This window comes from uncultured Cetobacterium sp., from assembly GCF_947072685.1.
In the GTDB taxonomy this organism is placed as follows: domain Bacteria; phylum Fusobacteriota; class Fusobacteriia; order Fusobacteriales; family Fusobacteriaceae; genus Cetobacterium_A.
The window spans coordinates 1-42,243 of the sequence record NZ_CAMTIK010000018.1; the positions used below are offsets into that span (position 1 = coordinate 1).

The 42,243-nt window shown below is 33.2% G+C and carries 43 protein-coding genes and 2 riboswitches; of the genes, 36 read left to right on the forward strand and 7 right to left on the reverse strand.

Annotated features, from left to right (window positions below; genetic code table 11):
• Positions 1–137: 137 nt before the first annotated feature.
• A riboswitch (cyclic di-GMP riboswitch) is annotated at positions 138–213 on the reverse strand.
• A 197-nt stretch (positions 214–410) separates the two neighbouring features.
• Both recG and Q0V67_RS07335 read left to right on the forward strand, forming a co-directional pair.
• Positions 411–2,462 (forward strand): ATP-dependent DNA helicase RecG, encoded by a 2,052-nt coding sequence (gene recG / locus Q0V67_RS07330; protein ID WP_297598299.1) that lies wholly within the window; start codon positions 411–413, stop codon positions 2,460–2,462.
• A gap of 51 nt (positions 2,463–2,513) precedes the next feature.
• A complete protein-coding gene (locus tag Q0V67_RS07335; protein WP_297598301.1) occupies positions 2,514–4,223 on the forward strand; it encodes a proline--tRNA ligase in 1,710 nt (569 codons plus the stop codon).
• An 83-nt stretch (positions 4,224–4,306) separates the two neighbouring features.
• Here Q0V67_RS07335 and Q0V67_RS07340 read toward each other — a convergent pair whose 3' ends face one another.
• The gene (locus Q0V67_RS07340) at positions 4,307–4,897 is read right to left on the reverse strand and encodes a sigma-70 family RNA polymerase sigma factor (RefSeq protein WP_297598304.1); all 591 of its coding nucleotides are present in this window, start codon (positions 4,895–4,897) and stop codon (positions 4,307–4,309) included.
• Positions 4,898–5,166: 269 nt separating this feature from the next.
• Here Q0V67_RS07340 and Q0V67_RS07345 point away from each other — a divergent pair, with 269 nt between their 5' ends.
• Positions 5,167–5,520 carry a hypothetical protein gene (locus Q0V67_RS07345; RefSeq protein ID WP_297598306.1) on the forward strand — a complete coding sequence of 118 codons (354 nt, stop codon included), beginning with the start codon at positions 5,167–5,169 and terminating at the stop codon, positions 5,518–5,520.
• Between the two features lie 23 nt (positions 5,521–5,543).
• Positions 5,544–6,329: a family 1 encapsulin nanocompartment shell protein gene (locus Q0V67_RS07350; RefSeq protein ID WP_297598308.1), complete on the forward strand. Its 786-nt coding sequence runs from the start codon at positions 5,544–5,546 to the stop codon at positions 6,327–6,329.
• Positions 6,330–6,365: 36 nt separating this feature from the next.
• Here Q0V67_RS07350 and Q0V67_RS07355 read toward each other — a convergent pair whose 3' ends face one another.
• Both Q0V67_RS07355 and Q0V67_RS07360 read right to left on the reverse strand, forming a co-directional pair.
• The gene (locus Q0V67_RS07355; protein ID WP_297598310.1) at positions 6,366–7,064 is read right to left on the reverse strand and encodes an outer membrane beta-barrel protein; all 699 of its coding nucleotides are present in this window, start codon (positions 7,062–7,064) and stop codon (positions 6,366–6,368) included.
• Positions 7,065–7,326: 262 nt separating this feature from the next.
• Positions 7,327–8,085: a hypothetical protein gene (locus Q0V67_RS07360; RefSeq protein ID WP_297598312.1), complete on the reverse strand. Its 759-nt coding sequence runs from the start codon at positions 8,083–8,085 to the stop codon at positions 7,327–7,329.
• Positions 8,086–8,276: 191 nt separating this feature from the next.
• Here Q0V67_RS07360 and Q0V67_RS07365 point away from each other — a divergent pair, with 191 nt between their 5' ends.
• The 31 genes from Q0V67_RS07365 (at position 8,277) to Q0V67_RS07515 (ending at position 37,436) form a co-directional block, all read left to right on the forward strand.
• Positions 8,277–9,227, forward strand: a complete 951-nt coding sequence (locus Q0V67_RS07365) for an RluA family pseudouridine synthase (RefSeq protein WP_297598313.1) — start codon at positions 8,277–8,279, stop codon at positions 9,225–9,227.
• Between the two features lie 57 nt (positions 9,228–9,284).
• Positions 9,285–9,893, forward strand: a complete 609-nt coding sequence (locus Q0V67_RS07370; RefSeq protein WP_297598314.1) for a ribonuclease HII — start codon at positions 9,285–9,287, stop codon at positions 9,891–9,893.
• 2 nt (positions 9,894–9,895) lie between these two features.
• The gene (locus tag Q0V67_RS07375; RefSeq protein WP_297598315.1) at positions 9,896–10,255 is read left to right on the forward strand and encodes a YraN family protein; all 360 of its coding nucleotides are present in this window, start codon (positions 9,896–9,898) and stop codon (positions 10,253–10,255) included.
• Positions 10,239–10,460, forward strand: coding sequence for a hypothetical protein (locus Q0V67_RS07380; RefSeq protein WP_297598317.1), 222 nt, complete (start codon positions 10,239–10,241; stop codon positions 10,458–10,460). Before Q0V67_RS07375 ends, Q0V67_RS07380 begins: the two co-directional genes overlap by 17 nt.
• Positions 10,441–11,067, forward strand: a complete 627-nt coding sequence (locus Q0V67_RS07385; RefSeq protein WP_297598319.1) for a ComF family protein — start codon at positions 10,441–10,443, stop codon at positions 11,065–11,067. The genes Q0V67_RS07380 and Q0V67_RS07385 overlap by 20 nt, the downstream gene beginning before the upstream one ends.
• 15 nt (positions 11,068–11,082) lie before the next feature.
• The gene (locus Q0V67_RS07390) at positions 11,083–11,673 is read left to right on the forward strand and encodes a hypothetical protein (protein WP_297598321.1); all 591 of its coding nucleotides are present in this window, start codon (positions 11,083–11,085) and stop codon (positions 11,671–11,673) included.
• Between the two features lie 109 nt (positions 11,674–11,782).
• On the forward strand, positions 11,783–12,541 hold the full coding sequence (tpiA, locus tag Q0V67_RS07395; RefSeq protein WP_297598323.1) for a triose-phosphate isomerase: 759 nt from the start codon (positions 11,783–11,785) through the stop codon (positions 12,539–12,541).
• Between the two features lie 20 nt (positions 12,542–12,561).
• A complete protein-coding gene (gene gpmI / locus Q0V67_RS07400) occupies positions 12,562–14,082 on the forward strand; it encodes a 2,3-bisphosphoglycerate-independent phosphoglycerate mutase (RefSeq protein ID WP_297598325.1) in 1,521 nt (506 codons plus the stop codon).
• Between the two features lie 51 nt (positions 14,083–14,133).
• A riboswitch (Lysine riboswitch) is annotated at positions 14,134–14,313 on the forward strand.
• 102 nt (positions 14,314–14,415) lie between these two features.
• Positions 14,416–15,900: a Na+/H+ antiporter NhaC family protein gene (locus tag Q0V67_RS07405; RefSeq protein ID WP_297598328.1), complete on the forward strand. Its 1,485-nt coding sequence runs from the start codon at positions 14,416–14,418 to the stop codon at positions 15,898–15,900.
• A 102-nt stretch (positions 15,901–16,002) separates the two neighbouring features.
• A complete protein-coding gene (gene ychF, locus Q0V67_RS07410; RefSeq protein WP_297598330.1) occupies positions 16,003–17,097 on the forward strand; it encodes a redox-regulated ATPase YchF in 1,095 nt (364 codons plus the stop codon).
• 91 nt (positions 17,098–17,188) lie between these two features.
• A complete protein-coding gene (locus Q0V67_RS07415; protein ID WP_297598332.1) occupies positions 17,189–17,671 on the forward strand; it encodes a DUF177 domain-containing protein in 483 nt (160 codons plus the stop codon).
• Between the two features lie 36 nt (positions 17,672–17,707).
• The gene (gene rpmF / locus Q0V67_RS07420) at positions 17,708–17,890 is read left to right on the forward strand and encodes a 50S ribosomal protein L32 (RefSeq protein ID WP_185875155.1); all 183 of its coding nucleotides are present in this window, start codon (positions 17,708–17,710) and stop codon (positions 17,888–17,890) included.
• 114 nt (positions 17,891–18,004) lie between these two features.
• Positions 18,005–19,021 (forward strand): phosphate acyltransferase PlsX, encoded by a 1,017-nt coding sequence (gene plsX / locus Q0V67_RS07425; protein WP_297598335.1) that lies wholly within the window; start codon positions 18,005–18,007, stop codon positions 19,019–19,021.
• Entirely contained in the window at positions 19,011–20,003 is a 993-nt protein-coding gene (locus Q0V67_RS07430; RefSeq protein ID WP_297598337.1) for a beta-ketoacyl-ACP synthase III, read from the forward strand. Before plsX ends, Q0V67_RS07430 begins: the two co-directional genes overlap by 11 nt.
• Positions 20,004–20,077: 74 nt before the next feature.
• Entirely contained in the window at positions 20,078–20,983 is a 906-nt protein-coding gene (gene fabD / locus Q0V67_RS07435; protein ID WP_297598339.1) for an ACP S-malonyltransferase, read from the forward strand.
• Between the two features lie 81 nt (positions 20,984–21,064).
• The gene (gene acpP / locus Q0V67_RS07440; RefSeq protein WP_297598341.1) at positions 21,065–21,289 is read left to right on the forward strand and encodes an acyl carrier protein; all 225 of its coding nucleotides are present in this window, start codon (positions 21,065–21,067) and stop codon (positions 21,287–21,289) included.
• A gap of 73 nt (positions 21,290–21,362) precedes the next feature.
• Positions 21,363–22,601 carry a beta-ketoacyl-ACP synthase II gene (gene fabF / locus Q0V67_RS07445; RefSeq protein ID WP_297598343.1) on the forward strand — a complete coding sequence of 413 codons (1,239 nt, stop codon included), beginning with the start codon at positions 21,363–21,365 and terminating at the stop codon, positions 22,599–22,601.
• 20 nt (positions 22,602–22,621) lie between these two features.
• Positions 22,622–23,332: a ribonuclease III gene (gene rnc, locus Q0V67_RS07450; RefSeq protein WP_297598345.1), complete on the forward strand. Its 711-nt coding sequence runs from the start codon at positions 22,622–22,624 to the stop codon at positions 23,330–23,332.
• The gene (locus Q0V67_RS07455; RefSeq protein WP_297598347.1) at positions 23,319–24,368 is read left to right on the forward strand and encodes a radical SAM protein; all 1,050 of its coding nucleotides are present in this window, start codon (positions 23,319–23,321) and stop codon (positions 24,366–24,368) included. The genes rnc and Q0V67_RS07455 overlap by 14 nt, the downstream gene beginning before the upstream one ends.
• The gene (locus tag Q0V67_RS07460) at positions 24,340–25,806 is read left to right on the forward strand and encodes an Rne/Rng family ribonuclease (RefSeq protein ID WP_297598349.1); all 1,467 of its coding nucleotides are present in this window, start codon (positions 24,340–24,342) and stop codon (positions 25,804–25,806) included. Before Q0V67_RS07455 ends, Q0V67_RS07460 begins: the two co-directional genes overlap by 29 nt.
• Before the next feature lie 8 nt (positions 25,807–25,814).
• Positions 25,815–26,297, forward strand: a complete 483-nt coding sequence (gene coaD / locus Q0V67_RS07465) for a pantetheine-phosphate adenylyltransferase (protein WP_297598351.1) — start codon at positions 25,815–25,817, stop codon at positions 26,295–26,297.
• Between the two features lie 4 nt (positions 26,298–26,301).
• Entirely contained in the window at positions 26,302–27,687 is a 1,386-nt protein-coding gene (gene radA / locus Q0V67_RS07470) for a DNA repair protein RadA (protein ID WP_297598353.1), read from the forward strand.
• Positions 27,680–28,741: a DNA integrity scanning diadenylate cyclase DisA gene (gene disA, locus Q0V67_RS07475; RefSeq protein WP_297598355.1), complete on the forward strand. Its 1,062-nt coding sequence runs from the start codon at positions 27,680–27,682 to the stop codon at positions 28,739–28,741. The genes radA and disA overlap by 8 nt, the downstream gene beginning before the upstream one ends.
• A gap of 85 nt (positions 28,742–28,826) precedes the next feature.
• Positions 28,827–31,307 carry a heavy metal translocating P-type ATPase gene (locus tag Q0V67_RS07480; protein WP_297598357.1) on the forward strand — a complete coding sequence of 827 codons (2,481 nt, stop codon included), beginning with the start codon at positions 28,827–28,829 and terminating at the stop codon, positions 31,305–31,307.
• A gap of 14 nt (positions 31,308–31,321) precedes the next feature.
• Positions 31,322–31,609, forward strand: coding sequence for a metal-sensitive transcriptional regulator (locus Q0V67_RS07485; RefSeq protein WP_297598359.1), 288 nt, complete (start codon positions 31,322–31,324; stop codon positions 31,607–31,609).
• A 75-nt stretch (positions 31,610–31,684) separates the two neighbouring features.
• The gene (locus Q0V67_RS07490) at positions 31,685–32,650 is read left to right on the forward strand and encodes a BMP family ABC transporter substrate-binding protein (RefSeq protein ID WP_297598361.1); all 966 of its coding nucleotides are present in this window, start codon (positions 31,685–31,687) and stop codon (positions 32,648–32,650) included.
• A gap of 65 nt (positions 32,651–32,715) precedes the next feature.
• A complete protein-coding gene (locus tag Q0V67_RS07495; RefSeq protein WP_297598363.1) occupies positions 32,716–33,897 on the forward strand; it encodes a phosphopentomutase in 1,182 nt (393 codons plus the stop codon).
• Between the two features lie 18 nt (positions 33,898–33,915).
• Entirely contained in the window at positions 33,916–34,620 is a 705-nt protein-coding gene (gene deoD / locus Q0V67_RS07500; RefSeq protein ID WP_297598365.1) for a purine-nucleoside phosphorylase, read from the forward strand.
• 2 nt (positions 34,621–34,622) lie between these two features.
• Positions 34,623–35,021 (forward strand): cytidine deaminase, encoded by a 399-nt coding sequence (gene cdd / locus Q0V67_RS07505; RefSeq protein ID WP_297598367.1) that lies wholly within the window; start codon positions 34,623–34,625, stop codon positions 35,019–35,021.
• Positions 35,022–35,139: 118 nt separating this feature from the next.
• A complete protein-coding gene (locus Q0V67_RS07510) occupies positions 35,140–35,850 on the forward strand; it encodes a GntR family transcriptional regulator (protein WP_297598369.1) in 711 nt (236 codons plus the stop codon).
• Between the two features lie 167 nt (positions 35,851–36,017).
• Complete coding sequence (locus Q0V67_RS07515) at positions 36,018–37,436, forward strand: aspartate ammonia-lyase (protein ID WP_297598371.1); 1,419 nt, start codon at positions 36,018–36,020, stop codon at positions 37,434–37,436.
• A gap of 44 nt (positions 37,437–37,480) precedes the next feature.
• Here the strand turns inward: Q0V67_RS07515 and bioD are convergent, their stop codons facing one another.
• Genes bioD through corA form a run of 4 tightly spaced genes read right to left on the reverse strand, consistent with a single transcriptional unit; the run spans position 37,481 to position 41,058 of the window.
• A complete protein-coding gene (gene bioD / locus Q0V67_RS07520) occupies positions 37,481–38,152 on the reverse strand; it encodes a dethiobiotin synthase (protein ID WP_297598373.1) in 672 nt (223 codons plus the stop codon).
• Entirely contained in the window at positions 38,142–39,131 is a 990-nt protein-coding gene (gene bioB / locus Q0V67_RS07525) for a biotin synthase BioB (protein WP_297598375.1), read from the reverse strand. The genes bioD and bioB overlap by 11 nt, the downstream gene beginning before the upstream one ends.
• A gap of 24 nt (positions 39,132–39,155) precedes the next feature.
• A complete protein-coding gene (locus Q0V67_RS07530; RefSeq protein ID WP_297598377.1) occupies positions 39,156–39,980 on the reverse strand; it encodes a mechanosensitive ion channel domain-containing protein in 825 nt (274 codons plus the stop codon).
• 28 nt (positions 39,981–40,008) lie between these two features.
• The gene (gene corA / locus Q0V67_RS07535) at positions 40,009–41,058 is read right to left on the reverse strand and encodes a magnesium/cobalt transporter CorA (protein WP_297598379.1); all 1,050 of its coding nucleotides are present in this window, start codon (positions 41,056–41,058) and stop codon (positions 40,009–40,011) included.
• A gap of 177 nt (positions 41,059–41,235) precedes the next feature.
• Here corA and Q0V67_RS07540 point away from each other — a divergent pair, with 177 nt between their 5' ends.
• Complete coding sequence (locus Q0V67_RS07540) at positions 41,236–42,102, forward strand: hypothetical protein (RefSeq protein ID WP_297598381.1); 867 nt, start codon at positions 41,236–41,238, stop codon at positions 42,100–42,102.
• Positions 42,103–42,243: the final 141 nt, after the last annotated feature.

A 42,243-nucleotide genomic window follows, 5' to 3' on the forward strand; every position in this document is an offset into this window, starting at 1 on the left:
GCTCCAAAAGCTGTCATAGCCATAGTTAAAGATAAAAGTGTAATTAATTTTTTCATTATTTTTTTCCTCCTCCAATTTTAAAAGAACTTTATAAGTATAAATAAAAAAGCCAGTTGCAACTACTCTTCAAAGAGTAGATATGCAACTGGCTGTCATTTTAAAGACCCTGTAGTTTTGCGTCATAGAGTTTCCTCTACTTTGCCAAAGTTTAATTTATACAGTTATAATATATTAAAAAATAAAAAATGTCAATACAAAAAATACACAAATCAAGTAAATAAATTTTTCACAAATGCTTGTTGTATAAAGGGGAATTGATTCAAATTAACTTTAATACAATGACACATATAAAAAAGTGTTATCAAAATTTTTGATATGATATAATAAATAAAAAAGAAAGGTGGAATTGGATGTATAAAAATATTTATAAAGACATAGAGAGTTTTAGCATAAAAGGTGTGGTGACAGCTACATATACAAAGTTAAGAAAATTAGGAATAACTAGCTTATATGATCTGTTTTATTACTTCCCAAGAGCCTATGATGATAGAACAAATTTAAAAAAAATAGGGGAGCTAAGAGGGGACGAATACGTTGTGCTAAAGGGTAGCATAATGAGTGTTTCAGCTCCGCCAACAAGAACGGGACTAAAAATGGTGAAGGCAACAGTTAATGATGGGACAGGAATGCTTGAAGTCATTTGGTTTCAAAGACCATATCTAAGAAAGAGTTTACAGATTGGGGAGGAGTATATCTTCATTGGAAATATAAAAAGAGGGTACACATTTCAAATGGTAAATCCAGAGTTTAAACTCTATAAAGGACAGCAAAACAGTGGCGAAATTCTACCTATATACAGTTCAATAAAAGAGATCAATCAAAACGTTTTAAGGAAGATAATAAAAGGAGCTATGCAGGAGTACAGCGGAGCTTTTTTAGAAAATATTCCAAAAGATATAGTTAAAAGATATAAGATTATGGCAAGAGAGGAAGCTTTAAAAGAGATTCATTTCCCAACAAGCCCAAGAGCGTTAGAGGAAGCTAAAAGAAGATTTGCGATAGAGGAGCTACTTGTTTTAGAGATGGGTATTTTACAGAAAAGATTTGAAATAGATTTAGCCAATAGAGGAACATATACTCTTCCAGGGTATAAAAAACTTGTATCAAAATTTGTGGAATCTTTATCCTTTGATTTGACATCAGCTCAAAAGAGAGTCATAACTGAGATATATAGAGGATTAAATGAGGGAAAGCTTATTAACTATTTGATTCAAGGAGATGTGGGGAGTGGAAAGACGATAGTGGCTGTACTTCTACTTCTATACATGGTAGAAAATGGTTACCAAGGTGTTATGATGGCGCCAACAGAGATACTTGCAACTCAACACTATCTATCTATATATGAAACTTTGGAAAAACTGGGAGTGAGAGTGGAGCTGTTGACTGGAAGTGTAAAGGGTAAAAAAAGAGAGACACTTTTAAGAGATTTATCCTCAGGAGAGATCAATATAGTTGTAGGAACCCATGCCATTATAGAGGACAGTGTTGAATTTGATAAGTTAGGATTAATTGTAATAGATGAACAACATAGATTTGGTGTACTTCAAAGAAAAAGATTAAGAGACAAGGGTGTCTTAGCAAATTTGATTGTAATGAGTGCGACCCCTATTCCAAGATCACTTGCTCTTAGCATATATGGGGATCTGGATGTGGCAGTTATAGATGAGCTTCCACCAGGACGAAAACCTATAAAAACTAAGTGGATATCAAGTGAAGAGGATGAAGATAAGATGTATGGGTTCATAGATAAGAAATTAAAAGAGGGAAGGCAGGCATATTTTGTGGCTTCTCTTATAGATGAAAGTGAAAAGCTCTCGGCAAAATCGACAGAGGAACTTTATAACGAGGTTACGAATAAGCTACCAAACTATCGGGTTGGAATTTTACACGGTAGAATGAAAAATAAAGAAAAGGATGAGGTTATGCATCTTTTTAAAAATCATAGTTTGGATATACTTGTTTCAACACTTGTAATAGAGGTAGGAGTGAATGTTCCTAATTCAAGTGTGATGGTGATAACAAACTCTGAAAGATTTGGTCTTTCAACTCTTCACCAGTTAAGGGGAAGAGTCGGAAGAGGAGAGCATCAATCCTATTGCTTTTTAATATCAGCAACTGAAAATGACAGCTCTGGGGCAAGACTTAAAGTTTTAGAGAGTACTGAAGATGGATTTAAAATTGCTGAAGAGGATTTGAGACTTCGTAAAGCTGGAGAAATTTTTGGTGTAAAACAGAGTGGGCTGAGTGATTTGAAATTTGTAGATATAGTTCATGATGTTAAAACGATTCGTTTGGTGAAGGATATCTGTACAGAGTATCTAAAATTGAATGAGGGAAAAATAAAAAATAGTATTTTAGAATGCGACATAGAGGAAAAATTTAACAAAAGTTTGACCTCGTAAAAGAAGTTATGATAAAATATGAGGTAAAATTAAATTGAAGTGGAGGAGAAAATGAGATTAAGTAAATATTATGTTAAAACTCTTAAGGAAACTCCTAAAGAGGCGGAAGTAATCAGTCACAAGTTATTACTTAGATCAGGAATGATCAAAAGATTAGCAAGTGGAGTTTATACTTACCTTCCTTTAGGATTAAAAGCTTTGAAAAAGGTTGAAGGTATAGTGAGAGAAGAGATGAATAGAGCAGGAGCACAGGAGATATTCATGCCAGTTTTACAACCGGCTGAGCTTTGGAAAGAGAGCGGAAGATGGGACGCTATGGGTGCTGAAATGATGAGAATACAAGACAGACACTCAAGAGAGTTTGCACTTGGACCAACTCATGAAGAGGTTATAACTGATATTATAAGAAATGATATATCTTCATATAAATCATTACCTTTAAATCTATATCAAATTCAAACTAAATTTAGAGATGAGAGAAGACCTAGATTTGGACTTATGAGAGGTAGAGAGTTTCTTATGAAGGATGCCTACTCATTCCATGCAAATAAAGAATCACTAGATGATGAGTTTGAAAATATGAAAGCAGCTTATACAAGAGTCTTTGAAAGATGTGGACTTAAATTTAGAGCTGTAGAAGCTGATTCAGGAGCTATTGGTGGAAGCGGATCTCAAGAGTTCCATGTACTGGCAGAGTCTGGAGAGGACGAAATTATATATTGTACAACATGTGATTATGCTGCAAACGTAGAGACTGCAACAAGTGTAATAACAGATTTACCAAAAGCGGAGATGTTGGAGAAAAAGTTAGTGGATACTCCAAATGTTTCTAAAATAGTTGATGTAGTTGAATTCTTAAATGTTCCAGTTGAGCAAACAGTTAAAGCAATGATGTATAAAGATGTTGTAACTGATGAGGTTTATATGGTTCTTATAAGAGGAGACTTTGAAGTTAATGAGGTTAAGTTAAAAAATATAATTGATACATTGGATGTAGTTATGTTAACTGACAATGAGTTAGAGGATTTAGGACTTGTTAAAGGGTTTATTGGACCAATAGACACGGACTTATCTAAAATAAAAATTATTGCAGATAAGAGTGTTGTTGGAATATCTAATCATACAGCAGGTGGGAACAAAGTTGATACTCATTTTGTAAATGCAAATTACGGTAGAGATTATGAGGCTTCAGTTGTGACAGATGTAAGAACAGTAGTTGTTGGAGAGAGATGCCCTAAGTGTGAGGGAGAGTTAGCTAGTGCTAGAGGAATAGAAAGCGGGCATATCTTCAAATTGGGAGATAAGTATTCAAGAGCTTTAAATGCAACGTTTTTAGATACAAATGGAAAGAGTCAAGTTATGGAGATGGGATGTTACGGTATCGGAGTTTCTAGAACTATGGCTGCTGCAATAGAGCAAAATAATGATGAAAATGGAATCATTTGGCCAGCTGCAATAGCTCCGTTTGTTGTGGAGGTTATTCCAGCTAATATGAAGGCAGAAGAGCAAGTGTCTTTAGCTGAGGAGTTGTATAAAGAGTTTCAGGAATCAAATATTGATGTAGCTTTAGATGATAGAGATGAAAGAATTGGATTTAAATTTAAAGATGGTGATCTGATTGGTTATCCGTTCAAAGTAGTTTGTGGAAAAAAAGCTGCTGAAGGAATAGTGGAGCTAAAAATAAGAAGAACGAATGAAACTCTTGAAGTTTCAAAAGAGGATGTTCTTTCTAAAGTTAAAGAGTTAATGAAGCAATATTAATTAAAAAATAAAAAAGAGAGATTGTTTTATTCAATCTCTCTTTTTTAGTAACTGCTCAGCCAACTGAGCAGTTACATTTCTGATTAGTGTGTATAAGAATCTAGGTATAACAAGATTTTTTTCTTGATTCTTTGAATAGTGTTGTCTATTTTTTTAGGTGGTTCGCTTAAAAGTTCAGCTATTTCAATATACGAGTATTCTTGACAAAGATGTTTAAAAACTTTCTTTTCGAGCCCACTCAAATTTTCACTAAGAAAATCTGTTAAAAGATTAACTAACTCTTTACCTAAAAATATATCTTCAGGAGAGTAAAATCTTAGTGATGGAGAGTTATATTTGACACTTTCTTCGTGATTTGAATAACCGTCTCCTTGCATAGCTAAATTCAGATTTTTATATTTATCTGAATTGTAATTCTTTACTGCTGTGATCATCTGTCTTCTAATACAAAGATTGGCAAAAGTACTAAAACAAGCATTTCTTGTTTCGTCATAGGATTTGATAGCTTTTATAAGCCCTATAAATCCTTCTTGCATTAAATCATCGCTATCGCCACCTTTTAAGAAAAAGGATCTATTGTTTCTGTAAATAGTTCCTTGATACTCTTTGATGATTTTTTCGATAGACTCTTCGTTTCCATTTTGTGCTAAAATAATATCTTCTCTTTCAATCATAGTTCCGTCCCCCGACTTCTCAGAAATTAAAATAAAATAGTTATAAATTAGCTGACATTTTAAACAACCACATACCTAAATTTAAATTCACACACAACTTTTACTAGATAATGATACCATTTAAAGGAGAAAATATCTATATTCCAAATTTTCTTAAATTACAATATTATTTGATATATATTCTGAAAAAATTTAAAAAAATAATAAAAAAAGGAAAAGAAGTATCGGAATAATATAAACAGTAATAAGTAGTAAGTGGAGGTGTTTATATGTTAAGTGGAATCAGCAAAAAAGCAGCGGACTTAGATTTTGCAATACAAAGCTTAAAAGAGGAGTTACAAGCGGTGGATGACTATAATCAAAGAGCTGAGATGGCGGTTGACCCTGAGCTCAAAGAGATTATGCTACACAATAGAAATGAGGAGATGGAACATGCGGCGATGATAGTTGAATGGATTCGTAGAAATCAATTGGAATTTGGTGGGGAGATTGAGGATTATCTTTTCACTCAAGGGAAAATAATAGGCGTGGAAGCTCAGCTGATGGGAAGAGTTTCTGGCGGAGAGGATAAACCGACCGAAAAAGCTTCAAGTTTGTCGTTGAATATAGGTTCTTTAAAATAGAGAGATATTTAGGAGGTATAGAGATGGATTTTTTAAAAAAGGAGCTAGCTCCAATAAGTGCAAAAGTTTGGGAAGAGATAGAAGAAAGAGCAAAAGAGGTCTTAGGAACACAACTTTCAGCTAGAAGGTTTGTTAGAGTAACAGGACCTATTGGAAAGGAAAAAGGAGGAGTGAATTCGGGAAGATTATCCATTCAAACTGAGGATGGAATATCTTATGGAATCCATCAAATTCAACCTTTTGTAGAAAATAGAATAACATTTAAATTGAATAGATGGGAACTGGATAACATTGAAAGGGGAGCAAAAGATATTGATTATACAAATTTGGACGAAGCTTTAAAGAAGGCTGCTAAATTTGAGGAGAAAGCTGTTTTTTCTGGACTTGACAAAGCCTGTATAGTTGGTCTTTTAAAAGGTGAAAAAGAAAGATTGGAGTTTGGAAAAACGGAAGCAGAAACTATAAAAAACTTGATGTATGGGGTATCGAAATTAAGAAATACAGGATTTAGTAAAGGACCTTATGCTCTGGTTGTAGGACTTGAGAAATTTATTTATTTAAATATGATAAATTTAAATGATTCTTTAGCAAAAAGATTGGAAAAGATATTGGGTATGCCAATAATAGTATCAAATACCATAACAGAAGCTATTATGTTACCGTTTGACAATGAAAATATTGAGTTGATTTTAGGCGAGGATTTCTCTTTAGGTTATCAAGGTCATGACAATAAAGAGGTTGAATTATTTGTGACTGAAACATTTACATTTAGAATTCTAGACAACACAAGAGTAATAGCGTATAAATAAAAAAATGGCTAACCTCATTGAAGGTTAGCCGTTTTTTTATATATCAAATTTATAACCTACAGAAAGAGTTACTCTTTGGTAGTTGTTATCAATTTTTTCATTGTTAGTTTTTAATTTAGCGTAGTTAACACCATAAAGAACATCTACATTAACGTTTTGATATTCTGCTCCTAAACCAGCTGCCCAGTAAGCTCCATCATCAATAGATGCAGACCCTTTGTGTATTCCAGAGTTTATATCTTTTTGATCAAAGTTGAAAGAGTATCCAGCATTAGCTTTTAAGTATGGTGTAAATGGAAGGTTGAAGTAATCCATGTTGTGTCTAGCAGTTAAATAAACTGGTATAGATTTATATTCTCCACCGTCTGCACTACCATCTCTTTTAGCATGACTTTGATAAGCCACTCCTAAACCTAAATCAACATACTGATAAGGTTTGTATGCTTCTGCAGCAATTTCATATCCAAGATCTTTTGTATTCTTATTTAAGAATTCATGTTTGCTATATCTAGACCAAACATCTCCTCCAACTCTTAAGTTGATGTAGCTAGGTAGTTGTTCAGCGATAACAGGAGCAGGAGCTTCTGTAACTAAAGTTACTTCCTCGATAACTTCAACAGGTTCAGATATAACCTCTTTTGAGCTTGTGATAACAGGTTGTTGAACAATTTCTTTAGCTTGTGCTATGCTTCCGATAGAAAGTAATGCACAAGTAAGTAGTGCTAATTTTTTCATTTTAATTCCCTCCTAAAAATGAACATCCTACCGTGTTGAAAAAGGATGTTGAAACAGTTTGTGGTCTTTTTTCGAACCACGAGCGTATAATACAACGGAATACGTAACTAAGTCAATAAAAGTTTGTTTAAACTGTTTTATAACAGTTTTTTTATACAAAAGAAGGAAAAGTAAAAAAAATCAGTACATTCGATAAGATTTTACACAAATAAAAAAGTCGAGAGTTTAAAAACTCTCGACAGAATTGAATTTATATTATTTTTTATTGGATGTCAAATTTATAACCTACAGAAAGAGTAACTCTCTCGTAGTCGTTATCAAATTTATCCGATCCTCCTGTTGGGTTATCAACTTTAGTTTTAGCGTAGTTAGCTCCATAAAGAACATCTACGTTGAAGTCTTCATATTGAACACCAAATCCAGCTGCCCAGTATAGACCGTCGTCAACTTTAGTTCCATAACTAGTAGATCCAGCATCAACATCTTTTGAATTGAAATTGAAAGAGTATCCAAGGTTAGCTTTTAAATATGGAGTAGCTGCCCAATCCCAATAGTTTATATTATATCTACCAGTTACATAAATAGGTACAGATTTATATTCAGCACCTGAATAATCTACAGATTCGAAATTACTAGTTTTTCTTTTCATATGACTTTGATAAGCAACTCCAAGTCCTAAATCCACATAATCCCAATGCTTATAAGCTTCAATTGCTAGTTCTCCACCAAAATCTTTAGTCTTTTTAGAAAGAGTTGTATCATATGTTTCATGTCTTTTGAAATTTCCATATTCACCCCAGAAATCCCATCCAGCTCTTAGGTTAACATATCCCCAAGGATTTTCAACAACTGGAGCAACAATAACTTCTTCTACAACTATTGGCTCAACAAGAACCTCTTTAGAACTGACAGGGGCTGCCATAACCTCTTTGGATCTGCTTACAGGAGTCATAGCCTCTTTGGCTTGTGCTACTGCAGTAAAAGCGAATAAAGAACATGCTAAAAGTGTTAATTTTTTCATAAAATAAACCTCCTCGTTATAAATGCTTATTTAGAAAATCTTAAAATGAAATAGTAAAAAATACCATTCATTTCTTGTTATACGGAGAAAAAAAAATTTTCTTTTTTTTATTTGAATATTTTTGTAAAGCAAAATAAGTTGTGATATAATTTTTAGTAAGAAAAAAGTATTAAAGGTTGGGATGTGAAAGAATGGAAGGGTTTAAAGAGTTAGTAGAAGTAAGGGTTTGTCAGGATGATAGAGGTAAAAGATTGGACGCTTTTTTAAGTGAATTTTTTGAAAATACAACAAGAAATTATATTCAAAAATTAATAGATAATCAAAATGTTACAATAGATGGGAAAAATAAAATTAAAAATGGAGTTAAACTTAAAGGTAATGAACTGATAGTTATTAGAATTCCCGAGGATGAAATATTAGAAGTGTTACCAGAAGATTTACCGCTAGATATTGTCTATGAAGATAAGCACATGGTTATAATAAATAAAGATCCTGGTGTTATAGTGCATCCAGCTCAAGGGTTTTATACAGGGACTTTAGTGAATGCTGTTCTATATCATATAAAAGATTTATCCACAATAAACGGAGTAATAAGACCAGGGATTGTGCATAGATTGGATAAAGATACGAGTGGTCTAATAGTGGTAGCTAAAAATGATGTGGCACACGTTAGGTTGACAGAGATGTTTAGAGATAAAACAATTGAAAAGCGATATCTATGTATATGTAAGGGGAACTTTAAAAATATAAAAGGAAGAGTGGAAACCTTAATAGGAAGAGATCCAAAAGATAGGAAAAAAATGGCTGTGGTAACAGAAAATGGAAAAGTTGCAATAAGCAATTATGAAGTTATAGACAGTGTGGACAATTACTCTTTGGTAGAGGTGGGAATTGAAACTGGAAGAACACATCAGATAAGGGTTCATATGAAAAGTTTGAATCATCCAATTGTTGGGGATACAACTTATGGAAATGCAACAGATATCGCCAAAAGACAGATGTTACATTCCTATTATTTGAAATTTAATCACCCTATAACAGGTGAAGAACTTGTAATAATTGGGGAGTTAAAAGAGGATTTTAAAAATGTAGCCAAAAGATTGAAATTGGATTTGAAAAAGGTATTGAGATTAAATAAATAAAAAGGAAAAAAACTTTTATAAAGGTAAAATCTGTAGAATATGGAGTTGAAGTGTTTAATGGAGATAAAAAATGAAATGTATTTATTTGATTTGGAAAAAGGTGATATAATAGGTGTAGATGAAGCTGGAAGAGGGCCACTAGCCGGACCAGTAGTTGCAGCAGTAGCCAAATTAAAAAACTATGATAAGAGATTGGATAAAATTAACGATTCTAAAAAGTTATCTGAAAAGGTCAGAGAGGAATTGTTTGATGTAATTTTATCAAATTTTGAGATAGGTGTAGGGATAGCAACAGTTGAAGAGATAGATGAAATAAACATTTTAAATGCAACTTTTTTAGCTATGAGAAGAGCGATAGAAGATATATCTGAAGACGTCAAATTTGAAAAAGTTTTAGTTGATGGGAATCATAAGATAAGAGAGTTCTCATTAGAACAAGAACCTATTGTTAAAGGTGATTCTAAAAGTTTATCCATAGCAGCAGCTTCAATTATAGCAAAAGTTACAAGGGATAGAATTATGATAGAATGCGATAGAGAGTATCCAGGATATGGATTAGCAAAACATAAAGGATATGGAACCAAAGTACACAGAGAAGCAATATTAGAAAAAGGTGTAAAAAAAATTCATAGAAAAAGTTTCTTAAAAAAGATTTTAGGAGAGTAATTATGAACAATAGAAGCAAGGGTCATATGTATGAAGTAAAAGCAAGAGAATATTTAGAGGAAACTGGAGTTAAAGTCCTGGATATGAACTATCAAGGAGCTCTTGGAGAGATAGATATTATTGGATATGAAAATACTACCCTTGTTTTTTTTGAAGTTAAATACAGAAAAAACAATTTTTTTGGAATGCCACAAGAAGCCATAGATAAACGAAAACGATTGAAAATATATAAAACTGCAAGAGAGTTTATAAAAAAAAATAGGCTAGAAAACGAAAAGATTAGATTTGATGCGGTTGTATTTTTAGGCGAAGAGATTCAATGGCTTAAAAATATTTTTTGGGGTGATGATCTTGGAATATAAATGTTTGAAATGTGGAGGAGACAGATATACCGTAAAGACTGCAATAATACCAGAAAAAAACCCAGGGCTCAAATTAGAGATTGGAAGTTATTATGTAAAAACCTGTGTAGAGTGTGGCTACACAGAGTTTTATTCTGCCAAAATAGTGGATAAAGAGTTTGAAAAAAATAAAAGAGTGAGAAAGTATGCTAAGGCAACTCCTTAGAAAAATACTGTTTGATAACAGTTGTTCTATGTGTGGGAAAAATAGAGTGAGCCAGGGTTATATTTGTAAACAGTGTGATTTAAAATTAAAAGAGATGAGTTTTTTAAAAAAGAGAAATGGTCTGTACTATATCTATCTATACTCAGATTTTAGGGATGTTCTCTGGGATTTTAAATTTAAAAATCGTAGATTGTTAGCTGAAAATTTAAAGATATACATAAAAGATTTGATTGCAACTCTCATAGAGGATGAGAAAATTGATTTGGTAATACCTGTTCCAGTAAGTGAGAAAAGAAGACTGGAGAGGGGGTATAATCAAGTTGAAGAGATACTTGAAGCTTGCAAAATTAAGTTTGAAAGTATTGAAAGAGTTAGAAATACAGAGCATATGTATAATTTAAAAAGTCCAGAAAAAAGACGTGAAAATATAAAAGGTGCATTTTTAATAAAAACTGATTGCTCTGGGAAAAGAGTCTTGATAGTGGATGATATAGTCACAAGTGGTGCTACTTTGATGGAGTTAAAAGAGGAACTGGAGTCAAAACACGATGTTGCAGAAGTAGTTTTGTTTACACTGACCGTAGTGAGAAAGTATTTTAAAAAATAAAAGGGATGAGTGAAAATGGATATTTTTATAAATGGAGAAAAGGTAGATATCGGGATAAAAAGCGGAAAGCTTATGACGGTTTTGCAAAGGATAGAAACTAAAATTATGAAACACGGAGAGGTGATTGTCGAGTTAAGACTTGATGGTGAAAGTGTTGATGGAAGAGAGTTACCGTTGAATAAAAAAGTCAAAGTACTAGAGATGAAAACACGTTCTCATAGACAGATACTTATAGAATCACTATATCTCTTTGAGGCCTATGCAGAAAAATTTCACAAATCTTTTGAAGAGTTGGAAGAAAATCCTGAAGATATAACAAAAATATTTGAATTGGTAAGTTTTGTCGAGTGGACTTCAGGGATAGTGTTTTCAATTAAAGAAGCTACGAAAATAGATATGCTTTATTCAGATTTTGATGAGTATGTTCTGGAGTTTAAAAAATTTGCTGAAGAGATGTCAGAAGCCTTTAAAAAAGAGGATTACGAAGAGGTGATTGAACTATTTGATGGGGCAATATTTGATTTGATAGAAGACTTGAGAGCAAACTCTAAAGATTATTTAAGAGAGATTATGAAAGAGGAAAGTAAGAAAAATCTTTTTAATTAGAGAAAAAAATACTCAAATTAGGATGAAAATATAGACACGATGCGTCTTGTTAAAAAATAAAAAACTATGTTATTATTTAAATAAAAAAATATTTTGGGAGGAACCAACAATGAGAAAGACAATAATTGCAGGAAACTGGAAAATGAATAAAACTGTATCTGAAACAAAAGCTATGTTATCTGAGTTAAAAGAGTTAACAAATGGAGTGGAGGGTGTAGAGGTTGTAATTGGAGCTCCATTTACAGCATTAGAATCAGCAGTTAAGACAGTGGAAGGGTCAAATATTGCTATTGCAGCTCAAAATATGTATCCTAAGGATTCTGGAGCTTATACTGGAGAAGTTTCACCAGTTATGTTGAAAGAGTTAGGAGTTAAATATGTAATTTTAGGACACTCAGAGAGAAGAGAATACTTCCATGAGTCAAATCTATTTATAAATGAAAAAGTAAAATCAGCATTATCTCACGATATAACACCAATTTTATGTGTTGGAGAGAAGTTAGAAGAGAGAGAGTCTGGAAAGACTATGGAAGTAAACGAAAAGCAAGTTAGAGAAGGAATGGCAGGATTAACAGCTGAGCAAGCGGTTAAAGTTGTAGTTGCCTACGAGCCGGTATGGGCTATTGGAACAGGTAAAACAGCAACTCCGGAGATGGCAGAAGAGACTCATAAAGAGATTAGAGATGTTTTGGTATCTATGTTTGGAGCAGAGGCAGCCGCAGAGATTACAATCCAATATGGTGGTTCAATGAATGCTAAAAATGCTGAAGAGTTATTAGCGATGGAAAATATAGACGGTGGACTTGTAGGTGGAGCTTCATTGGAGGCAGACATGTTCATTCAGGTAATCAAAGCAGGAGCTAGATAATTTAAAATAGGAGGCTTAAAATGGCTAAAAAACCTTTAATGTTAATGATATTGGATGGTTGGGGAACAAACCCTAATTCAAGTGAAAAAAATGCTATAACAGCGGCAAATCCTGAGAATTTTAACAGATTATACGAAAAGTATCCGCATACAGCAATAAAAGCCTCTGGGGAAGCTGTTGGACTTCCAGATGGTCAGATGGGAAATTCTGAGGTAGGACATCTAAACTTAGGAGCTGGAAGAGTTGTGTATCAACCTCTTGTAGAGATTTCTAAAGAGATTAGAGACGGAGAATTTTTTGAAAAAAATAAGGTTGTTGAGGCGTTTAAACTCGCTAAAGAAAGTGAAAAATCGATTCATTTTATTGGTCTTCTTTCTGATGGTGGAGTTCATTCACATATAAATCATCTTTTTGGTCTTTTAGAAATGGCTAAAAGAACAGGGCTATCAAAAGTTTACATACACGCATTTATGGATGGAAGAGACACAGCACCGAGCTCAGGTCTTGGTTTTATGAAACAGCTTGAGGCTAAAATAGCCGAATTAGGTGTTGGAACAATTGCCAGTATTTCTGGAAGATACTATGCTATGGATAGAGATACTAACTGGGAAAGAACTAAAAAGGCTTACGATGCTATGGTTGGAAACGTGGATGTCACTTCTGAAACAGCCGATGAAGTTATTGAAAAATCATATGCTGATAAAGTGACAGATGAGTTTATTGAACCAACTTTATTGACAAAAGCTGGAGTTATAGGTGAAGGGGATGTTATTATCAACTTTAACTTTAGACCAGATAGAGCTAGACAGATAACTAGAGCTCTAGATGATAAAGAATTCAAAGGGTTTGAAAGAAAATATTTAGCTCCAAAATATTATTGTATGAGACAGTACGACTCAACAATAGATGCTGAGGTTATATATAAGGATAGAGACATAAATAATACTTTAGGAGAGGTTGTTTCAGCTCACGGATTGACTCAACTGAGAACAGCTGAAACTGAAAAGTATGCCCATGTTACATTTTTCTTTAATGGTGGAAAAGAAACTGAGTTTGTTGGAGAGGGAAGAAAACTAGTAGCTTCACCAAAAGTTGCAACATATGATCTTCAACCGGAAATGTCTGCACCAAAATTAACGGAAGCTGTATTGGAGGCATTATCTGAAGATAAATATGATGTTATCGTAATGAATTTTGCAAATGCTGATATGGTTGGTCATACAGGTGTATTCGAAGCGGCTATCAAAGCTATTAAAGCTGTAGATAATGGAATGGCTAAGATAGTAGATAAAGTGTTAGAGTTGGACGGAACGGTTCTTATAACAGCAGATCATGGGAATGCTGAGAAGATGGAAGATCCTGAAACTCATGGTGTATTCACAGCTCACACAATATATGATGTGCCATTGATCTATGTATCAAATAATTTCCACGGAGAATTGAATAAAGGAAAGTTAGCTGATATAGCTCCAACAATGTTAGAAATTTTAAATATTGAGAAACCTGCCGAAATGAACGGTGTTTCGCTTATAAAAAAATAATTGACAGCTAGAAATAATAGTGTTACTATAATATAAGTTTCGAAAAAATAATATTTAGGTAGAGGTTGCAGACAACAAGAGTAATTTAAGTGAGTTAGACAAAACGTTGAACTTGAATGAAAGGGTAGTTTGCCGAAACAAGAATTGTGTCAAAAGTTCTTGTTGGGCATATGGAGAATATCTATATGACTGTCATTAGAAAGAGGTTTCTAGTGTTGTGCTATCCAAAATTTGTAATATAATTGCAGATTAGCTACCGTATTTTAATACGGTAGTTTTTTTTACCTAAAATTTCGATGAAGCTAAAAACATAAAAACTTGGAGGTTTTAGGAATGAGCAGAATTTCAGAATTATTAAAATTAAGTCCAGTAGCACTGTTGGCAATATTGATGTTTATGGGCTATGATGCGTTGATAGCAGCCCCTCTTGCAACAATATATGCAGCTTTGGTGGCTGTGATAATTGAAAGAAAAAAAATTAACGATATTATGGATGCAGTTATAAACAACGCCAAAGAGATGCAGATAGCATTTTTTATTCTTATGGTAGCTTATGCTATGGCAGAGGTATTTATGGCAACGGGTGTGGGAGCATCAATAATAAATTTGGCCTTGAATGTAGGGTTGACTGGAAGAACTGTTGCGGTAGTTGGAATAGTTGTGACATCTGTACTTTCAATAGCAACGGGAACTAGCTGGGGAACGTTTGCAGCATGTGCACCAATATTTTTATGGTTGAATCATATTGTTGGTGGAAATATTGATTTGACAGTTGGAGCAATAGCAGGTGGAGCTTGTTTTGGAGATAATATAGGACTTATTTCAGATACAACAATAGTGAGTTCTGGAATACAAAAAGTAGAAGTTATAAAAAGAATTAGACATCAAGGGTTCTGGTCACTGTTTGTATTGATTTTAGGGATTATAGCATTTTATGTGGCTGGTGTGGTAATGGGGTTACCAACTACAACTGGAGATGCAGCAACAGCGATAACACAAATTCCTGAAGGTGTTTGGGCAGTTTTAGCAGAAAAAAGAGAATCGGCAGTGATTCTTTTAAATCAGGTGAAGGATGGGGTTCCAACTTACATGATAATACCTTTAGTTCTTGTTTTAATAGCAGCTTTTAAAGGGATGACAACATTACTTTGTCTATTCATAGGGATATTTTCAGCTTATGGATTGGGATTAATGGCTGGAACAGTGACAGATACAGGTGAGTTTTTAAATATGGTTATGTCGGGATTTGCAGGTGCAGGATCTTGGGTTATCGTTATGATGATGTGGGTAGCGGCATTTGGCGGTATTATGAAGCTTATGGATGCGTTTAGACCTCTATCAAACATAGTTGTAAAAATCTCAAGCAATGTTAGACAGCTTATGTTTTGCAATGGAATGCTATCAATATTAGGAAATGCGGGGTTAGCAGATGAAATGGCACAAATAGTTACGATAGGACCTATCATAAGAGAGATTGTTGAGAAGAACGTAGAGGGATCACCGGAGGATATAGAGGTGCTAAGACTTAGAAATGCAACATTTAGTGATGCTTTGGGTGTTTTCGGATCGCAACTTATTCCTTGGCACGTTTATATAGGGTTTTACCTGGGAATTGTTCAAGCGGTATATCCACTGTATACGTTTAGGGCTATAGATATAATAAAGTATAATTTCTTAGCAATGATAGCTGTTTCAACAATATTGTTAGCTACATTGACAGGTTTAGATAGATTTATTCCAAGATTTGGATTGCCGAGTGAACCGAAGGTAAAATTGAAAAAATCTATGAAAAGTACAGTAGTTACAGAGACAGTGTAAAATATAAAACCTTCACTTTTTAAAGTGGGGGTTTTTTTATTTACAAAAGCTTTTATATATGATAAAATCTAAAGTAAAATAAAATTTCAGGAGGAATCTCTAATGATAGGTATAGGAATTGTAGGACTTCCAAACGTTGGAAAGTCAACACTTTTTAATGCAATAACAAAAGCAGGAGCAGCAGAAGCAGCTAACTACCCATTTTGTACGATAGAGCCTAACGTGGGAATGGTTACTGTTCCAGATACAAGACTGGATGAATTATCAAAAATAATCAATCCTCAAAGAGTTCAAAATGCAACAGTTGAGTTCGTAGATATTGCTGGACTTGTTGAAGGTGCGGCTAAAGGTGAAGGATTAGGAAATAAATTTTTATCAAATATCAGAACAACAGCTGCAATTTGTCAAGTTGTAAGATGCTTTGAAGATGAGAATATTATTCACGTAAGTGGAAGTGTTGATCCAATAAGAGATATAGAGATAATAAATGGAGAGTTAATCTTAGCTGACATGGAAACAGTTGAAAAGGCTATAGAGAAGCAATCAAAGCTATTTAAAGCTAAAAATAAAGAGGCTATGGCTATAATGCCAGCTTTGGAAAAGTGTAAAGCCCATCTAGATGAGTATCAGATGTTAAGAACACTTGTATTGACAGCAGAAGAGCAGGAATTAATGAGAACATATCAACTTTTAACTCAAAAACCTATGATGTTTGCAGCCAACGTATCAGAGGATGATTTGGCAACTGGAAATGAGTTTGTTGAAAAAGTTAAAGAATATGCTACTACTTTAGGAGCAGAAGTTGTTGTTGTTTCAGCAAGAGTTGAGTCGGAACTTCAAGAAATGGAAGATGAAGATAAAAAAGAGTTCTTAGAGGCTTTAGGAGTAGAAGAACCTGGATTAAATAGATTAATAAGAGCAGGGTTTAAGCTTTTAGGACTTCAGACATACTTCACAGCAGGAGTTAAAGAGGTTAGAGCTTGGACTATAAAAGTTGGAGATACAGCTCCAAAAGCAGCTGGAGAGATCCATACAGATTTTGAAAGAGGATTTATCAGAGCAAAAGTTGTTGCATATGATGACTTTATAAAGTATTCTGGATGGAAAGGAGCACAAGAAGCAGGGGTGCTTAGACTTGAAGGAAAAGAATATATTGTTAAAGATGGCGACCTGATGGAGTTTTTATTTAACGTGTAAAATATAAAACTGGTTGTTAAGAAAAATTACTTGACAACCTTTAAAAAAACTAGTAAAATATTATGGTATTGTAATTATAAGGAGGATAACTTTGATAATAAAGCTTAATGAAATAATTAACGAATCAGAGGTTGTCTTTGATTATGTTGAACAAACTATGGATTCTTTAGATATTCCTGAGGGAATAGTTATAAAAGGGAGAGCCTATAAAGAGGGAGATCAATATATAGTTGAAGGTTCTTATAGAGCAGTACTGAGGTTAGAGTGTGTTAGATGTCTAACGGAGATAGAACCATTAATCCAATCGGATTTTCAAGGGTTTTATTTAGAACCGAAAGAATATTCTAAATACATGTCGAGCCTAAAACCGGAGGAAGAGTTTGGTGAAAACCATTTTGAAGAGGCTGTTAACAGCGAGATCAATATATCTAATCTGGTCAGAGAATATATAATACTTGATTTGTCACAATATGAGGCATGTCTTCCAGAATGTACTGACGCTTCTGAAGTTGAGAAGTACTTGAAGGATGATGTTGACCCTAGGTGGCAGCAATTATTAGACATAAAATTTTAAATTTTAAAATATGAATGTATTAGGAGGGAAACTAAGATGGCAGTACCTAAGAAGAAAACTTCGAAAGCTAAGAAAAATATGAGAAGATCTCACCACGCATTAAAAGGTTCTACATTAGCAACTTGTGATAAGTGTGGAGCTCCAAGAAGACCTCACAGAATTTGTCTTGCATGTGGAGATTACAACGGAAAGCAAGTTCTAGCTACAGAAGCAGAGTAATAGCTTATAAAAAAAAGCGGGATAACTAAATCTTGCTTTTTTTTATTTTCAAAAATATGATATAATATATTAATAATAATAAATAATTAATAATAGTTATATTGAGGAGAAGTTATGAAAATTGCATTAGATGCCATGGGTGGAGATTATGCCCCTCTAGAAACTGTCAAAGGTGCAGTTCAGGCTTTACAGGATTTGTCGGATGTTACGATAATACTTGTAGGGAAAAAAGAGATAATTGAAAAGGAATTAACAAAATACAACTACAATAAAGAAAAAATAGAGATAGTAGATGCCAGAGAGGTTGTTGAAATGACAGATGACCCAATAACTACTATAAAAACAAAAAAAGATTCATCGATGAATAGAACCTTAGAACTTGTGAAAAATGGAACGGCCGATGCTTGTGTTTCAGCAGGAAATACAGGTGCACTTATAAGTACGAGCCAGTTAAAATTAAGAAGAGTAAAAGGTGTTTTAAGACCGGCTATCACAACAATATTTCCAGCTAAAAAAAGAGATATAGTTTTGATGGATGTAGGTGCTAATTCAGATTCTCGACCAGAGTTTATAAATCAATTTGCAACAATGGGATCTCTTTATTTTGAAGAGTTGTTTGGAGTGCAAAAACCAAAAGTTGGACTTTTAAATATTGGAACAGAAGAGGGAAAAGGAAACGAGATAACAAGAGAGGCCTTTAACCTTTTGAAAGAGAATGATAAAATTAATTTTATAGGAAACATTGAGAGTAGAGATATAATGGATGTGGATGTGGATGTAGTTGTTACCGATGGTTTTACTGGAAATATGGTTTTGAAAACAGCGGAAGGCGTATCTAAATACATATTTACACTTTTAAAAGAAGAAATTAGTAAAAGTTTTTTAGGTAAGATAGGGGCGTTATTTTTAAAGCCTGTTTTTAAAAATTTGAAAAGTAAAATGGATTCTTCAGAATATGGAGGAGCTTTATTTTTAGGGATAAATGGTATCTCGATAAAAGCACATGGGAATTCAACGGCCAATGGAATCAAAAATGCAATTAAAGTTGCAAATAAATTTGCTGAAGATAAATTTATTGAGAGATTGACAGAGGTTATGAAACAAGATCAAGGAGGAAGTAATGAAGCTTAAAAATGTAGGAATAATTGGATTAGGAACTTATGTTCCAGAAAGAATAATGACAAATTTTGATTTTGAAAAAATTATAGATACATCAGATGAGTGGATTAGAACTAGAACAGGAATAGAGGAAAGAAGATTTGCAGATGAAACTCAAGCAACATCAGATTTGGGGGCAGCAGCTTCTCTTAAAGCTCTAGAAAAAGCAGGATTAACAGCCGAGGATATAGATATGATAATCCTAGCTACAACAACACCAGATTATCCTATTCAGAGTACGGCGTGTGTTGTACAGGAACTAATAGGAGCTAAAAATGCGGCAGCAGTGGATATAAACGCTGCTTGTAGCGGATTTGTATATGCATTAACTATGGCTAAAGCATTGATTTCATCTGGAATGAATAAAAATGTATTGGTTATAGGAGCAGAGGTGTTGTCTAAATGTGTGGATATGAAAGATAGAAATACTTGTGTTCTGTTTGGAGATGGAGCGGCAGCAGCAGTGGTGTCAGAAGTTGAAGATGGAACTGGAATACTATCTCAATTTTTAGGAGCTGAAGCGGACGTTAAGGGAGCACTTAGAACTCCGGCAGGTGGAACAAGAATGCCTTTAAGTCAACAAGTTTTGGATGAAAGATTGAATTTCTTACAAATGAAAGGGCAAGATGTATTTAAATTTGCTGTAAAAGCATTACCTAAAGCTACTTTAGAAGCTTTAGAAGCAGCGGGAATGGTAGCGGAAGATATAGATATGGTTTTCCCACATCAAGCAAATGTAAGAATAATCGAGGCAGCATCAAAAAGATTAGGAATTCCAATGGATAAGTTCTATTTAAATCTAAATAGATATGGAAATACATCTTCAGCATCAATTGGACTTGCACTGGGAGAAGCTCTAGAAAAAGGACTGGTAAAAAAAGGTGACACAATCGCATTAACTGGGTTTGGTGCGGGACTTACTTACGCCTCAATGATTTTGAAGTGGTGTTATTAAATAAAATAAATTGACAGTTAAAAAATATTATGTTATATTAAAAAACACATGTTATTTTAAAAAAAGGAGTTAATATGAGCAAAATAGCTTTTGTTTTTCCAGGACAAGGAACTCAATATATTGGAATGGGAAAAGAACTTTATGAAAACAATGATATCGCTAGAAAAGAGTTTGATAAAATATTTTCTAATTTAGATATGGACCTTAAAACAGTTATGTTTGAAGGGAGTGAAGAGGAGTTAAAAGATACTAAAAATACTCAACCAGCAATAGTTGCAATGAGTTTAGTTCTAGAAAGACTTTTAAGAGAGAAAGGTATAACTCCAAACTATGTTGCAGGTCACTCGGTTGGAGAGTATGCGGCAGTGGGATCAGCAGGGTTTTTAACTGCAGAGGATGCTGTTAAATTGACCGCTTTAAGAGGGAAAGCTATGAGTGAAGTTTCAGCTCAAGTAAAAGGTTCTATGGCAGCAATAATAGGATTAGATTCCGATAAAATTGAAGAGGCTTTAAAAAATGTAGATGGTATTGTAGAGGCGGTTAATTTTAACGAACCTAAACAAACTGTTATAGCAGGAGAAAAAGAAGCGATTGGGAAAGCTTGTGTGATTCTTAAAGAAGCAGGAGCAAGAAGAGCTATGGAACTTGCAGTGTCAGGACCGTTTCATTCATCATTGATGAAGCCAGCAGGAGAGATATTGAAAACTGCACTGGAGGAGTTTGACTTTAAAGTTGCAAATATACCTTTAATAGCAAATACAACAGCAAAAGAGATAACAGATATAAACTCATTAAAAGATGAGCTATATAGACAAAGTTTTGGACCAGTAAAATGGGTGGATACAATAAACGCTTTGAAAGAGGCTGGAGTAACAAAAATATATGAGATTGGGCCTGGAAAAGTTTTGAACGGCTTAATTAAAAAGATAGATAAAGAGCTAGAAGTTGTAAATATAGAAAAACTTGTAGATTTAGATTAATCTGATTGATAAAACTTGAAAAAATATATTAAATTTGCTAATATATTTATATAAATTATTAAATTATTTAGGAGGAAACAAATGTTAGATAAAATAAGAGAAATAGTTGTAGAGCAATTAGGTGTGGACGCTGATCAAGTAACTTTAGAGTCAAACTTCGTAGAAGATTTAGGAGCAGATTCACTTGATACTGTTGAGTTAATAATGGCTTTCGAAGAGGAATTTGATATCGAAATACCTGATACAGACGCAGAAAAAATTAAAACTGTAAAAGATGTTGTAAACTACATCGAGGCAAATAAGTAAGATAAATTCAAAGGGGTATGAAAGTACCCCTTTAGTTATATTTTTTGGAAAAATAAAAAGAGGTGAATATATAATGAGAAGAGTAGTTGTAACGGGAGTGGGTTTAATAACTTCACTAGGAACTGGGACGAAAAAATCTTGGGAAGCTATAAAATCAGGTGCATGTGGGATAAAAGAGATAACATCTTTTGATGCAACGGAAAGTGCCGTAAAAATAGCTGGAGAAGTTACTGATTTTGACCCTACAGAGTTTGGAATTGAAAAAAAAGAGGTTAAAAAATTAGCGAGAAATACACAGTTTGCAATAGCAGCTACAAAAATGGCATTAGAAGATTCAGGTCTTGTTATTGACGAAACAAATGCTACAAAAATAGGAACTATAGTTTCATCAGGAATAGGTGGAATCGAAGTGTTTGAAGAGCAGTATCAAAATATGCTTGAAAAAGGAGTTAGAAGAATATCTCCGTTTACAATACCAGCTATGATAAACAATATGGCATCTGGAAATGTGGGTATATATTTTGGTGCAAAGGGACCGAACAAAGCTGTGGTAACAGCATGTGCAGCAGGAACGCACTCGATAGGAGATTCTTATGAGATGATCAAATCAGGTAGAACAGACGCAATGATTGCAGGTGGAACAGAGGCTTGTATAACAAAGTTTGCAATAAATGCTTTTGCTAATATGAAAGCACTATCTACAAGAAATGATGATCCACAGAAGGCATCAAGACCTTTCACAGCTGATAGAGATGGGTTTGTAATGGGAGAAGGAGCAGGAGTTTTAATCCTAGAAGAGCTTGAAACTGCAAAGGCAAGAGGAGCTAAAATTTATGCTGAAGTTGTGGGATATGGAGAAACTTGTGACGCATATCATATCACATCTCCATCAGAAGGTGGAGAAGGAGCAGTCAGAGCATTCGTAATGGCTATGGAAGAGGGGAAAATAAAACCTGAAGAAGTAGGGTATATAAATGCACATGGAACTTCTACGCCAGCAAATGACAGAAACGAAACAGCTGCTATTAAAACTGCTTTTGGAGAATCGGCATATAAAATGAACATCTCTTCAACAAAAGGAGCAACAGGGCATGGTCTTGGGGCTGCTGGAGGAATTGAAGGAGTTTTATTGGCACTTTCAATAGCGGAGGGAGTAGTTCCACCGACAATCAATCAGGACAATCCAGATGAAACTCTAGATTTAAACTATACTCCAAATGTAGCAGTTAAAAGAGATATAGAGGTAGGAATGTCAAGTTCATTAGGATTTGGTGGACACAATGCTGTAATAGCAATGAGAAAATATAAATAATAGATTTAAGGGAGAGATAAGTGAAAAAGTCATATCTAGAGTTAGAAAAAAAAATAGGTTATGTATTTAAAAATAAAGACTTGTTGAAAAACTCGCTTATCCATAGATCTTTTGGTAATGAACATACAAGATATAAAAAGTTAAATAATGAGAGATTAGAACTGCTAGGTGATGCAGTTCTAGATCTTATTGTGACAGAGTATCTTTATAAAAGCTATCCCAATGCATTGGAAGGGGATTTAGCAAAACTAAAAGCTATGGTTGTTAGTGAGCCTGTACTTGCAAGAATATCTAAAACGTTAGGATTTGGACAGTATCTAATGTTGAGTAAAGGTGAAGAGTTAACAGGTGGAAGAGAAAGAAATTCAATATTAGGTGATGTTTTTGAAGCTATATTGGGAGCCATATATTTAGATTCAGATTTTGTTACAGTAAAAAATATTGCGATGGAATATTTAAAACATCCAATAGAACATGTGAATGAAAATGAGGATATTTTAGATTTTAAAACAATTTTACAGGAGTATAGTCAAAAAGAGTATAAGATTATTCCGACTTATCAGGTGGTAAGTGAAGATGGTCCAGATCATTTGAAGATTTTTGAAGTTGTTGTAATTATAAAAGATGAATTGAAGGGCTATGGAAAAGGGAAAAATAAAAAGGGTGCAGAGCAGGCAGCAGCTAAAGATATCTGTAAAAAATTAGGAGTTAAACTTTATGAAACACTATAACATCCCGATATTTATAAGTCATTTTGGGTGTCCGAATGACTGTGTATTTTGCAATCAAAAAAAAATCAATGGTAGAGAAACAGATGTGAGTTTAGAAGATGTTAAAAACATTATAGAAACATACTTAAAAACTCTTCCAAAAAAATCCAAGAAAGAGGTGGCTTTTTTTGGTGGAACTTTTACAGGAATTTCTTTTAATTTACAAAAGGAGTATCTTTCAGTTGTGCATGAATATATAGAAAAAGGATTGATTGATGGGATAAGACTTTCAACAAGACCGGACTATATTGATAAAGAGATAGTGGATATGCTTGTGAGTTACGGAGTTACAACCGTGGAGTTAGGGGTGCAGTCTTTGGATGAAAGTGTTTTGAAAAAAACACATAGATTTTACCCATTGGAAAAGGTTTATACAGCTTCAAAACTGATTAAAGATGCGGGAATAGAACTTGGGATACAGTTGATGCTAGGTTTGCCTGGAGCTACAGAAGAAAGTGACTATATGAGTGCTTTAAAGACAGTGGAGATAAAGCCTGATATAGCAAGAATTTATCCAACACTTGTTATAAAAGAGACTGAGATGGCAGAGATGTTTAAAAATGGCAACTATAAACCACTCTCTATAGAGGAAGCGGTTCAAAGATGTAAAAAAATATATTCACTCTTAGAATATAATGATATAAATATTGTAAGAGTTGGACTTCAACCAACAGATGAATTAAATGATAGTGAAAATGTATTGGGGGGACCTTTCCATCCAGCTTTTAGAGAGCTTGTTGTAGGAGAGATATATTATGATTTTCTTAAAAAATTTGATTTATCAGACGGAAAAATAAGTGTAGAAATAAACGAAAAGAATGTTTCCAAAATTGTAGGAAATAAAAAAATTAATAGAGTGAGATTTGGAGAAAAATTAATTATAAAGATAGATCACTCATTGAGTTTAGATACAATTGTGGTAAATGGAAAAAGCTATTTATGGAAACAGGTTCTTAGGGGAGAGATAAATGAACCAGATAATAATAAATACGAATAGATTTAAAACTAGAGCTGCAGTATTAGAGCATGGAAAAGTGATGGAAGTCCACATTGAAAGAGCGGGAGAGGGAACTTTAAACGGAAATATATATAAAGGAAAAGTTGCCAATGTGTTACCCGGTATGGAATCGGCTTTTGTAAAAATAGGATTAGAAAAAAATGGATTTTTATATGTGAAAGATTTAAGAGATTTTGAAGAAAAATATTTAACAGGAATAGCAAATAGTGTAAAGCCAATAGAGGAACTTTTGACTGTTGGAGACGATGTTGTAGTGCAAGTGTTGAGTGATCCCAGAGGAAGTAAAGGGGCAAGAGTTACAACGCACTACACAATACCTGGAAAATTTTTAGTACTTATGCCAAACAATACACATATAGCTATATCTAAAAAAATAAGAGATGAATCTGAAAGAGAAAGATTGGAGAAAGTTTTTTCTGAAATTGTACCCGAAGGGATGGGAGTTATAATAAGGACTGCTGCTGAGGGTAAAAGTATCTACCATTTTGAAAAAGAGCTACAATATTTAATTAAAAAATGGGAAGAGATAGAAGTGAAGATAAAAAAAGCTAAAATAGGAGAACTTCTATATAAAGATAATGGAATCGTGAGTAAAGTTTTAAGAGATATTATAAATAATGAAATCGATGAAATAATCGTGGATGATGAGAGTGTTTATTGGGAAATAATAGACTATACTATGGCATTTAGTGATGGTAAATTAAAAACTAAAATAAAATTATATAGCGACAAGAAAGATATATTTGATAACTATGGAATTCAACAAGAGATTGAAAAATCCCTAGAAGAAACAGTTTGGCTAGAGTGTGGTGGTTCTATAGTTATAGAAAAAACAGAGGCATTGGTCAGTGTTGATGTGAATACTGGAAAAAATATAGGTAGTATGAATTTAGAAGAGACAGTTGTGAAAACTAACATAGAAGCAGCCGAGGAAATCGCAAGACAACTCCGTATAAGAAATTTAAGTGGAATAATAATAATTGACTTTATAGACATGAAAGTGGAAGAGGACAAAGAGAAAGTTTTGAAAGTTTTAGATGAACATTTAGCTAAAGATCGAGTAAAAACAAATATTATTCACTTCACAGATTTGGGGTTAGTTGAAATGACCAGAAAAAGGATAGGCAAACCACTAAGTTATTACTTTCAAGATGAATGTCCAATGTGTAAAGGGACTGGAAAAGTAAAAGGAAGTAGATCTATTGTAGAAAATATAATAAAAGAACTAAAAGAAGTGGTTGAAGAAAAAGATATCAGCAAGATAAAGATAGTGACAAAAGCCTCTGTAAAACAGAAAATAGAAGAGATTTACTTGGATTTTATAAAATCTTTATTGGCTCAACATGGGAAAAAAATTGAAATTCTAAGCCAAGGGAAAGAGATAGTTAAAGATTATGAAATATTGATGGAAAGATAGGTGGAAAGGTGAAGCTAGCCTTATATTCAGGAACATTTGACCCTATAACGAAGGGGCATAAAGATATTATAAAAAGAGCGAGTAGAATGTGTGATAAGTTAATAGTGGCTGTATTAAATAATGTTTCTAAAAAAACTTTATTTACTTTAGAAGAAAGAAAAGATATGGTGGAAAAAAGTTTAGAGGATATTTTAAATGTCGAAGTTATTGAGTATAGCGGCTTATTAGTTGACTATATGAAACAAAGAGATTGCAAGTATATAATAAGAGGATTGAGAGCTGTTGTTGATTACGAATACGAACTATCGTTGGCTTATGGAAATTTTGATATTTCTGAAAAAGAGATTGAAACAGTTTTTATTCCTGCATCCAAACAGTTTTTATATGTTAGTTCTACTATAGTTAGAGAGTTAGCGGTTTATAATGGGAAGTTAGACGATTATTTGGATAGCTATGTGATTGAAAAGGTTAGAGATAAAGTTAAGGAGTAGCTAAATGGCGAAGGCAAAAAGTTTTTATGTATGTGGTGAGTGTGGATATAAAACAATTAAATGGATGGGGAAGTGTGATAATTGTGGTGAATGGGGAACTTTTGAAGAAGAGATAGAGCTTCCTGCAAGTTCATCAAAAACTATGAAAACATCATCCAATTCAATGGTGAATATTCAAGATAAAGTAGTATCCTTTGCCAATGTTCAGTTAGAAAAGAATTTTCGGTACAAAACAACAATATCGGAATTTGATAGACTTCTAGGAGGTGGATTAGTAAAAGGAGAGGTTGTTCTAATAACAGGAAGTCCTGGGATTGGGAAATCCACTTTGCTGTTACAAACCGCTAAAGAATACACTGTTTATGGAGATGTTTTATATGTTTCTGGGGAGGAATCACCAGCTCAGATAAAATCTAGAGGGGAGAGATTAGGGATAGATTCAAATGATCTTTATCTTATGTCCGAAACAGATATTCAAGGAATCTATGAGTATGTTCTAACAAGAAAACCAAAAATTGTCATTATAGATTCAATTCAAACTCTTTATAATTCAGAAGTGGATTCGATTCCAGGGACTCCGACACAGATAAGAGAGTGTACGCTAAAAATAATTGAGCTAGCTAAAAAAAATGAAGTTTCATTTTTTATAGTTGGTCATATTACAAAAGATGGGAAAGTTGCAGGGCCGAAGCTTTTAGAGCATATGGTTGACGCTGTTTTTCATTTTGAAGGTGAAGAGGGACTGTTCTATAGAATTTTAAGAAGTTTAAAAAATAGATTTGGATCAACAAATGAACTTGCAGTATTTAGCATGGAGGACACAGGTATTCATGAGGTGAAAAATTCATCGGAGTTTTTTTTAAGTGAAAGAGATGAAAAGAATATAGGAAGTATGGTAGTTCCAGTTTTAGAAGGAACAAAAGTTTTTTTACTGGAGATACAAACTCTCCTAACGGATTGTACAATTGGAATACCTAAGAGAATTGTTCAAGGATTTGATAGAAATAGGATGCAAATATTGACAGCTATTGCTGAAAAAAGAATGGGGCTTCATTTAGGAATGAAAGATCTATTTATAAATATTCCTGGTGGATTATCAATAAATGATCCAGCAGCCGATTTAGGAGCATTGATATCAATAGTTTCACTCTATAGAAATATTGCTATAAGTCAAAAGATTGCCGCTATTGGTGAACTTGGATTGAGGGGAGAGATAAGAAAAGCTTTCTTTATAGATAGAAGATTAAGAGAGCTAGAAAAGCTTGGATTTAAAGGTGTCTATGTCCCTGAAACAAATAGAAAAGAGATTGAAAAAAATAGTTATAAACTGAAAATAATATATTTGAAAAATTTAGAAGAACTTTTAGAAAGGATGAGTAAAGATGAATAACCCGCAATTATTAGATATCCTTTCTCTTTTGGCTCCAGGTACAAAGTTGAGAGAGGGGATACACAATGTTTTAGATGGAGAGATGGGAGCCTTAATAGTTGTAGGACTAGATTCAGAAGTTCAGAAGATAATGGACGGAGGATTTGAAATAAGCTGTGACTACACTCCGGAGAAGTTATTTGAACTGTGTAAAATGGATGGGGCGATAATAATTGATTCAGATATAACTAGAATTCATTCGGCGAATGTGCACCTTCAACCTAGCATGAGATTTTCTACAAATGAAAGTGGAACAAGACATAGAACCGCTCAAAGGGTTGCTAAGCAAACTGATAAACTGGTTATAGCTATATCGGAAAGAAAAAAAGTTGTAACTATATATAAGGGTGAAATGAAGCACAGATTGAGAAGTACAACCGATCTTATGGGAGAGGCATCACAAGGGCTAAATACTTTGGAACGTTATCGTTTTGTATTGGATAGAGCTTTAGGGAACTTGACAATACTGGAGCTGGATGACCTGGTAACTCTATATGAAGTGACAGTGGTTTTACAAAGATTTGAAAAAGTAACTAGAATCTTTCAAGAGATGGGAACTTATATGACTGAGTTGGGATTAGATGGAAGACTTGTAAAACTTCACTTAAATGATTTAATTCAAGATATCGAAAATGAGAAAGAGGATTTCTTGAAAGATTATTGGAATGATGTGAATACTGGTTTTGATATGGCAGAAATAACGGACAGATTATCTAAGTTAACAGATGATGAATTAAAAGAATTAGAAAAATTGTCATCCACTTTGGATTATGGAAAAACATATTCTGCACTAGGAAATAGGGTAACACCTAAAGGGTATAGAATATTAGATAAAATTACAAAACTTACAAAAAGAGATATAGATAAAATAGTTAATACCTATGGAAATCTTTCTAAAATTCAAGAAGCCTCAACAGAAGAGCTTTTAGAAATAAAAGGAATCAGTAAGTTTAAAATAAAAGCTATTCAAACAGGATTAAAAAGACTGAAGGTAACTGTTGAATTGGAGAAATAAAAATCTACTTTTTTTAGTAGATTTTTTTATTTATCTATGTTATATTATGGTATAGGGGTGTACCCTATATTGATGGAGGTGTAAAATGAAAAAGAAATATAGAGTGGGAAATGTAACTTGCCAGAGTTGCGTTGCACTTATTGAAAAAATACTTAACTCTACAGATGGAGTGAATGAAGCGAGAGTAAATTTAGCGACGGAAGAATTGTTTGTAGATTTTGATGAAAAAACTATAAATGAAGATAGTTTTAAAAATAAAATAACAGTTTTGGGTTATAGTGTAAATGAAGTGAAAAAATTGAAAACAGTGACATTTTTGATAAAGGGATTACACTGCCAGAGCTGTGTTTCTATGTCTGAAAAAGTTATTTCGGGAATGGACGGGGTTGAGTCGGTGAATGTTAACTTAGCTACAGAAAAAGCTACAGTGACATATGATTCAAGTCTAGTAAAACTATCTGAAATTTTTCACAGCATCCAAAATTTTGGCTATACAGGTGAAAGAATAACTGAGGAAACAGTTGATAGAAGAGAACAAGAAAACCAAAAAGAACTCAAAAGAGAGTTCAATGAATTTTTAGTAGCTATCTCTTTGGGAGCTATAATTTTTTATATATCAATGGGAAGTATGATTGGATTACCTATACCGAATTTCCTTCACTACAATACAGATCCATTTTTATTTGCAATGGTTCAACTTGTTTTGTCTATTCCAGTAGTGTATGTGGGAAGACATTTTTATACATCAGGATTTCAAAAGATAAAAGCTGGAGCTCCAAGTATGGATTCTTTAATAGCTTTAGGAACGGGTGCTGCATTTGCCTATAGTTTATACAGCACTGTTAAAATATATGAAGGGGATATTCAATATGTTCACAATCTTTACTATGAATCCGGTGTAGTGATTATAGCTTTAATCTCTTTAGGTAAATACTTGGAAAAATTGAGCAAGGGGAAAACGTCAGAAGCTATAAAAAAATTGATGGGTTTACAGAGCAAAAGAGCAAACCTATTCAGAGATGGAAAGGTTGTAAGTGTTGATATAGAAGAGATTGAAATAGGAGATGTTCTGCTGATAAAACCTGGAGAATCAATTCCAACAGATGGATTGGTAGTGGAAGGGATTTCAAGTGTGGATGAAGCTATGCTGACAGGAGAAAGTATCCCTGTAAAAAAAATCATAGGATCAAAGCTTTATGGAGCAACAATAAATGGAACAGGTAGTCTGAAAATGAAGGTTACAGAAACTGGAGAGAACACAACACTTTCAAAAATAATAAGACTTGTTGAAAATGCTCAGGGATCAAAAGCTCCAATAGCTCGAATGGCCGACGTATTATCTGGATATTTTGTACCCGCAGTTATGATAATCGCTGTTCTATCAAGTCTGACATGGTATTTTATAGGTTCGCTAGGATGGGTCAATCTGGATTCGCAGCCGAGTGTTTTTGCTTTGAAAATCTTGATTTCGGTACTGGTTATAGCCTGTCCATGCTCGTTGGGGTTAGCAACTCCAACAGCTATAATGGTAGGAACTGGTAGAGGAGCTGAATTAGGAATACTTATTAAATCTGGGGAAGCACTTGAAAAGGCATGTAAGGTAGACACCGTTGTTTTTGATAAAACAGGGACAATAACAGTGGGAAAACCGACAGTTACCGATATTATAACAACTGAATTAGAGGAGGAAATACTTCTTAAAGTTGTTGGAAGTTTGGAACAAAATTCTGAACACCCATTAGCTGATGCTATTATGAGAGAGATAAATATAAGAAATCTTGAACTGTACACAGTAAGAAATTTCAACTCTCGAACAGGAAAGGGAGTTGTAGGAACTTTAGAAAATACAAAAGTTGGAGATGTAGAAGTAATAATAGGTAGTAAAAAGATGATGGATAAATATTCTATCGATGTGGAGGAACATTTAAAAGAGAGTGAAAAACTGTTCGATGAAGGAAAAACAGTAATCTATGTGGCTACTAAAAATAGATATCTAGGTTTAATTGCAATAGCGGATAAAGTTAGAGAGAATTCCAAAGAGGTTATTGAAGAGTTGAAAAAAATGGGAATAGATGTCATCATGTTGACAGGAGATAATGAGAGAACGGCTAGAGCGATAGCTAGAGAAGTTGGTGTGGAAAAGGTAATTGCAGAAGTATCGCCAGAACAAAAGTATTCTCAGATAAAAAAAATACAAATATCAGGAAAAAATGTAGCTATGGTGGGGGATGGAATAAATGATTCTCCAGCTTTAACACAAGCGAATGTTGGAATTGCAGTCGGTGGTGGAGCTGACATCGCACTAGAAAGTGCAGATATAGTATTGATGAGTAAAAACATAAAGGATGTTCCAAAAGCTATAGAGCTGAGTAGAGCTACTATGAAAAATATAAAACAAAACTTGTTTTGGGCATTTATCTATAATGGATTAGGGATACCGGTTGCAGCGGGATTACTATACCCATTTACAGGACATCTTTTAAATCCTATGATAGCAGGTGCAGCAATGGCAATGAGCTCTGTTTCAGTAGTTTCAAATGCGTTGAGATTGAAGTGGTTTAAATAATACGAGGAGGAGATATGGAAGAGAATTGTTCTAATAAAATTTGCGGAGATAAAAAAAAATTAATAACTAGAGTTAACAGAATAGAGGGTCAGATTAGAGGGATAAAGAGGATGATTGAAGAGGAGTCATATTGTGATGATGTTTTGAATCAAATAGCCTCAGCAAAAGCCGCTTTGGATGGAGTAGCAAAAGTTATACTAGAAAATCATTTAAGAAAGTGTGTTGTATCAGGTATAAAAAACAACGAAGAGAACAAAGTTATCGACGAGCTTATATACACATTGGGAAAAATGATGAAATAAGTCTAAATTTTTCTTTAAATTAAAGAAATAATATGTTAAAATTCTTATAGTATAAAGTTTTTAGGGAGGGTGTTAATGAGAAAAATAGTTACGTTTATAATGTCTATGATATTAGCTATTGGTTTATTTGCAGCGAAGCCACTTAAAGTTGGAATAGTTCTTTCAACTGGAGGGTTAGGAGATAAGTCTTTTAATGATGCTGCTTATAGAGGGTTAGAGCAAGCTAAAAAAGATTTAGGAATTGAATTTAAATATGTTGAACCTGCGTCACCAGCTGAAGATGAAGAGTTTTTAAGAGAATATGCAGAGGCTGGATATGATTTGATTATTGCAACTGGATTCCAAATGACAGAGTCAGCAAGAGCAGTGGCTGCAGATTATTCGGATGTTAAGTTTTTAATGATTGATGATGTTGTAGATCTACCTAATGTAAAATCATTGATTTTTAAAGAGGAAGAGGGTTCTTTCTTAGTTGGAGTTATCGCAGGATTGATGACGAAAAATAATGCTGTTGGATTTGTTGGTGGGATGGAAAATCCTTTGATAAAGAAATTTGAAGTTGGATTTAAGCAAGGTGCAGAGTATGTAAATCCTAAAGTTAAATTCTTCTCAGTTTACACAACAGGACCAAATCCATTTAACGATCCAGTTAGAGGAAAAGAAAATGCTATTTCTGAAATCAACCAAGGTGCAGATGTTATATATCATGCAGCAGGGGGAACAGGTATGGGAGTTTTTGCAGCAGCAAAAGAAAAGGGAGTTTTCGCTATTGGTGTTGACTCGAATCAAGATGCTGTAGAACCAGGAACAGTTTTAACATCTATGTTAAAAAATGTAGACGTTGCAGTTTATGACAGTATCAAAAATCTAATTTCAGGAAATTTTGTTCCAGGAGTAGCAGTTTATGGAGCTCAAGAAAATGGAGTGGGAGTAACTGATTTTGAATTTACAAAAGATATTATTGGTGCAGAAAAACTTCAGAAATTTGAAGAGATAAAAGCTAAACTTATGTCAGGGGAAATTAAAGTTAGTGATAAATAAAAAATAAATGGGGGCTGATTAATTTATTGATCAGCCTTTTGTTACCTTTTGAGAGGAGAGAGAAAATGGAAAAAATAGAAAGAGTTACAATTATAGTTTTAGATAGTGCGGGAGTAGGAGCACTTCCAGATGCTAAAGAGTTTGGAGATGAGGGAACAAATACAATGGCGAATATAGCTTTGACAACAGGTGGATTAAATCTGAAGAATATGGAAGAGTTAGGGCTTGGGAATATCACTGAAATATTGGGTGTAGAAAGAAATGATAAAGCAAAAGGGGCTTTTGGAAAAGCGCTGGAGCTATCTAAAGGAAAAGATACGACGACAGGGCACTGGGAGATAGCAGGAATAGTTCAGGAAAAAGCATTCCCAACATATCCAAATGGATTTCCCGAAGCCACAATAAAGGCTATTGAAGAGGCTACAGGAAGAAAGATCATATGCAATTTACCATACTCAGGAACAGATGTTTTGGATGTCTATGGAGAGGAACAATTGGCTACTGGGGCTTGGATAGTATATACATCTGCAGATCCAGTGTTACAAATAGCTGCGAATGAAGAACAGATATCTTTAGAGGAGTTATATTCAGCTTGTAAAAAGGCTTTAGAAATTTGTAATGAATTATCACCTGTGGCAAGAGTTATAGCAAGACCTTATATAGGAAAAAAATCTGGAGAGTTTACAAGAACATCAAATAGACATGACTACTCTGTTGAGCCACCGATTGAAAGTATGTTAGATAGAATAAAAAATTCTGGATTAGATGTGGTTGGTATAGGGAAAACAAGTGATATCTTTGCAGGAGTTGGACTAACTGAGAGCAGAGGAACGAATAAAGATAATTTGGATGGAATTCTAAAGACAATTGATGAATTAAAAAAAGATACTAAAGGGTTGATTTTTACAAATCTTGTTGATTTTGATATGAAATTTGGGCATAGAAGAGATCCAAAGGGATATAAATTAGCTTTGGAAGAGTTTGATAATTATTTACCTGAAATCATGTCGAATTTAAAAGAGAACGAAATTTTAATATTGACTGCAGATCATGGATGTGACCCTACGTATAGAGGTAGTGATCATACGAGAGAGTATATACCAATTCTGGTATATGGAAAGCAATTGAAAGAGAATATAGATTTAGAAATTCAAAATGGATTTTCAACAATAGCAGCAACAGTGGAGGAACTTCTTCTAGGGAAAACAAATTTAGTAGGAAGCTTTGCTGATAAAATAAAAAAGTAGAAACAACAGGAGGAAATAATGAGTATACACATAGGAGCAAAAAAGGGAGAGATAGCAGAAACAGTATTATTGCCAGGGGATCCGTTGAGAGCGAAGTGGATAGCGGAAACTTTCTTAGAGGATGTAGTGTGTTATAACGAGGTTAGAGGGATGTACGGTTATACAGGTACTTATAAGGGGAAGAGAGTATCAGTTCAAGGTACTGGAATGGGAGTACCTTCGATTTCAATATATGTGAATGAACTTATAAGAGATTATGGAGTAAAAAACTTAATAAGAGTTGGAACAGCTGGTTCTTATAGAGAGGATGTAAAAGTTAGAGATGTAATTTTAGCAATGTCTTCTTCTACAACTTCAGGGATGAATAGATTGAGATTTGGAGGAGCAGACTATGCACCTACAGCAGATTTTGGATTGTTTATGAAGGCGGCAGAGGTTGCTAAAGCTAAAGGGATAGCTGTAAAAGGTGGAAATGTTTTAACGGCAGATGAGTTTTATGGAGATAATTTTGAATCATATAAAAAATGGGCAGATTTTGGAGTTTTATGTGTGGAGATGGAAACTGCAGCTCTATATACAATAGCAGCAAAACATAATGTAAAAGCTCTGACTATACTTACGATTTCAGATTCTCTTGTGACTGGTGAGGAAACTACATCGGAAGAGAGACAAACCACTTTGAAAGAGATGATAGAGATAGCTTTAGAAAGTGCAGCTGAATAGTCATGAAGTTAGAAAAAAAAATAATATTGCAATATTTAGAAAAAGCAATCGAAGCAAGAGAAAAAGCGTATGCACCTTATTCAAACTTTAAGGTCGGAGCTGTTTTAGTAGATGAAAACGGTGTTGAAACATCTGGTGCAAATATTGAAAATGCTTCATATGGGCTTTCCAATTGTGCTGAAAGGAGCGCAATATTTGCAGCAGCAAGTAAAGGTATGAGAAACATTAAAATAATAGCTGTGGTCGCAGATACTTCAAAACCTGTAAGTCCATGCGGAGCATGTAGACAAGTTATAAAAGAGTTTGCTACAGAAGAGACGGTTATCATTCTAGGGAATTTGAAAAAAGAATATATACTTATGACAATGGAAGAGCTGTTACCATACGGATTCGAGTTATAAGTTTTAGAAGAAGAGATAGGTGTATATTATCTCTTCTTTTTTTTAGAAATATTTAATTTGACAAAATGACTAGTATATTTTACTATTAAATATACAAATAATTTTAAAGGAGGGCTTTATGTCTAGAGAAAATAGTAATTCAGCGTATGCGTATAAAATTTTGAAGAGAAATATATTTGAACTTAATTTAAAACCAGGGAGTGAGCTAAGTGAAAAAGTAATAGGTGAAAAACTTGGAATGAGTAGAACACCTATAAGAGAAGCATTGATTTTATTGAAACACGATCAGTTGATAGAGAGTATTCCACAAAAGGGTACGTTTGTAACAAAGATTAGTGCTCAAAAAGTGTTGGAGGCAAAAGTGTTGAGAGTAGCACTGGAAACAGCAGCATTTGAAAGGGTTGTAGAAAACTTAGACGAAGAGTTCATTGAAGATTTGAGAACAAATATAAAGATGCAAAGAGTCTATTGTGAAGGGAATAGAAATTATTTAGAGTTTCATAAAATGGACAATGATTTTCATAAGATGATATTTGAAAAAGCTGGAATTCCAGGATTGTGGGAGTTAGCTATAAATGGAACTGGTCATTATCAGCGTGTAAGAGTTTTGAATGCAAAAAATAAAACTAGTGACATTTCAGTAGTTCAGGAGCATGAAGAGATATTGGAATATTTAGAAAAAAGAGATATAGATAAGTTGAGAGGCATGTTAGAACACCATTTGGGAAGAACTCTTTTGAAATTGAAAAAACTAGAGGCGGAAAACCCGGAATACTTTGAAAATAAAGAGGATGTTTCTAAAGAGGATACATTTATTTTGTTAAAGTAAAAAAATATTAGAAAAAGACTTGACTTTTAAAAAAAATACAGTATACTTTAAAACATAAATGACTAAAGTGAACTATTAAAGAACGAAATGTTTATTTTCAAAAAACTTAAAAATGAAAATAAAGTTTTAAAGTTCTGGGGGATAATTTTAAAAGGACGGTGGAGATTTTGAATAAATTTAGATTAGAGAGTGATTCTATAGGAACAATTCAAGTACCTATGGAGGCTTATTATGGAGTTCAATCATTGAGAGGAAAAAATAATTTTTTTATAACAGGGTATAGATTGGGAAATGATTTTATAAAGGCTCTAGCATATGTAAAGAAAGCTTCAGCGATTGCTAACTTGGAAGCGGATATGTTATCAGAGGATGTAGTGAAAGCGATAGTTACGGCATCAGAAGAGATTATTGATGGAAAATTTATGGACCAGTTTATAACAGATGTTATTCAGGGTGGAGCTGGAACATCTATGAATATGAATATAAATGAAGTTATTGCAAATAGAGGTGGAGAGTTACTAGGTGGAGAGTTAGGAAAGTACGATAAAGTACATCCTAACGACCATGTAAACTATGGACAATCTACAAACGATGTTATACCAACAGCAGGGAAATTAGCTATTCAAATAATGTCTGAAGATCTTTTGAACACTTTAGAGAAATTATATGATACATTAATTCAAAAAAGTGTGGAGTTTGATGGTGTTATAAAAATGGGTAGAACTCATTTGCAAGATGCAGTGCCTATTAGATTGGGACAGGAGTTCAAAGCCTACGCTCAACCAATAGCAAGAGATATCAAGAGGATTAAACTAGCTCTTGAGGATTTAAAAACTGTGAATATGGGAGCAACAGCAGTTGGAACTGGAATAAATGCTGATACAAAATATGTTGAAGATGTAGTTAGAATACTTTCAGAAGTATCAGGAGTAGATTTTGTTCAAGCTGATGACTTAGTTGATGGAACAAGAAACTTAGATGGATTTGTATGGTTATCATCAGCACTGAAAGTGGCAGCGGTTAATCTGTCGAAAATGGCTAATGATTTAAGACTTATGGCTTCAGGACCAAAAACAGGATTAGCAGAAATCAACTTACCTCAACAGCAACCAGGATCTTCAATCATGCCTGGGAAAGTGAACCCAGTTATACCTGAGGTTATGAATCAAATATGTTTTCAAATTTTTGGAAATGATCAAACAGTAACTAAAGCTGCTGAAGCAGGACAGTTAGAGTTAAATGTTTTTGAACCAGTACTATTCTTTAATCTGTTCCAATCGATTGAGATACTGAAAAATGGAGTAAATACGTTGATTGATAATTGTTTAGTAGGAATAACTGCCAATAAAGAGAGATGCCAACATCTAGTTGATATAAGTGTAGGAACAATAACAGCTTTAAATCCACATATTGGATATAAAAATGCTGCAGATATTGCAAAAACATCTATAAAAACAGGAGTTTCAGTTGTAGATTTAATTTTAGAAAGAAAGTTATTAACAAGAGCTGAACTGGATATAATATTAAATCCGTTTGAAATGACTAAACCAGGAATACCTGGAAAAAGTTTATTGAAAAATAGATAAAACAATAAAAAAGGTTAATCAAATTAAATTTGATTAACCTTTTTTTATAGAGTTAAAAAGTGTAAAAGTTTCTCTTGAGGAATGATGTTATCATTTTTATTTATTATTAAGAAATTAGTAATTTTACTACACTCAAGAACTACTTTAATATTATCTTTTTCATAGAATTCATCTGTATAATTATTGAAAATAATACCTTGTATATGAATATTTTTAGATTTTAGAAAATCAATAGTCAACATAGTATGATTTATAGCTCCAACTTTAGAAGAGCAAACCAAGATGGCAGGTAAGTTTAAATCTCTTACAAAATCATACATATAGTATTTGTTTCTTATTATTGGAACATATATTCCACCAGCAGCTTCAACAATACATGTTTGATAATTATTCTTCATATTTTTCCAGTGGTTTAAAAGTGTTTCAATATTTATTTCTTTATTTTCCATCTCAGAAGCAAGATGTGGAGAGACAGGATTTTCAAAAAGATATGTTGTCATATCTTCTTTTAGAGAAATCCCACTAAAATCACATAAAAATTGAGGATCTAGAGGAACAAAAACATTGTTTTTTTTATAACACCCTGTTTGTAAAGGTTTGTAATAACCAATATTTAGAGGAGATAATGACTTGAAAATAAGGGAAGACACGTATGTCTTCCCTATATCAGTATCTGTCCCTATAATAAAATATCCTTCATTAAGTTTATTTATCAAGAACAAATCCCTCCTTTAATAACATTTCTTTATCTGATGAAATAGTGCTGCCGGTTGTTGTTAAGAAGTTTCCTGTAAGAGCCGAATTGATTCCACCTCTGATACCTTGAATTTCTAAACCTTCGAGTTGCAATCTTCCACCAGCATATCTAATAGATGCATCGGGGTTAATAAAACGATAGACTGCAATAGTTTTTATAAGTTCTAATGGTTCAACAGTCGGATATTTTTCCATAGGAGTACCCTCTATTGGAGTTAAGAAGTTTAGTGGAATAGACTTAATGTTCAATGTTTTTAGTTCAAACGCCATATCTAAACGATCTTTTCGACTTTCGCCTAATCCAAAGATTCCTCCGCTACAAACTTCCATTCCAGCTTCTTGAGCTAAAATTATAGTATCAACTCTATCCTGATATGAATGAGTTGTGCAAATGTCATTGTAGAAATTTCTGGAAGTTTCTAAATTATGATGGTAAGTTTTAACTCCAGCTTCTTTTAGTGCCTTAGCTGATTCTTCATTTAAAAGACCATGAGAAGCACAAAGGTGTATATCACAATTAGCTTTTAAATGTTCGTATAAAGCGATTATCTCTAATGTTTCTTTAGTTGTTAGAAGACCTCTTCCGCTAGTAACTAAAGAAAAACGATTAGCTCCTTCCATCTTGACAGCCTGGGCTAAATTTAAAGCCTCAACTTTGCCTGTTAAAGGGTATACAGGAGAAGGAGTTGTGAAGTGAGCTGATTGAGCGCAGTATTTGCAATCCTCTGGACATTTTCCAGATTTAGCATTCATTATTGTACAAAGATTGAATTTATCACCACAAAAAAACTTTCTAACTTCGTTTGCACATTCCGATAGATAGAAAATATCTTCAGATTGTTTATTTAAATCTAAATTTATAAGAGTTTCAGCCTCTTCAAAAGATATATTTTGTCCATTTTTTATTTGGTTCATTAGCTTGTATATAAAATTCTTCAAAAGTTGTACACTCCTTGATTTTTATTATTTTTGATAGACATCTATTTTATTGTATGGAATTTCAATTCCTTCTTGATCAAATCTCTTTTTAACAGTCTCTTGAAGGTCAAAGAAAATTTCCCAATAGTGCTCTTTTTTAGACCAAACTCTCATTGTGAAATCAAGTGAACTAGAGTTGTGTTTGCTAAGTCTAACAAAAATATCTTTATCTTTTAAAATAAGAGGGTGATTCTCGGCGATCTCTCTTAAAATTTCCTTAACTCTATCAATAGATGTATCGTATGAAACAGAGAATACAAAATCAACCCTTCTTTCATCATTAGCTCCAGCATTTATAATAACTTCTCCTGAAAGTTTTCCGTTGGGAACAACAACAAACTTATTGTCAACAGTATGCAGCACAGTGTATAAAAAAGTTATTCTTTGAACGATTCCTTCGACACCACATGTAACAATATAATCCCCTTTTGTAAAGTATCTTGAAGCAAGTATTTGCATACCACCAGCAAGGTCGGATAAACTCCCTTTTAAAGCAAGTCCCACACCGATACCGATAGATCCAAGAAGAGCTAAGACAGATGTCATCTCAATACCTATTATCTGTATAACATCAAGGATATAAAACATGACAATAGCAATATTAAGTAGAGATTCTAAGAAATGGACTAAAAGTTCATCTATTTTTTTTAGTGATAAAAATTTCCTAAAAGCCCTAAAACAAAACTTTTTGAAAGGCTTATAAGTAGCCCATAAAATACCCAATAAAACTAATTTTTTTAAAATTACGGGAGCTGCCTTAGCCAGTGCATTAAGTAGCTCGTTTAAAAATGTTGATATAGCTTGTTCCATAAAAAAATCCTCCTAAAATAAATATGTTTTACCACCATTTTTTTCTTTTGAAAAAATAGATGGTTCCTAAAAAAAGTGCCCCCATAAGAGATAAGAGGAAAAAATATGCATATTTGAACTTAAGTTCGGGCATGAATTCAAAATTCATTCCATATAATCCAGCCAAAAAGCTAAGAGGAATAAATGTTGTAGAAATCATAGTCAGAACTTTCATAATTTCATTCATACCGTTGCTAATTGTTGAATGATAAAGTTGTAAAAGCTCATTACCTCTATTGAAGAGAGATTCAGTAGCTTCAGTAACAACGACAATATGGTCCTGTAAATCTTTAAGAAAAATATCGATATTTTCACCCAAATACTCTTCGATATCAGAATCTCTAAGTTTTGATGAAAGTTCTCTAAGTGGAAGAATTGATTTTTTAAATTTTAAAAGTTCTTTTTTTAAATCTAAAATTTCATCAAAATTCATCTTTTTAGGATTTGTTGTAATCCTCTCTTCTAGATCATCAATTCTTTCTTCGAGGTCATCGATAATAATAAAGTAATTATCTACAATTCTGTCAATTAAAGAATAGGTTAGATACCCTTCTTTTCTATCTTTTAATCTCCCAATACCTTTTTCTATTCGACACCTGATGCTGTCAAAAACATCAAAAGAATTTTCTTGAAAAGAGATTAAAAGATTTGAGAATAAAACTAGTGAAATCTGTTCATATTCATATACATTTTTTTTGCTAGAGTGAGATATCATTTTTAAAGTTATAAAAATAAAATCCTCTCTTATTTCAACTTTGGGTCTTTGAGAATTATTTAACAAATCCTCTAATATAAGCGAATCGATATTGAAAGAATCTCCAACTTGTTTGATTAAATCGGTATTGTGTATTCCACCGATATTAAGCCAGTTTACATGAGATGGATGAAGTTCTATTAAGAGATTATTTCTAAAAATAAAACTATTCTTTTTAAAAGATTCACTATTATAAATATAGTGAGTGACAGGGATTTCTCCAGCTGGGTGCTTGTCCCCGGTGTAAAGTAGAGTTCCTGGTTGTAAACCAATTTTTTTATTCAAAATAAATCCCTCCCATATATTTTAAGGTTATATTTATAATTATAGATATATTACTATAATTACAATATAAAAACAATAGTGTAGAATAAGTTGTAGAGAAAATGTGTAAAAATTATTTTAAACATGTTAAAATACGAATGAGTAAAAATAAATATAATAGAAAAGGTGATAAAAAAAATGAAATACTTTTTATTTTTAAACCATCCTAAAGGTGAAGAAGTTTATAAAGTAAGTGAAGAGCGGGAAAATTTATTGAAAGAACATTTTAAAAGAGTTGATGTAATAATGACAGAGGTAGAAGTCAGAGGGGAAAGATATAGAGCGTTAGTTGATTACTCGGCTTTTTCAAATCTTGGAAATTTTGATTGTTTCAATTGCCAAGATCCTTGTTGTGCTGACAATCCAACTATTTATGAAAAACATACAAGAGAATTTGTATTAGATAATTTGAAAGAATATAATGGGTTAACTAGAAATGTAGATATTCTATTAGAGTTAGGGCATGAACTTGAAGATGTTATTACAAGTATAGAAAATGATTTTGGAATGGTACCGGATGAAAATGTAGAAGAGGAAGTTTCTTTATGTACATGCTCTTACAAACCTAATAATAAGTCTACACTTTGTTCATTACATTCTCTTTGCTTAAATAAAGCATTAGATGTAAAAGATATTGTAGATATTAAACCGTTAGTTTGCAGTCTATGGCCAATAGATATAGTGATAGATGAAAAAGAGGAGTTGCTGTATATAACTGTTCCGGATGATTTCACAACAGGATTTACAATTGAGGATTACTATGATACTGTTTGTGTAAATAGAGAACTTTCACAAAGCGCTTCTTTTAGAAGGAAAAATCCTGACGGGTTTGAATTTAAAGATTATAAACCGCTAATTATAAACTATGGAGAAACACTGAAATATAGTTTAGGAGAAAAATTTTATAATGATGTAAAAAAAATATTATTAGAAAAAGAGCTTGTTTTTATTGATGAGTTCGAAGAAAAAGAGGAACAAATATTAAAAAAAATAAATATAGAATAAAAAAAATAAAATAAAACAGTTGACGTTCTTTGAAAATTATGATATCATTATTTTTGTCAGTGGGAAACACCACAGACGAAAATATAAAGGACATTAACAACCGAATAGAGAAAATAGTCAGAAAGTTGCGAAAGCAACAAG

Excerpts from the sequence above, each read along its gene's own strand:
- recG (WP_297598299.1), top strand. The coding sequence starts at position 411 with ATGTATAAAAATATTTATAAAGACATAGAGAGTTTTAGCATAAAAGGT.
- Q0V67_RS07335 (WP_297598301.1), top strand. The coding sequence starts at position 2,514 with ATGAGATTAAGTAAATATTATGTTAAAACTCTTAAGGAAACTCCTAAA.
- Q0V67_RS07340 (WP_297598304.1), bottom strand. The coding sequence starts at position 4,897 with ATGATTGAAAGAGAAGATATTATTTTAGCACAAAATGGAAACGAAGAG.
- Q0V67_RS07345 (WP_297598306.1), top strand. The coding sequence starts at position 5,167 with ATGTTAAGTGGAATCAGCAAAAAAGCAGCGGACTTAGATTTTGCAATA.
- Q0V67_RS07350 (WP_297598308.1), top strand. The coding sequence starts at position 5,544 with ATGGATTTTTTAAAAAAGGAGCTAGCTCCAATAAGTGCAAAAGTTTGG.
- Q0V67_RS07355 (WP_297598310.1), bottom strand. The coding sequence starts at position 7,064 with ATGAAAAAATTAGCACTACTTACTTGTGCATTACTTTCTATCGGAAGC.
- Q0V67_RS07360 (WP_297598312.1), bottom strand. The coding sequence starts at position 8,085 with ATGAAAAAATTAACACTTTTAGCATGTTCTTTATTCGCTTTTACTGCA.
- Q0V67_RS07365 (WP_297598313.1), top strand. The coding sequence starts at position 8,277 with ATGGAAGGGTTTAAAGAGTTAGTAGAAGTAAGGGTTTGTCAGGATGAT.
- Q0V67_RS07370 (WP_297598314.1), top strand. The coding sequence starts at position 9,285 with ATGGAGATAAAAAATGAAATGTATTTATTTGATTTGGAAAAAGGTGAT.
- Q0V67_RS07375 (WP_297598315.1), top strand. The coding sequence starts at position 9,896 with ATGAACAATAGAAGCAAGGGTCATATGTATGAAGTAAAAGCAAGAGAA.
- Q0V67_RS07380 (WP_297598317.1), top strand. The coding sequence starts at position 10,239 with ATGATCTTGGAATATAAATGTTTGAAATGTGGAGGAGACAGATATACC.
- Q0V67_RS07385 (WP_297598319.1), top strand. The coding sequence starts at position 10,441 with ATGCTAAGGCAACTCCTTAGAAAAATACTGTTTGATAACAGTTGTTCT.
- Q0V67_RS07390 (WP_297598321.1), top strand. The coding sequence starts at position 11,083 with ATGGATATTTTTATAAATGGAGAAAAGGTAGATATCGGGATAAAAAGC.
- tpiA (WP_297598323.1), top strand. The coding sequence starts at position 11,783 with ATGAGAAAGACAATAATTGCAGGAAACTGGAAAATGAATAAAACTGTA.
- gpmI (WP_297598325.1), top strand. The coding sequence starts at position 12,562 with ATGGCTAAAAAACCTTTAATGTTAATGATATTGGATGGTTGGGGAACA.
- Q0V67_RS07405 (WP_297598328.1), top strand. The coding sequence starts at position 14,416 with ATGAGCAGAATTTCAGAATTATTAAAATTAAGTCCAGTAGCACTGTTG.
- ychF (WP_297598330.1), top strand. The coding sequence starts at position 16,003 with ATGATAGGTATAGGAATTGTAGGACTTCCAAACGTTGGAAAGTCAACA.
- rpmF (WP_185875155.1), top strand. The coding sequence starts at position 17,708 with ATGGCAGTACCTAAGAAGAAAACTTCGAAAGCTAAGAAAAATATGAGA.
- plsX (WP_297598335.1), top strand. The coding sequence starts at position 18,005 with ATGAAAATTGCATTAGATGCCATGGGTGGAGATTATGCCCCTCTAGAA.
- Q0V67_RS07430 (WP_297598337.1), top strand. The coding sequence starts at position 19,011 with ATGAAGCTTAAAAATGTAGGAATAATTGGATTAGGAACTTATGTTCCA.
- fabD (WP_297598339.1), top strand. The coding sequence starts at position 20,078 with ATGAGCAAAATAGCTTTTGTTTTTCCAGGACAAGGAACTCAATATATT.
- acpP (WP_297598341.1), top strand. The coding sequence starts at position 21,065 with ATGTTAGATAAAATAAGAGAAATAGTTGTAGAGCAATTAGGTGTGGAC.
- fabF (WP_297598343.1), top strand. The coding sequence starts at position 21,363 with ATGAGAAGAGTAGTTGTAACGGGAGTGGGTTTAATAACTTCACTAGGA.
- Q0V67_RS07455 (WP_297598347.1), top strand. The coding sequence starts at position 23,319 with ATGAAACACTATAACATCCCGATATTTATAAGTCATTTTGGGTGTCCG.
- Q0V67_RS07460 (WP_297598349.1), top strand. The coding sequence starts at position 24,340 with ATGAACCAGATAATAATAAATACGAATAGATTTAAAACTAGAGCTGCA.
- radA (WP_297598353.1), top strand. The coding sequence starts at position 26,302 with ATGGCGAAGGCAAAAAGTTTTTATGTATGTGGTGAGTGTGGATATAAA.
- disA (WP_297598355.1), top strand. The coding sequence starts at position 27,680 with ATGAATAACCCGCAATTATTAGATATCCTTTCTCTTTTGGCTCCAGGT.
- Q0V67_RS07480 (WP_297598357.1), top strand. The coding sequence starts at position 28,827 with ATGAAAAAGAAATATAGAGTGGGAAATGTAACTTGCCAGAGTTGCGTT.
- Q0V67_RS07485 (WP_297598359.1), top strand. The coding sequence starts at position 31,322 with ATGGAAGAGAATTGTTCTAATAAAATTTGCGGAGATAAAAAAAAATTA.
- Q0V67_RS07490 (WP_297598361.1), top strand. The coding sequence starts at position 31,685 with ATGAGAAAAATAGTTACGTTTATAATGTCTATGATATTAGCTATTGGT.
- Q0V67_RS07495 (WP_297598363.1), top strand. The coding sequence starts at position 32,716 with ATGGAAAAAATAGAAAGAGTTACAATTATAGTTTTAGATAGTGCGGGA.
- deoD (WP_297598365.1), top strand. The coding sequence starts at position 33,916 with ATGAGTATACACATAGGAGCAAAAAAGGGAGAGATAGCAGAAACAGTA.
- cdd (WP_297598367.1), top strand. The coding sequence starts at position 34,623 with ATGAAGTTAGAAAAAAAAATAATATTGCAATATTTAGAAAAAGCAATC.
- Q0V67_RS07510 (WP_297598369.1), top strand. The coding sequence starts at position 35,140 with ATGTCTAGAGAAAATAGTAATTCAGCGTATGCGTATAAAATTTTGAAG.
- Q0V67_RS07530 (WP_297598377.1), bottom strand. The coding sequence starts at position 39,980 with ATGGAACAAGCTATATCAACATTTTTAAACGAGCTACTTAATGCACTG.
- Q0V67_RS07540 (WP_297598381.1), top strand. The coding sequence starts at position 41,236 with ATGAAATACTTTTTATTTTTAAACCATCCTAAAGGTGAAGAAGTTTAT.